The 57,671-nt window shown below is 52.4% G+C and carries 50 protein-coding genes (1 of these 50 only partly in view); 33 read left to right on the forward strand and 17 right to left on the reverse strand.

The window, feature by feature from the left end; genetic code table 11:
• Positions 1–583: 583 nt before the first annotated feature.
• The 8 genes from rsxA (at position 584) to gloA (ending at position 7,918) form a co-directional block, all read left to right on the forward strand.
• Positions 584–1,165, forward strand: a complete 582-nt coding sequence (gene rsxA / locus NNL38_RS10910) for an electron transport complex subunit RsxA (protein WP_255388063.1) — start codon at positions 584–586, stop codon at positions 1,163–1,165.
• Position 1,166: 1 nt separating this feature from the next.
• On the forward strand, positions 1,167–1,748 hold the full coding sequence (gene rsxB, locus NNL38_RS10915; protein ID WP_255388064.1) for an electron transport complex subunit RsxB: 582 nt from the start codon (positions 1,167–1,169) through the stop codon (positions 1,746–1,748).
• A gap of 2 nt (positions 1,749–1,750) precedes the next feature.
• Complete coding sequence (gene rsxC / locus NNL38_RS10920) at positions 1,751–4,327, forward strand: electron transport complex subunit RsxC (protein ID WP_255388065.1); 2,577 nt, start codon at positions 1,751–1,753, stop codon at positions 4,325–4,327.
• A gap of 2 nt (positions 4,328–4,329) precedes the next feature.
• On the forward strand, positions 4,330–5,379 hold the full coding sequence (rsxD, locus tag NNL38_RS10925; RefSeq protein WP_255388066.1) for an electron transport complex subunit RsxD: 1,050 nt from the start codon (positions 4,330–4,332) through the stop codon (positions 5,377–5,379).
• Positions 5,380–5,387: 8 nt separating this feature from the next.
• Positions 5,388–6,023 carry an electron transport complex subunit RsxG gene (gene rsxG / locus NNL38_RS10930; protein ID WP_255388067.1) on the forward strand — a complete coding sequence of 212 codons (636 nt, stop codon included), beginning with the start codon at positions 5,388–5,390 and terminating at the stop codon, positions 6,021–6,023.
• Positions 6,020–6,718: an electron transport complex subunit E gene (locus NNL38_RS10935; protein ID WP_255388068.1), complete on the forward strand. Its 699-nt coding sequence runs from the start codon at positions 6,020–6,022 to the stop codon at positions 6,716–6,718. Before rsxG ends, NNL38_RS10935 begins: the two co-directional genes overlap by 4 nt.
• Before the next feature lie 116 nt (positions 6,719–6,834).
• Positions 6,835–7,476, forward strand: a complete 642-nt coding sequence (gene nth / locus NNL38_RS10940) for an endonuclease III (RefSeq protein WP_255388069.1) — start codon at positions 6,835–6,837, stop codon at positions 7,474–7,476.
• A gap of 49 nt (positions 7,477–7,525) precedes the next feature.
• Complete coding sequence (gene gloA, locus NNL38_RS10945; RefSeq protein ID WP_255388070.1) at positions 7,526–7,918, forward strand: lactoylglutathione lyase; 393 nt, start codon at positions 7,526–7,528, stop codon at positions 7,916–7,918.
• A gap of 94 nt (positions 7,919–8,012) precedes the next feature.
• Here the strand turns inward: gloA and NNL38_RS10950 are convergent, their stop codons facing one another.
• Positions 8,013–8,357 (reverse strand): hypothetical protein, encoded by a 345-nt coding sequence (locus NNL38_RS10950; protein ID WP_255388071.1) that lies wholly within the window; start codon positions 8,355–8,357, stop codon positions 8,013–8,015.
• Positions 8,358–8,529: 172 nt separating this feature from the next.
• Here NNL38_RS10950 and NNL38_RS10955 point away from each other — a divergent pair, with 172 nt between their 5' ends.
• Both NNL38_RS10955 and NNL38_RS10960 read left to right on the forward strand, forming a co-directional pair.
• Positions 8,530–9,144 (forward strand): superoxide dismutase, encoded by a 615-nt coding sequence (locus tag NNL38_RS10955; protein WP_255388072.1) that lies wholly within the window; start codon positions 8,530–8,532, stop codon positions 9,142–9,144.
• 17 nt (positions 9,145–9,161) lie between these two features.
• Positions 9,162–9,605, forward strand: a complete 444-nt coding sequence (locus NNL38_RS10960) for a DUF2753 domain-containing protein (RefSeq protein ID WP_255388073.1) — start codon at positions 9,162–9,164, stop codon at positions 9,603–9,605.
• A 60-nt stretch (positions 9,606–9,665) separates the two neighbouring features.
• On the opposite strand, the gene NNL38_RS10965 is transcribed toward NNL38_RS10960, so the two are convergent.
• On the reverse strand, positions 9,666–9,968 hold the full coding sequence (locus tag NNL38_RS10965; RefSeq protein WP_255388074.1) for a hypothetical protein: 303 nt from the start codon (positions 9,966–9,968) through the stop codon (positions 9,666–9,668).
• Positions 9,969–10,062: 94 nt separating this feature from the next.
• Positions 10,063–10,947, reverse strand: a complete 885-nt coding sequence (motY, locus tag NNL38_RS10970; protein ID WP_255388075.1) for a flagellar protein MotY — start codon at positions 10,945–10,947, stop codon at positions 10,063–10,065.
• A 225-nt stretch (positions 10,948–11,172) separates the two neighbouring features.
• Between motY and rnt the strand changes: the two genes are divergently transcribed.
• The 4 genes from rnt to NNL38_RS10995 all read left to right on the forward strand — a co-directional run bounded on the left by rnt (position 11,173) and on the right by NNL38_RS10995 (position 17,715).
• Positions 11,173–11,838 (forward strand): ribonuclease T, encoded by a 666-nt coding sequence (gene rnt / locus NNL38_RS10975; RefSeq protein WP_255388076.1) that lies wholly within the window; start codon positions 11,173–11,175, stop codon positions 11,836–11,838.
• Positions 11,839–12,272: 434 nt separating this feature from the next.
• Entirely contained in the window at positions 12,273–13,529 is a 1,257-nt protein-coding gene (locus tag NNL38_RS10980) for an outer membrane protein transport protein (RefSeq protein WP_255388077.1), read from the forward strand.
• A 45-nt stretch (positions 13,530–13,574) separates the two neighbouring features.
• Entirely contained in the window at positions 13,575–16,040 is a 2,466-nt protein-coding gene (locus NNL38_RS10985; protein WP_255388078.1) for a VolA/Pla-1 family phospholipase, read from the forward strand.
• A gap of 352 nt (positions 16,041–16,392) precedes the next feature.
• The gene (locus NNL38_RS10995) at positions 16,393–17,715 is read left to right on the forward strand and encodes a Na+/H+ antiporter family protein (protein WP_255388079.1); all 1,323 of its coding nucleotides are present in this window, start codon (positions 16,393–16,395) and stop codon (positions 17,713–17,715) included.
• 72 nt (positions 17,716–17,787) lie between these two features.
• Here the strand turns inward: NNL38_RS10995 and NNL38_RS11000 are convergent, their stop codons facing one another.
• Positions 17,788–18,126, reverse strand: coding sequence for a Grx4 family monothiol glutaredoxin (locus NNL38_RS11000; protein WP_255388080.1), 339 nt, complete (start codon positions 18,124–18,126; stop codon positions 17,788–17,790).
• Positions 18,127–18,516: 390 nt separating this feature from the next.
• On the opposite strand from NNL38_RS11000, the gene sodB reads away from it, so the two are divergent.
• The 3 genes from sodB to NNL38_RS11015 all read left to right on the forward strand — a co-directional run bounded on the left by sodB (position 18,517) and on the right by NNL38_RS11015 (position 23,524).
• Positions 18,517–19,101: a superoxide dismutase [Fe] gene (gene sodB, locus NNL38_RS11005; protein WP_255388081.1), complete on the forward strand. Its 585-nt coding sequence runs from the start codon at positions 18,517–18,519 to the stop codon at positions 19,099–19,101.
• A gap of 260 nt (positions 19,102–19,361) precedes the next feature.
• Entirely contained in the window at positions 19,362–20,432 is a 1,071-nt protein-coding gene (locus tag NNL38_RS11010) for an efflux RND transporter periplasmic adaptor subunit (RefSeq protein WP_255388082.1), read from the forward strand.
• Complete coding sequence (locus tag NNL38_RS11015; protein ID WP_255388083.1) at positions 20,432–23,524, forward strand: efflux RND transporter permease subunit; 3,093 nt, start codon at positions 20,432–20,434, stop codon at positions 23,522–23,524. Before NNL38_RS11010 ends, NNL38_RS11015 begins: the two co-directional genes overlap by 1 nt.
• Positions 23,525–23,796: 272 nt before the next feature.
• Here NNL38_RS11015 and asd read toward each other — a convergent pair whose 3' ends face one another.
• On the reverse strand, positions 23,797–24,912 hold the full coding sequence (asd, locus tag NNL38_RS11020) for an aspartate-semialdehyde dehydrogenase (protein ID WP_255390623.1): 1,116 nt from the start codon (positions 24,910–24,912) through the stop codon (positions 23,797–23,799).
• Positions 24,913–25,236: 324 nt separating this feature from the next.
• Between asd and NNL38_RS11025 the strand changes: the two genes are divergently transcribed.
• Positions 25,237–25,530 carry a hypothetical protein gene (locus tag NNL38_RS11025; protein WP_255388084.1) on the forward strand — a complete coding sequence of 98 codons (294 nt, stop codon included), beginning with the start codon at positions 25,237–25,239 and terminating at the stop codon, positions 25,528–25,530.
• Positions 25,531–25,532: 2 nt separating this feature from the next.
• A complete protein-coding gene (gene nhaC, locus NNL38_RS11030) occupies positions 25,533–27,137 on the forward strand; it encodes a Na+/H+ antiporter NhaC (protein ID WP_255388085.1) in 1,605 nt (534 codons plus the stop codon).
• 497 nt (positions 27,138–27,634) lie between these two features.
• Here nhaC and NNL38_RS11035 read toward each other — a convergent pair whose 3' ends face one another.
• The gene (locus NNL38_RS11035) at positions 27,635–28,006 is read right to left on the reverse strand and encodes a nitrous oxide-stimulated promoter family protein (RefSeq protein ID WP_255388086.1); all 372 of its coding nucleotides are present in this window, start codon (positions 28,004–28,006) and stop codon (positions 27,635–27,637) included.
• 88 nt (positions 28,007–28,094) lie between these two features.
• The gene (gene yejK / locus NNL38_RS11040; RefSeq protein WP_255388087.1) at positions 28,095–29,111 is read right to left on the reverse strand and encodes a nucleoid-associated protein YejK; all 1,017 of its coding nucleotides are present in this window, start codon (positions 29,109–29,111) and stop codon (positions 28,095–28,097) included.
• Positions 29,112–29,187: 76 nt separating this feature from the next.
• On the opposite strand from yejK, the gene NNL38_RS11045 reads away from it, so the two are divergent.
• Together NNL38_RS11045 and NNL38_RS11050 are read left to right on the forward strand one after the other, a co-directional pair.
• Positions 29,188–29,406: a YejL family protein gene (locus NNL38_RS11045; protein WP_255388088.1), complete on the forward strand. Its 219-nt coding sequence runs from the start codon at positions 29,188–29,190 to the stop codon at positions 29,404–29,406.
• A gap of 48 nt (positions 29,407–29,454) precedes the next feature.
• Positions 29,455–31,308 carry a DUF3413 domain-containing protein gene (locus tag NNL38_RS11050; protein WP_255388089.1) on the forward strand — a complete coding sequence of 618 codons (1,854 nt, stop codon included), beginning with the start codon at positions 29,455–29,457 and terminating at the stop codon, positions 31,306–31,308.
• 43 nt (positions 31,309–31,351) lie between these two features.
• On the opposite strand, the gene NNL38_RS11055 is transcribed toward NNL38_RS11050, so the two are convergent.
• The gene (locus NNL38_RS11055) at positions 31,352–31,627 is read right to left on the reverse strand and encodes a hypothetical protein (RefSeq protein ID WP_255388090.1); all 276 of its coding nucleotides are present in this window, start codon (positions 31,625–31,627) and stop codon (positions 31,352–31,354) included.
• A 170-nt stretch (positions 31,628–31,797) separates the two neighbouring features.
• Between NNL38_RS11055 and NNL38_RS11060 the strand changes: the two genes are divergently transcribed.
• Positions 31,798–32,493: an SDR family oxidoreductase gene (locus NNL38_RS11060; protein ID WP_255388091.1), complete on the forward strand. Its 696-nt coding sequence runs from the start codon at positions 31,798–31,800 to the stop codon at positions 32,491–32,493.
• A 188-nt stretch (positions 32,494–32,681) separates the two neighbouring features.
• Positions 32,682–34,286, forward strand: a complete 1,605-nt coding sequence (locus tag NNL38_RS11065) for a GGDEF domain-containing protein (protein WP_255388092.1) — start codon at positions 32,682–32,684, stop codon at positions 34,284–34,286.
• Between the two features lie 21 nt (positions 34,287–34,307).
• Here the strand turns inward: NNL38_RS11065 and NNL38_RS11070 are convergent, their stop codons facing one another.
• The 3 genes from NNL38_RS11070 to NNL38_RS11080 all read right to left on the reverse strand — a co-directional run bounded on the left by NNL38_RS11070 (position 34,308) and on the right by NNL38_RS11080 (position 39,148).
• Entirely contained in the window at positions 34,308–36,293 is a 1,986-nt protein-coding gene (locus NNL38_RS11070; protein ID WP_255388093.1) for a DNA topoisomerase III, read from the reverse strand.
• A 164-nt stretch (positions 36,294–36,457) separates the two neighbouring features.
• Positions 36,458–37,006: an NAD(P)H nitroreductase gene (locus NNL38_RS11075; RefSeq protein ID WP_255388094.1), complete on the reverse strand. Its 549-nt coding sequence runs from the start codon at positions 37,004–37,006 to the stop codon at positions 36,458–36,460.
• Positions 37,007–37,135: 129 nt separating this feature from the next.
• Positions 37,136–39,148, reverse strand: coding sequence for an NADPH-dependent 2,4-dienoyl-CoA reductase (locus NNL38_RS11080; protein WP_255388095.1), 2,013 nt, complete (start codon positions 39,146–39,148; stop codon positions 37,136–37,138).
• A 252-nt stretch (positions 39,149–39,400) separates the two neighbouring features.
• Between NNL38_RS11080 and sppA the strand changes: the two genes are divergently transcribed.
• Both sppA and ansA read left to right on the forward strand, forming a co-directional pair.
• The gene (gene sppA, locus NNL38_RS11085; RefSeq protein WP_255388096.1) at positions 39,401–41,254 is read left to right on the forward strand and encodes a signal peptide peptidase SppA; all 1,854 of its coding nucleotides are present in this window, start codon (positions 39,401–39,403) and stop codon (positions 41,252–41,254) included.
• A gap of 95 nt (positions 41,255–41,349) precedes the next feature.
• On the forward strand, positions 41,350–42,360 hold the full coding sequence (gene ansA / locus NNL38_RS11090) for an asparaginase (RefSeq protein WP_255388097.1): 1,011 nt from the start codon (positions 41,350–41,352) through the stop codon (positions 42,358–42,360).
• 120 nt (positions 42,361–42,480) lie between these two features.
• Here the strand turns inward: ansA and dbpA are convergent, their stop codons facing one another.
• Positions 42,481–43,869, reverse strand: coding sequence for an ATP-dependent RNA helicase DbpA (gene dbpA, locus NNL38_RS11095; RefSeq protein ID WP_255388098.1), 1,389 nt, complete (start codon positions 43,867–43,869; stop codon positions 42,481–42,483).
• A 255-nt stretch (positions 43,870–44,124) separates the two neighbouring features.
• Between dbpA and NNL38_RS11100 the strand changes: the two genes are divergently transcribed.
• The gene (locus tag NNL38_RS11100; RefSeq protein ID WP_255388099.1) at positions 44,125–44,796 is read left to right on the forward strand and encodes a glutathione S-transferase family protein; all 672 of its coding nucleotides are present in this window, start codon (positions 44,125–44,127) and stop codon (positions 44,794–44,796) included.
• On the opposite strand, the gene NNL38_RS11105 is transcribed toward NNL38_RS11100, so the two are convergent.
• Entirely contained in the window at positions 44,797–45,093 is a 297-nt protein-coding gene (locus NNL38_RS11105; RefSeq protein WP_255388100.1) for a YeaC family protein, read from the reverse strand.
• Positions 45,094–45,392: 299 nt separating this feature from the next.
• Here NNL38_RS11105 and NNL38_RS11110 point away from each other — a divergent pair, with 299 nt between their 5' ends.
• Complete coding sequence (locus tag NNL38_RS11110) at positions 45,393–46,220, forward strand: DUF2989 domain-containing protein (protein ID WP_255388101.1); 828 nt, start codon at positions 45,393–45,395, stop codon at positions 46,218–46,220.
• A 46-nt stretch (positions 46,221–46,266) separates the two neighbouring features.
• On the opposite strand, the gene msrB is transcribed toward NNL38_RS11110, so the two are convergent.
• Positions 46,267–46,665 carry a peptide-methionine (R)-S-oxide reductase MsrB gene (gene msrB, locus NNL38_RS11115; protein WP_255388102.1) on the reverse strand — a complete coding sequence of 133 codons (399 nt, stop codon included), beginning with the start codon at positions 46,663–46,665 and terminating at the stop codon, positions 46,267–46,269.
• Between the two features lie 349 nt (positions 46,666–47,014).
• Here msrB and gap point away from each other — a divergent pair, with 349 nt between their 5' ends.
• Together gap and NNL38_RS11125 are read left to right on the forward strand one after the other, a co-directional pair.
• A complete protein-coding gene (gap, locus tag NNL38_RS11120; RefSeq protein WP_255388103.1) occupies positions 47,015–48,010 on the forward strand; it encodes a type I glyceraldehyde-3-phosphate dehydrogenase in 996 nt (331 codons plus the stop codon).
• 260 nt (positions 48,011–48,270) lie between these two features.
• Positions 48,271–49,149 carry a D-hexose-6-phosphate mutarotase gene (locus NNL38_RS11125; RefSeq protein WP_255388104.1) on the forward strand — a complete coding sequence of 293 codons (879 nt, stop codon included), beginning with the start codon at positions 48,271–48,273 and terminating at the stop codon, positions 49,147–49,149.
• 118 nt (positions 49,150–49,267) lie between these two features.
• Here NNL38_RS11125 and NNL38_RS11130 read toward each other — a convergent pair whose 3' ends face one another.
• Complete coding sequence (locus tag NNL38_RS11130) at positions 49,268–49,648, reverse strand: VOC family protein (RefSeq protein WP_255388105.1); 381 nt, start codon at positions 49,646–49,648, stop codon at positions 49,268–49,270.
• Positions 49,649–50,231: 583 nt separating this feature from the next.
• Here NNL38_RS11130 and NNL38_RS11135 point away from each other — a divergent pair.
• From NNL38_RS11135 to NNL38_RS11145, 3 genes are read left to right on the forward strand one after another with little or no spacing between them, the layout of a single operon-like run.
• The gene (locus tag NNL38_RS11135; protein ID WP_255388106.1) at positions 50,232–52,166 is read left to right on the forward strand and encodes a PrkA family serine protein kinase; all 1,935 of its coding nucleotides are present in this window, start codon (positions 50,232–50,234) and stop codon (positions 52,164–52,166) included.
• A gap of 38 nt (positions 52,167–52,204) precedes the next feature.
• Positions 52,205–53,476, forward strand: a complete 1,272-nt coding sequence (locus NNL38_RS11140; protein WP_255388107.1) for a YeaH/YhbH family protein — start codon at positions 52,205–52,207, stop codon at positions 53,474–53,476.
• Positions 53,477–53,507: 31 nt separating this feature from the next.
• A complete protein-coding gene (locus NNL38_RS11145) occupies positions 53,508–55,040 on the forward strand; it encodes a SpoVR family protein (protein WP_255388108.1) in 1,533 nt (510 codons plus the stop codon).
• Between the two features lie 129 nt (positions 55,041–55,169).
• Here the strand turns inward: NNL38_RS11145 and fadR are convergent, their stop codons facing one another.
• Both fadR and NNL38_RS11155 read right to left on the reverse strand, forming a co-directional pair.
• A complete protein-coding gene (gene fadR, locus NNL38_RS11150; protein WP_255388109.1) occupies positions 55,170–56,021 on the reverse strand; it encodes a fatty acid metabolism transcriptional regulator FadR in 852 nt (283 codons plus the stop codon).
• 130 nt (positions 56,022–56,151) lie between these two features.
• Complete coding sequence (locus NNL38_RS11155; RefSeq protein WP_255388110.1) at positions 56,152–56,361, reverse strand: hypothetical protein; 210 nt, start codon at positions 56,359–56,361, stop codon at positions 56,152–56,154.
• A gap of 134 nt (positions 56,362–56,495) precedes the next feature.
• Here NNL38_RS11155 and nhaB point away from each other — a divergent pair, with 134 nt between their 5' ends.
• A protein-coding gene (gene nhaB / locus NNL38_RS11160) for a Na(+)/H(+) antiporter NhaB (protein ID WP_255388111.1) crosses the window boundary here: on the forward strand, positions 56,496–57,671 show its 5' portion. 417 nt of this gene lie beyond the right edge of the window; 1,176 of the gene's 1,593 nt are visible here — the first part of the coding sequence; it begins with the start codon at positions 56,496–56,498; the stop codon falls past the right edge of the window.

A 57,671-nucleotide genomic window follows, 5' to 3' on the forward strand; every position in this document is an offset into this window, starting at 1 on the left:
GACAGGTCGTAAGATCTCCCGAGGTAAGACGTTGTTCTTTCCCTTGGCTGTGCCTGATTTACCCGTACACACTTCCCGTCGAGGCATTGGGCTGTTCTATATATTGCTAGGTTACCCAAGTTGTACTGGCCTACTATCAGGTTTCTGTTCGTCACACCCAAGTTTTGCCGTTTGCTTCCTTCAGATCCCACCTCACGGTGGGCACCCTTGCATAGGCTAACGGTTCTCGCTCGACTGAGCCCGTAGAGGACTTTCACCTCCTAGAACAACGCCATGCTCGGCGCACAATTCTAGAGCCCTGGTCGCAAGACCGGGGCTTTTTCGTTTTCAGTACGACAATATGACCGCTGCGCGCTCAATGTCGCAGATCTGGGCGCCTCATTACCTCACCCATTACTTTTACCAACAAACCACAGCAAATGAGAATCATTATCACAACGATATAGGCAAGCCTAGCGCAAAAGTCCTTGCAATGATTGGTGAAAAGCACATCAAACTTAAAAAACCCTGCTTCAGAGGAGTTGTTATAGCTTACACAAAGGAAGATAATATACGGATCTCGAGCAATGATAATTAAGACGGTATGACTGAGTACCTACTCCTCCTCATAGGGACAGTGTTGGTCAACAACTTTGTCCTGGTGAAATTTTTAGGCCTCTGCCCGTTTATGGGCGTGTCTAAAAAACTAGAAACTGCAATTGGCATGGGTCTGGCCACCACGTTTGTCCTGACCCTGGCTTCTGTCTCTGCCTACCTGGTTGAAGCGTATATTCTCGAACCGCTCGGTATTCAGTACCTGCGCACCCTCAGCTTTATCCTGGTCATCGCGGTGGTGGTGCAATTTACTGAAATGGTCGTCCATAAGACCAGTCCGACCCTCTATCGCCTGCTGGGGATCTTCCTGCCGCTGATCACCACCAACTGCGCAGTGCTGGGTGTTGCGCTGTTGAATATTAACGAGCGCCATAACTTCATCGAATCGGTGATATACGGATTCGGCGCAGCCGTCGGTTTCTCGCTGGTTCTGGTCCTTTTCGCATCCATGCGCGAGCGAATTGCCGCAGCGGATGTCCCGGGCCCTTTCCAAGGGGCCTCCATCGCCATGATCACCGCCGGCCTGATGTCTCTGGCCTTCCTCGGCTTTACTGGATTGGTGAAATTGTAAGATGAGTGGAATTTTAATTGCTGTCATTGCAATCGCAGTGCTTGCTGCGATTTTTGGCCTTATTCTGGGCTTTGCATCCATTCGCTTTAAAGTCGAAGCTGATCCGATCGTCGAGCAGATTGATGCGATCTTGCCGCAAACTCAATGCGGTCAGTGTGGCTATCCGGGTTGCCGTCCTTACGCTGAAGCCATCGCCAACGGCGACAACATTAACAAATGTCCGCCGGGTGGCCAGCAAGCGATTGAAAAACTGGCCGACTTGATGGGGGTGGAAGTTCAGGAATCCGCCCACGAAGAAGATAAAGGGCTGAAGAAAGTGGCCTTTATCCATGAAGATATGTGTATCGGCTGTACCAAATGTATTCAGGCCTGTCCGGTCGACGCGATTGTCGGCGGCACCAAAGCACTCCATACCGTCATTAAAGACGAATGTACCGGCTGTGACCTGTGTGTCGCACCTTGCCCAACGGACTGCATCGAGATGGTGCCGGTTGAATCGACACCAGAGAGCTGGAAATGGGATCTTGACCAAATCCCTGTCGTCAATATTCCTACGGATGCAAGTGTGAACAAGGTAAGGTAACCATGCTGTCAATTATCGAACAAATTAAACAAGGCCAGCTATGGGACTTTCCGGGAGGCATTCACCCACCGGAGCAGAAAACCCTCTCCAACCGCACCGCCATCGCTGAAGCCGCACTACCACCGAAACTGGTGCTGCCGTTAAAACAGCACTTGGGCGCTATCGGCGATCTTCTGGTTTCAGCTGGGGACAAAGTCAAAAAAGGTCAGATGCTGACCCATACCGATGTCGCACTGAGTGTGCCGATCCATGCCCCGACCTCTGGTACCGTAATCGCGATTGAACAACATACTATCGCCCACCCATCCGGCCTGTCCGACCGCTGTATTGTCATTGAGCCCGACGGTGAAGAAACCTGGACCGCCAAAACACCGGTGGCGAATTACCATGACGCCAGTCCGGCCGATCTGATTGATCACATCCGCTTGCACGGCATTGCCGGGATGGGCGGCGCCGGCTTCCCTGCCGGCCGTAAGCTGCAAAGTGGGTTGGGGAAAACCGAGATTCTGATCCTCAATGCCGCAGAGTGTGAACCTTACATCACTGCCGATGATCGGTTGATGCAGGACCATGCCGAAGAAGTGATCAAAGGGATCCGAATTCTGCAGCATATCCTGCAGCCCAAACTCACTGTGATTGGGATTGAAGATAATAAGCCGGAGGCGATTGCCGCCCTGCAAGCCCAAGTCTCCGAGCAAGACAACATTGTGATCCGGGTGATTCCGACCAAGTATCCCTCCGGTGGCGAGAAGCAGCTGATCAAAGTTCTGACCGGGAAAGAAGTGCCGTCGAAAGGCATTCCGGCAGATATTGGCATAATGATGCACAATGTAGGAACGGCCCATGCCATCAAGCGCGCCGTGGTTGACGGTGAGCCGCTGATCCAGCGCGTCGTCACAGTCACCGGCCAAACGGTCAAGCAGCCGGGCAACGCTTGGGCACTGCTCGGCACACCGGTGCAGTTCCTGCTCGAGCGTTTCGGGTTCAAAGCCGATAAGAAACTGCCGCGTGTGATTATGGGCGGCCCGATGATGGGATTTACCCTGCCCCACACCGCAGTACCTGTAACCAAGATCTCCAACTGCATTCTGGCGCCAACGCGCAAGGAAATATCGCCGACAACCCAGGAAATGGCCTGTATTCGTTGTACAGCCTGTGCGGAAGCCTGTCCGGTCTCCTTGCTGCCACAGCAACTGCAGTGGTATGCCAAAGATGAAGATTACGACAAGTGCGAAGAGTACAACCTGTTCGACTGTATCGAATGCGGGGCGTGTGCTTACGTCTGCCCGAGTGAGATTCCGCTGGTCCACTATTATCGCCAGGCCAAAGCCGAAATTCACCACCGGAAGCAGGATGAAATCAATGCTGAGCGTGCGAAACAGCGCTTTGAGGCGAAGAAAGCCCGCTTAGAGCGTGACAAAGCCGAGCGGGAAAATCGCTTCAAGAAAGCGGCTGACAACCGTCGCCAAGAGATGAAATCCTCTGGCGGAGATGATGCTGTTGCAGCCGCCATTGCCCGGGTCAAAGCCAAGCAAGCCGCAGCTAGCCCGGATACCAGTACAGAGAAAAAGCCTGCCGTCGCTGCAGCAATTGCCCGGGCCAAAGCGAAACAGGCCGCTGCCCAGGCCGCACAATCGGAAAACACAGAAGCACTGCCGGATAATACTGAAATGGCCAAGTTGCGCGAAGAGCGCAAGCGCCAGGCCCGCGAGCGAAAAGCCGCGAAGCAAGCCGCTGAAGCCAGTTCAGACTTGGAAGCCCCTGCAAGCACTGGCGATGCGAAGAAAGATGCCGTTGCGGCCGCCATTGCCCGTGCCAAAGCGCGCAAGGCTGCCCAGCAGGCCCGAGCTACTGAGACGGAAGCAGCCGAGCCAGAAAAAGCTGAAGCTGAGCAAGCCGATGAACCTGCAGACGATCCGAAAAAAGCCGCCGTTGCGGCCGCCATTGCCCGGGCCAAAGCACGCAAGGCGGCCCAGCAGGCCCGAACTACTGAGACGGAAGCAGCCGAGCCAGAAAAAGCTGAAGCTGAGCAAGCCGATGCACCTGCAGACGATCCGAAAAAAGCCGCCGTGGCGGCCGCCATTGCCCGGGCCAAAGCGCGCAAGGCGGCCCAGCAGGCCCGATCTACTGAGACGGAAGCAGCCGAGCCAGAAAAAGCTGAAGCTGAGCAAGCCGACGCATCTGCAAACGATCCGAAAAGAGCCGCCGTGGCGGCCGCCATTGTCCGGGCCAAAGCGCGCAAGGCGGCCCAGCAGGCCCGATCTACTGAGACGGAAGCAGCCGAGCCAGAAAAAGCTGAAGCTGAGCAAGCCGACGCACCTGCAGACGATCCGAAAAAAGCCGCCGTTGCGGCCGCCATTGCCCGGGCCAAAGCACGCAAGGCGGCCCAGCAGGCCCGATCTACTGAGACGGAAGCAGCCGAGCCAGAAAAAGCTGAAGCTGAGCAAGCCGACGTACCTGCAGACGATCCGAAAAAAGCCGCCGTTGCGGCTGCCATTGCCCGGGCCAAAGCGCGCAAGGCGGCCAAAGAAGCCGAACAGGCAGGTAAAAATGCACCACAGAATCATGAGGAAAACTAATCGTGGCTTTTAATATCGCCAGTTCACCGCATACCCATAGTCGTCGCAGTACCCGCGACATCATGCGGACAGTCATTCTCTGTACAACTCTGGGCGTTGCCGCCCAGTGGTACTTCTTTGGCTGGGGCGTGCTGATCCAGGTTCTGTTAGCGTCAGGGGTTGCCGTCGGAGCAGAAGCGGCAGTGCTCAAGCTTCGCAAACGTCCAATCTTGCCCTACCTGCGGGACAACAGTGCCCTGCTGACCGGTGTCTTACTTGGTATTTCGATCCCGCCATTGTCACCCTGGTGGCTGACCGTTATCGGCGTCGTGTTTGCCATTGTGATTGCCAAACACCTCTACGGCGGATTGGGCCAGAACCTGTTTAATCCCGCGATGGTGGCCTATGTCGTGCTGCTGATCTCCTTCCCGGTCCAGATGACCACCTGGCTGCCGCCCGAGTCGCTGATCGCGCATCCGACCTCCTTGCTCGATAGCGTCCTCGCGATTTTCACTGGGTTCACTCAGGATGGCTTTAGCGTTCACCAGTTACGGATGTCGGTTGATGGGATCACCATGGCGACACCGCTCGATACTCTGAAAACCTCGCTGACCACCGGCCACACGACCACCGAGATCCTGGCAGGACCGGTGTTCGGGAGCATCGCCGGTGTTGGCTGGGAATGGATCAATATCGGTTTCCTGATTGGCGGGATCATTATGCTGAAAATGCGGATCATCCAATGGCACATCCCGGCCGGGATGCTGGGAACCCTGTTTGTGATCAGCACCCTGGCCTTCATAATTCACCCGGACGGAACCGCCTCGCCGATCATGCACCTGTTCTCAGGCGCCACCATGCTCGGGGCATTTTTTATCGCCACCGATCCGGTTTCGGCTTCGACGACCGTCAAAGGTCGGATTATTTTCGGTGCGCTGATTGGCCTGCTGGTCTTTTTCATCCGCACCTGGGGCGGCTACCCGGATGGCGTTGCCTTTGGGGTCCTGCTGGCGAACATGTGCGTGCCACTGATCGACTACTATACCCGTCCCCGGACTTACGGCCATTCATAGGAGGCAGCATGCTCAATGCCATGAAAAAAAACAGCGGCGTGCTGGCCACGTTCGCCTTACTCTCTACCCTACTGGTTTCCTTCACTTACTTGCTGACCGCGGATCGGATCCAGGCCCAGCAGCAAAAAGATTTGCTGAAGGTCTTAAACCAGGTGATCCCGGCCGACAGTCACGACAATGAGTTGTACCAAAGCTGTACGGTGATCACCAGTGAGCAGTATCTCGGCACGACCGAGCCCATGCCGGCCTATCTTGCAAAAAAGGACGGTCAATTCTCCGGTGTTGCCATCGAGGCGATTGCTCCCGACGGCTACAATGGTGCGATTAAGCTGATTGTCGGACTGGACAAAGCCGGCACCGTCACCGGGGTGCGGGTACTGAATCATAATGAAACACCGGGCCTGGGTGATAAAATCGACACCCGGATCACCGACTGGATTTACAGCTTTACCGGTAAAAAGCTGCAGGGCGAAAAAGATCCGAGCTGGGCCGTGCGCAAAGATGGCGGCAACTTCGATCAGTTCACCGGGGCAACCATTACCCCCCGTGCCGTTGTCGGTGCGGTCAAGAATGTTTCCCTGTACTATCAACGCCACCAGCAGCAACTGTTTAACCAACCGCTCAATTGCCAGGGTAACGCATGAGTACGAATAAAGAACTGATGAAAAGTGGCCTGTGGGACAATAACCCGGCCATCGTTCAACTGTTGGGCCTTTGTCCGCTGTTGGCTGTCTCGGCAACGGTCACCAATGCGTTGGGCCTGGGGCTGGCATCAACCATGGTGCTGATCGGCTCCAACCTGATCGTCTCACTTGTCCGTCAGTGGATCCCGTCCGAGGTTCGGATCCCGGTGTTTGTGATGATCATTGCCGCACTGGTGACTTGTGTCCAATTACTCATGAACGCCTTTACTTACGGCCTGTATCAATCCTTGGGGATCTTCATTCCCCTGATTGTCACCAACTGTATCATTATTGGCCGTGCCGAATCATTTGCGTCGAAGAATGCCCCGGTCCCGGCGGTACTGGATGGTTTGTGGATGGGCATGGGCCTGACCTCAGCCCTGGTTGTACTTGGTGCCATACGTGAAGTTCTGGGCAACGGCACCCTATTTGATGGTGCGGATCGTCTACTGGGAGACTGGGCTGCCGTACTGCGAATTGAAGTATTCAGCTTTGACAGCAACTTCCTGCTGGCGATGTTGCCACCCGGTGCCTTTATCGGGGTCGGTTTGATCATCGCCCTGAAGAATGTGATTGATAAGCAGCGCGAGAAAAAATCTGCCGTCGGCGACGAAAAGCCACAGATTGAGCGCGTCCGTGTCACATCGACCAATTAAATCCATAATCAATAAGTCACGCCGTCGCTTGCTGCTCAACCGTATAGTGATACGGTTCTGGCCCTACACCAGGATGGCAAGCTGCGGTCACCACCGCAAGGGGTGAGGAAGTCAACATGAACAATGAAAAGCGCGTTCAGATCCTTGAGCGCCTACGGGCAGAAAACCCGCATCCGGAAACAGAGCTGAACTGGAGCTCACCTTTTGAATTGCTGATCGCCGTATTACTGTCAGCGCAGGCCACTGATGTCAGCGTCAACAAGGCCACAGACAAGCTCTACCCGGTCGCCAACACACCGCAAGCCATGTACGACTTAGGCGTTGACGGGGTGAAGGAATACATCAAAACCATCGGCCTGTTTAACTCCAAAGCCGAAAATGTCATCAAAACCTGCAAAATCTTGCTGGAAAAGCATGGCGGTGAAGTACCGGAAAACCGCGAAGCCCTGGAAGCGCTGCCGGGTGTCGGCAGAAAGACTGCGAACGTAGTACTCAATACCGCATTTGGCTGGCCAACGATAGCCGTCGACACCCATATTTTCCGGGTATCCAACCGCACCAAGTTTGCGATGGGAAAAAATGTCGATCAGGTTGAACAGAAGCTACTGAAAGTGGTACCGAAAGAGTTCAAGGTCGACGTCCATCACTGGTTGATCTTACATGGCCGCTATACCTGTGTTGCCCGCAAGCCACGCTGCGGCAGCTGCATCATTGAAGATCTTTGTGAATTTAAAGACAAAGTCTACCCGGACGAGTGATCGTCCGGCAATCCTCAACTGAATAAATCACCACCCGACTGGAGGGACTATGGCAAACGGACGCATTCTTCACACCATGCTACGTGTCGGCGATCTGGACCGCTCAATTGAGTTCTACACCGACATCATGGGCATGAAGCTGCTACGCAAGCACGATAACGAAGCCTACAAATATACCCTGGCCTTTGTCGGATACTGTGAGGAGTCTGAAGGCGCTGTCATCGAGCTGACCTATAACTGGGGCACAACCGAATATGATCTGGGCGATGCCTATGGTCACATCGCCATTGGGGTCGAAGACATTTATGCCACCTGTGATGCCATTCGTGCTGCCGGCGGAAATGTCACCCGTGAGCCTGGCCCGGTGAAAGGCGGCACAACGCATATTGCATTTGTCACCGATCCGGACGGCTACAAGATTGAGCTGATCCAACGCAATTAATCGCGTCACTATGGGAATCAACGCCCTCAGCCGGACTGGTCACCCTGTCCGGCTTTTTATTTTATGGGCAATAGATGACGTGGCCTCCCTCCCCTCATTCATCATCAACCGGACTGAAATATTCCGTCACCGTCGCCCGAAACTCACCACTATCCTGAGTCGGCTCGTTAAACTCTATCGAGTAATACGGCATCTCCCGCTCTTTCAGCTTTTCGGCGATTAACAGCTCCAGATTCTCTACGCTCACAGTACTGGATACTTCATACGTATCGGCACGATTCAGCCCCATTTCTTCCGCCTGCTCTTCCGTGATCAACTGTGATGACACCTCCTCTGACAGTTGCGCTTCGACATGCGCGGCGTCGCTACTGACTACCGTATTTTCATCCGCGACCACAAACCCGGCACCCAGCATACATATCCACAGAAGTTTTTTCATAACCACCGCCTTCATTGTTGTTTGATAACTTTATAAGTCGCTAACTTACTTTAGCCCCTTCCAACGTGAGCTCTGCTCCATAATTAAGAATCAGAATTAGTCGTACAAAAGACAGGGTTGATAATGATATTGATTCTCATTAGTATCAATAAAAAACCAAGAGAGAACGATCATGTCATTTTCATTTCCCGAATTACCATACGCTTACTCAGCGCTGGAACCTTATATCGATGCCAAAACAATGGAGATCCACTACAGCCGCCACCATAAGACCTACTATGATAAGTTCATGACGGCGATTGCTGGAACCGAGCTGGAACAATGCACCCTGCACGATATTTTTGCCCGGATCTCCCATCTGCCACCAGCCGTTCGCAACCATGGCGGTGGCTTTTTCAATCACAACCTCTACTGGCAATGCATGTCACCAAACGGCGGCGGTCAGCCGGGAGGTCTGCTTGCCGAAGCGATCAACTGTCATTTCGGCAGCTTTGAGGATTTCAAAACAGCCTTTTCTGAACTGGCTGCCACTCACTTTGGTTCCGGTTTTATCTGGCTGTCCGTCCATGAAGGCCGACTGGAGGTTTCATCGACCAGCAACCAGGACAACCCGCTGATGGATGTTGTCGAACAACGTGGTGAGCCGATCCTGGCCCTGGATGTATGGGAGCACGCCTATTACATCAGCTATCAGAACAAGCGCCCGGAATACATTGACGCCTGGTGGCATGTGGTCGACTGGCAGCAGGTCGAAATACATTATCTTGAGGCATTACAGCGGCAATAAGGAAAGGAACAAGGCATATGGACGTATCACGCTGGGAGCGACATACCTTACTGGCGACAGAGGCGGAAAAGAATCACCGGCCGATGATGTCAGTGATCCATTATCAGCTGGCATTGGCAGAATCTCAGCAACTGGAGCCTATTCACGGTACCCGTGACGAGCTGGAAGATCTGCTGACGATTAAGGTGATCTCCTGCCACAATCTGGCGGCGTTCTGGCGGCGGAGCGGCGATACTGAGTATGAGCTCAAATATCTCCAACTGGCCTCTGAACAAGTGATGGCACTGATCCCCCAGTGTCCGCGCAAGACATGTGATGCGTTTATCGACAGCCTGGGCTGCTGCCGTTCGGCACTGATTGAATTTCTCAAACGCCACCCGAACCCGGCCGTGGCCAGGCAGGTTGAGCATATCAACCTCAGCAACCAGTGCGAGCTAATTGCGAAGTTTCGTTTGCATTAATACTCAGCTAAAAACCACTCAAACAACAAGAGCGAGGGAATACACCTCGCTCTTGGGTCGCTATCGCACGACATACTCAGTCACCAAAGCCTGATGGATATCTCGGTCGCGCTGGGGCATAAAGTACACCACATGATAGTGCGAACTACTGCCCTGTCCGATCCGCTGGCTGATTTTTTCATCAAGCTGCGCCAGGCCATGCGAATCCTCTACAAAATAATAGCGCTGCTGTTGCAACGACATCGATTCCGCCTGGGCGCGGGTAATTTGCTCAGCGGTGCCCCTTGTCTCCCCGGCTATGACCGTTCCAGCGCAAACCACCAATAACCCGAGCGCACATAACCCTCTATGATAGCTTTTCATCACGCTCCCTTGTCCTGTCGACTTACTTTGAATGTAGCGACATAACAGTCAGGCTGTGCTTCAGCCATGAGACAACGGAGAATTCTTGCTGGTATTAAATAATGGTTCGGCCCAAAGAGATCACCACCCGACGGTTTTTATTCCTTCCAATCGGGGTTTTATTGTCTGCGATTGGACGCCGCTTACCGTATGCCTCAACCTGGATCCGGTCTTTGGGCAGCCCCATTTCCATGAAATAGGCTTCTAGCTTTTTGGCCCGGCGCTCAGAAAGCGCCTGGTTGACATTTTTTCCGCCTTGGGAATCGGTATAGGTCGCCACCAACACCAGATCGACATCATCGCTGTAGCGGACAAAGTCGGCAATCTGTGACAGGCGCTGGCGCGAAGCTTTGTTCAGCTCGTCACTGTCTTTATCGTAATGAAGCACGGTAAAGGCGATATCTTCGAAACTGTACGGCAGCAGGTTATCCAGACACTGACTAAATTGTTGGTAGGTGTCCTGAAAAGACACCGCTGACAACCCCACTTCAATCCGCTGATCCCGGTGCTGCCAGTCAGGATAACTCAAGGTTGGATAACGTCCGACTTCCAGCTCAGCCAACATAGCCCACGCCATTTGGCCACCGATATACCCGTCGAATTGCTTAAAAAAGGTGAGCTGCGTCAGCGGCTCGGCAGCATTGCCCGGCATCCAGCGCGGCGGCATCGACACCAGATTGACGTTTCGGGTGCCCCCCATCGGCCGGCGCATTTTCAATTCGAAATCGAGGTTAATCTTTTTGCTCGCCCGGGAGATAAACAACGCTTCGCCATAATTGGGGATCGGATGCAGCATACGGCATTCCAGTGGCGTATCCACCGCAACCTTCCAACTGGATTGAGCCGGTGTGGCGACATACTGCTTGGCAGCCAGTGCAGGCTCACTGAGCAACGTGCCGATCAAGGCAGCCAGGCATAATGAAGTTTTACTGTTAACCATGTTTCTGTTTCCGCTCAATCACAGTGCTGACTATTGTATCGGATCCTGGCGAAAAATCTTTATTCTGACTTTGAAATTCACAGCGCCGGCTTGCGCGTCGTCTGGGCAGGCAAGTCATTCAATCACCTGCAACAAAGCAACCCGGATTTAGGTTTAGCTCGTGACATGAATCTGACATAATGGCCCCTTTATTTTTCCGAGCTGAATCCAACCAACCGCCCAGTTATGAGCCAAGACAACGAATTAAATACCCTGAAAAGCCGCTTTCGCGGCTACTTCCCTGTCGTCATTGATGTCGAAACCGCAGGTTTCAACGCCCAAACGGACGCACTGCTTGAGATCTGCGCCGTTACCCTGAAAATGGATGAAGAAGGTTGGTTAAAGCCGGCGACAACAATTCATTATCATGTCACTCCCTTTGAAGGCGCGGTGATCCACAAGGAAGCACTGGAATTTAACGGCATTCGCGACCCGTTCAGTCCATTGCGGGGCGCCGTCTCGGAAGCTGAAGCGCTCAAAGAAATCTACAAGCAGATCCGCAAAGAGCAAAAAGCCGCCGGTTGTTCACGAGCCATTATGGTCGCGCACAACGCCAATTTTGATCACAGCTTCGTGATGGCGGCCTCTGACCGGGCAAAACTGAAGCGCAATCCGTTTCACCCATTTGCGACTTTCGACACCGCCGCGCTAAGTGGCGTCGCGCTCGGCCAAACCGTGCTGGCCAAAGCCTGTGCGACCGCCGGCATTCCATTTGATAATAAAGAAGCCCACTCTGCGCTCTACGATACCGAGCGCACCGCTGAGTTATTTTGTGAGATTGTTAACAAATGGAAAAAATTAGGCGGCTGGCCGGTTATGGCCCCTCAAACAGAAGAAAACAGCCAGCTTTAAAAATTAAACACCAACCGACTCATCAGACCTCTTACGAGCCCAGCCGTGCTGGGCTTTTAGAGTTCAGATTTCAAACAACCGATTAATTTAAAACGAACGTTTTAAACACAAATTAATTGGATCGCCTTCAATTAGCCATTTTTAACAAAAACAACGTGTTACAACGGGTTAACATTTCACCGTTTCCTCCTTATACTGCCAAGTACTGTTTCATACTTTGTCAGATTGATTCGGTCAATGGGTGCAGGAAGCAGCATAACAGGCCAATGCGACATGCGTTTGTCTCCTGATTTTCAGGTAAACCGGTCTGAATAGAGCGCCTCTGGCACCCCCGCTGTTTTCACTGATGTTTGGTGAAACCGTCACTCATCAAGTTTTATTTCCTTCAAGGAATGAAGAACAAGAAGCAAAGAATCAGAGAGGCAAAAATTATAATGTCCAAAAAAATCTCATTGACTGCCGTTGCCGTCACCGCTGCACTATTCTCCCTGAATACCCATGCAGCCGGTTTCCAGGTCAACGAACACTCGGCATCTGGCCTCGGAAGAGCCTTTGCCGGTGAAGCTGCGATTGCCGATAATGCGTCTGTGTTGGCCCGCAACCCTGCCGCCATGGCGCGTTTTGAACGTGCCGAAGTCTCCGGCGCTTTATCATTCATTGACCCATCCATCGACATCGCCTCCAAAGGCTCTAACAATGCCCCGGCTCAGACCTACGAGGATGTCGCGCCGTTTGCCGTGGTGCCGGCAGGCTACTTCATTCAGCCATTAAACGACCAGCTGGCCTGGGGTGTCGGCATCTTCGCCAACTATGGCTTCGCCACCGAGTACCCGAAAGACGCCTTCTTCGGCGCACTGGCCGGGACAACCGATCTTATCACCGTCAACTTTAACCCCAATGTCTCCTGGCGCATTAACGATAACTTCAGCATCGGTGCTGGTGTTTCCCTGGTTTATGCCGATGCCGTGCTAACCCGTCATTTCGGCAGCCTGAACCCGGCTGATCCCGGTCAGGATCTCCTGAAGCTTGAAGGTGATACTTGGGAGTGGGGCTGGAATGTCGGCGCCCTGTGGGAACTGAACGACAATCACCGCTTTGGCCTGAGCTACCGCTCTCAGGTTGACCTGGAGTTTGCCGGTGATTTTACCGATTACAGCGGCACTGGCGTCGCTGGTTCCAGTATTGCCAATCCTAAAAAAGTAGGTGGTGACTTAACGGTCGTCATGCCAGCCATTGCTGAGTTCGGCGGTTTCCATCAACTAAACAACCAGTGGGCCGTTCACTACGGCGTACAGTGGACTCAATGGAGCAAATTTGAAGAGCTGAAAGCGACCAGCAGCGAATGTATTAACGGCGTCTGTCTGCTGAAAGAAGAAGAGTTTGACGATAACTTCCGTTACTCTATCGGCGCCACCTATACCCTCAGCAAAGCTTGGATCCTGCGCGCCGGTTTTGCCTTTGATGAGCAAGCTGGCAAATCAACGCTGAGTATTCCGGACACCGACCGTTACTGGTATTCCGCCGGACTGACTTACAACTACAGCGATGACATGACCTTTGATTTCGGCCTGACCTACCTGTACGGCCAGAGCAGCGACTTCAATGAGCATTATGTCGACGGCCGCGAATATGAATTCAGTGGTGATAACGATGCGATTCTGACTGCCGCGCAGATTAACTATCGCTTCTAAGTCGACTCAGGTCAGTAAAAACAAGAATTTTAAAAGGAATACCCAATGAATAAGAAAATGCTGGCGCTGCTGATCGGTGCCAACCTCGCCCTTTACGGCTGTGATGACACCAAGATCAGCGGTGAGCCGACTGTTGATCCTGCGATCGAGCGCAGCCTGCAGGCAGAAACCAAAATTGCGTTTGATTTACTATCGGATGAGCCAACACTCATTCTGCCGACCTTCATCGCCATGGACAGCACCGACGGTACCCTGAGTTCAGATGGCGACAGCAATGATCTGAGCAACCCGAAAGTAGCGATGGGCAAAACCGATGGCTGGAGTACCTCGCAACCGATCTCTATCACCTTTACCGGTGCTAATCTTGATGAAAAAACTGCAAACAATGCCTTTTTCTTAATCAAAACTGACAGCCCGACACTGACCAAGTCAGCCACAAAGCAACGCAAGCTGACAGCAGAAAAAGGGGACTTTGTCATTAAGGTTGATGGCGATACCTTGAAAGTGATCCTCACCAAGCCGCTGGAACCAAGCGCCAACTATATGTTCGCCCTGACCGATGACCTGAAAGATACCAAAGGCAACAGCGTCGGGATGTCACAGTCTTATGCCTATCTGAAGTCTGATACCCCGCCGCCAAGCCCAAAACTGGACAAAGCACAAGCCTATACCCACAAGATTGAAGCGACGTTTGCAGAGCAAGGACTCGATAAAGATAAAATCATCTACTCTAGCTGGTTTACCACAGCTTCTGTGGGGAGTTCGCTCAGCATCACCAAAGCAGTAATTGCAAAAACTATCGAAGCTGTAAAAGCCGGTGGTACACCGGATCTTATCTGGAAAGGTGAGTCAAATCCAAACGATGCTGATTTGAGTGCCTTGTATACGATGGATCTTCAGATAACAGGAGCCGACCTAAAAGGTGTTGGTTTAGATAAGGCGATGGAAAATGACCCTATCTTACCCAACGTCGTAAAGAGTGATGCTGACCCGGATGGCTCAGCGACAATCACCGCGCTCAAGCAGGCTTATGCTACTATCACGACAGACACAGGACTCACCGTCACCGTCTACAAAGGCACGGTCAATCTGCCTTACTTCCTGGATGAAGATACCGCTAACGAAGGATGGAAAAAAACACCTTGGGAGAGCGCCACCCCAAGCATCGCGAAAATAAGCAACGTGATGAGAAACGGCTCTGATGCTGATAAAGCGGCACTGGCCCAGTCCCTGCCGGGCGTTGATATTGCCAAGCTACTAACTGGCGATACCACAGAAATGTTTGACCTAATTGGTCTTGAGGGCAAACTGGCTGACGGTAGCCAACTAGACTCTGAGCGTCTAATCACCAAGTACAGCCCACTTCCGAAAATCAAGGCGGTTAAACCAGTTCCTGTACTGGTATTTATGCCGGATGCAGCATCGGCGCCGGCTCCTGGTGCAGTTATTTATCAGCACGGCATCACCTCGGTAAAAGAAACTTCTTACCTGTTTGCCGCCAACCACATGGCAATGGCTATCGCTGCAGGGAAAACACCGAAAGCGATTATTGCTATCGATCACCCACTGCATGGCGAGCGAGCTCTCGATGACGGTACGGTTACTACCCCAGCCACAGCTGATGTATACATGAATCTAGAATACCTCAATGTTGCCCGTGATAACATTCGCCAGAGTATCATTGATAATCTTGGTTTGCGTACATCACTCACTGTAATGAAATCAACCGCACACCCTGTACTAAACATCATTGATATCAGCAAGATCAGCTTCTTCGGCCACTCCCTTGGAGCAATCACAGGTGTAAGTACTTATGGTTTGGGTAACCAAACTCTAGGCTCACCAACCGCTGATGCTCTGTTTAACTTCAGCTCCGGCGCATTTGCTAATCCAGGCGGTGGTATCCCGTCACTGCTACTTGAGTCAAAAACATTCGGCCCGACGATTAAGCACTCTTTGCTATTGGGCGCTAAAAATGCAGCCTATACTGCAGACTGTGGCTCGGCACTAGATGGCGGAGCCTGCTTCACCGAATTCTTCAATAGCTTAGATTCGGCCACCCAAGCTCAAGTTAACGCAACATTCGCCACATTTGGCTATGCTGCGCAGACCGTGCTGGATACTGTCGACCCGTATAACACAGCTTCTAAAGTGAGTGGTCCGGTGTATGTTATGCAGGCATTAAATGATGCCGTTGTGCCGAATCAGACCACCACGTTCAGTGTTATCGGAGGCACACAGCCTCTCGTTAAGCAGCTAAACAACCAAGAGGGATTAGCCAAAATTACGACGAGTCAGTTGACTGTAGTCGAGGGGATTGCTGAGTTCAATGACATCTCAAAAGCCCAACACAGCTCTGCCATAGCTCCTCAATACAAAGATGCTGCTGGTAATGTGATTGATTCCACTGAGGCTATTAATACAACGAAGGAAATACAGACTGAAATTGCCACATTCAGTGCAATGGACGGTCAAGGTATTATTGTCGGTGATCGAACCTTAATTCAGTAACTAAAATCACTAGCTACGCAAAAGGCTAGCCTCCCGGCTAGCCTTTCTTTTATCTCTTTTTACCATTTGAGCTTCGAAACAGACCCAACTATCGGATCCCGCTCCTTACAGATCGTTGGTGTGCTCAGATAAGTAACGAGCCACAACCAGTGGTGAGGCTTCCATCCCCTGCTTGCCTTTCTCCCGCTGCGCTGAGCAGACATGGCCCGAGAAAATAAAAAACCGATCGCGTTCAAATTTTTCTCGACATACCGGAAAAATTCAGCAAACTGGAACGTTTCGGGCAAAACCGCTAAAAATAACAAAATACAGTTTTCCCCATGACATAAACACAACGATGGATCTCAGTTTTATGAACCCAGTAGTCATCTCCGTGTGCGTCATGCTTGTCCTTGCATTAATGCGGGTCAACGTCGTCGTCGCACTCACCTTCAGCGCCATTTTAGGCGGCCTTTTAGGCGGCCTGTCGCTCGCCGATACCGTGTCTGCTTTTGAAAGCGGTTTGGGCGGTGGCGCCACCACAGCCCTCAGCTATGCCATGCTCGGGACCTTTGCCGTTGCGATTTCCCGCTCCGGGATCACCGATGTCCTGGCCCAGAAAGTGATTAAACGGATCAGCGGCCATGACAATGCTGCCGCAGCCACCGGCGTCAAGTATTCTGTTCTGACCATTTTAGTGCTGCTAGCCATCTCTTCTCAGAATGCCATCCCGGTCCATATTGCTTTTATTCCAATCGTGATCCCGCCGCTGCTCCATGTGTTCGCCAAGCTGAAGCTGGACCGACGCCTGATTGCCTGTGTGCTGACCTTTGGCCTGGTCACACCATATATGGTATTACCAGTTGGCTTTGGCGGCATTTTCCTCAACAATATTCTGCTGAAGAACCTGCATGACAACGGATTGGATGTCAGTGCCGGCCAAGTGCCTTATGCCATGATCTTGCCGGCACTCGGCATGGTCTTCGGTCTGTTGCTGGCGGTGTTCTTCAGCTACCGCAAGCCGCGCGAATATTCAGAAGAGAAAATTCTGGCCACGGAGCCGGAGCATACTCAGATCAATATGCAGCATGTTTATATCGCTGTTGCCGCAATTATCGCCGCCCTGGGTGCGCAGCTTTACAGCGGCTCGATGATCATCGGTGGCCTGATTGGTTTTATGGTGTTTACCTTTGGTGGCGTGATCAAGTGGAAAGAAACCCACGATGTCTTTACCAAAGGGGTACACATGATGGCAATGATCGGCTTTATCATGATTGCTGCCGCCGGTTTTGCCACGGTGATGAAATCGACCGGCGGTGTGGAAACGCTGGTGAGTTCGCTGGCCGATACCATTGGCGATAACAAACCGCTTGCCGCCCTGTTGATGCTGGTCGTCGGCCTGCTGGTGACCATGGGGATCGGTTCGTCCTTCTCAACCATTCCAATCCTCGCGACGATTTATGTCCCGCTCTGCCTGGCCTTTGGTTTCTCACCGCTGGCGACAGTCGCTTTGGTCGGCACCGCCGCCGCGCTGGGCGATGCCGGCTCACCGGCTTCTGACTCGACCCTGGGCCCAACCGCCGGCCTGAACGCTGACGGTCAGCACGAACACGTGTGGGAAACGGTTGTCCCGACCTTCCTCCACTATAACTTGCCCCTGATCGGTTTCGGCTGGCTGGCTGCGATGGTTCTGTAACCCGGCACTGTGCACAAATCTAAAAAAGACCGCAACTGCGGTCTTTTTTAGATTCAAACTGGCACAACCTGCTTATTCAGCAGCGGCACCGTCGCGACGCTCTGCCGCTTCTTTGATCAACGGTTGCAGTTCACCTTTCTGGAACATTTCCAGAATAATGTCACAGCCACCAATCAGCTCACCTTCCACCCACAGCTGAGGGAACGTCGGCCATTGTGCGTAGGCAGGAAGTTCTGCGCGGATATCCGGGTTTTGCAGAATGTCGACATACGCGAACTTCTCACCGCATGCCATCAGCGCCTGAGATGCCTGAGATGAAAAACCACAGCTTGGCAGTTTTGGTGAACCTTTCATGTACAACAGAATTGGATTTTCAGAGATCTGTTGTTTAATTTTGTCGATGGTTTCCATAGCTTCCTCTTACGACACTTCATTTAGTTTCAGACCCTACATTCTACTTGGTCATGCTCAGGAAAAAAACGCCTAATATCTATATGGATATTATAAATACATCTTTGCGCCGGGTCGAGAATCCTCCCGACCGACTCACTTTCGCAGAATAATTCCCTGACACGGGCAGCAGAACCTGGGCAGAGCTGCTATTTTTAGAGATAGGGCTTTTAATAAAGTAAAAACTTGCTAAAATACTTTTTACCATCACATGAGGCTATGTCTTTGAACAAACAGCCTCATGTGGCTGAGAAGAAAGTCAGTTTCAAACAATAAAGGTAGGCACGAAGTCTACTGGAAGCAATGTCGGCGGGGTCTTTGGCCCCACAACCTAAAATGGAGAACCGAGCAATGGCATTTGAACTACCAGCGCTACCCTACGCAATCAACGCTCTTGAGCCACACATCTCTCAGGAAACTCTGGAATACCACCACGGTAAACACCACAACACTTATGTTGTGAAACTGAACGGCCTGATTGAAGGGACTGAACTAGAAAGCAAGTCTCTGGAAGAAATCATCAAGACTTCGACTGGCGGCGTATTCAACAATGCTGCTCAAATCTGGAACCACACGTTCTACTGGCACTGCCTGAGCCCGAACGCTGGCGGTGAGCCAACTGGTGAAGTTGCTGACGCAATTGTCAAAGCCTTCGGTTCTTTCGAAGATTTCAAAGCGAAGTTCACTGATGCTGCAATCAACAACTTCGGCTCTTCTTGGACTTGGCTGGTGAAAAAAGCTGACGGCACTCTGGACATTGTGAACACGTCTAACGCCGGGACGCCACTGACAGAAGAAGGTGTAACGCCACTGCTGACCGTTGATCTGTGGGAGCACGCTTACTACATCGATTACCGCAACCTGCGCCCAAGCTACATGGATGCCTTCTGGGCACTGGTTAACTGGGAATTCGTCGCGAAGAACCTGGCGGCTTAATTTTCCCTGGTTTTTATCCAGATCATCCAAACGCCTGCCTCGTTGCAGGCGTTTTTATTTTACCCGCCTTTTAATCCACCAACACAACCAACCGGTACCAACAGCCGCCTGCCATATAAAATAGTTTTCATTCTTTATGGAATGATATTCCATATCTATGTATTTGTAATAAAAGTGAATATCTGACGAAACGCTGACATTTTGCACAAAATTTAAGCGTAAAAATGCCGGAGAACCGTTGAATGTAGAAAAGTGCGCCTATGAACAATAAACAGCCAAAAACGAAATTATTAGCCGCTTCACTGCTGCTATTCACCTCTGCCTTTTCATATGCCGATACCACGGCAGTCCCGGTGACAGTCGAAACCGTTCAGTCACGAACACTGGATACCCTGGTCGAAGAAGCCGGCAAAATCACCGCAACCGACTCCGCCAACCTGAGCTTCAGCATAGGCGAAAAAATTAAGGCGATTTACTTCAATGACGGAGATACGGTGAAAAAAGGCAGCCTGATCGCCGAACTTGACAGCACCAAAGCCAAAGCAGACTTCGACAAAGCCAAAAGCTCATTAAACCTCGCCAAAACCAAGCTTGCACGGACCCAAAATCTATTAAAAAAACAGCCAGATGCCCTCTCTCCACAGGATCTGGACGAATTAAAAGAGCAGGTGAACCTGGCTGCTGCCGATTTTCGCCAAAAGCAGGCCGTGTTGCTTGATTATCAAATCATCGCCCCTTTTGATGGTCGCCTGACAACATTTCAGCGCTCGCTAGGCAGCCACATCGACGCTTCCAGCCCACTGGTGAGCCTTTACAGCCTTGATCCGGTCAAGATCAGCTATACCATCAGCCAGGACGATCTCAGCAAGGCAGCCAAAGGCCAGCCGGTGAAAATGACGGTGGATGCCGACGACAATCAAACCTTCCACGGGAAAGTCAGCTATGTTGCGCCGGCCGTTGATGAAAACTCCGGGCGTGTAGAAGTTCATGCTCACTTTGCCAACCCGGATCATACGCTGGTTCCCGGCATGTTTGCGCACGTCACACACCGTCTGGCCCGAGGAAAAAAGCAGCGCTTGATCCCGCAAAATGCCGTAATGGCCAACCATGAGGAGCGGTTTGTCTGGGTGATAGAAAACGGCCACCCTGTCAAACAAAAGGTTCAGTTAGGCCCAAACACCAACGACGGCTATGTCGTCGTCCGGCGGGGCGTGAAGAAAGGACAGCAAGTGGTCACCACAGGCCAGCAGAAGCTTACCGCCGACAGTACGGTCAAGGTGCTGCATCGCCCGGCAACTGAAACGCCCTCACCGGCACCGGAGGATAGCTAATGCGTCTGCCTGAAATCTGTATTCGCCACCCGGTTTTTGCCTCAGTCCTGAGTATTGCCATCGTGTTACTTGGAGTATTCTCGTTTCAAAAACTGTCAATCCAGTATTTTCCCGAGCACAACACGCCCACAGCGACCGTCAGCGCCCAGATCACCGGTGCGAGCGCCGAGTTTATGTCGAACAATATTGCCGACAAACTGATCGATGCTGCCACAGGCATCGACAAAGTCGACACAATGACGACAGACTGCCAGGAAGGCAGCTGTACCCTCAGCATTGACTTTACCGACGATGTTGATGACGTCGAATATACCAACCTGATGAACAAGCTGCGCAGCAGCATTGAAGCCATCAGCGACTTTCCGCCAAGTCTCACGGAGAAGCCTACCGTCACCGACAACACTTCAGATACCAGCTCGGCCAGCAACATCATCACCTTCGTCAATACCGGCGGGTTAAGCCAACAGGAGATGTATGACTATATCAGCCAGCAGTTGGTGCCGCAGTTTCGCCATATCCAAGGCGTCGGAAGTGTCTGGGGGCCATACGGCGGATCCGCCAAGGCCGTCCGGGTCTGGCTAAAGCCCGAACGTATGATGGCCCTGAATATCAAAACGGCCGATGTCGTCGGCACCCTCAGCGCATACAACGCCACATTTACTACCGGAACAATCATGGGGGAAGCCCGCGATTTCTCGATTAATCCGGTCAACCCGGTCCAGAACATTGACGACGTTCGTGACCTGGTAGTTCGTGTCGACAGCGGCACAGCCGTTCGGCTCAGAGATATTGCCGAAGTCGTAATGGGTGAGGAAAGCCTGACGCCCAGCCGCCTGAGCGTTCACGGTAACCCGGCCATGTCACTTCAGATTTTGCCGCTGCGAAGCGAAAATCCGGTAAACGTGGCTGAGCGCGTGAAAACAGCCATTGTTCAGATGCAGGCGCAGTTACCCGACGGTATTGAAATGAAAATGGTCTACAACCAGGCTGACTTCATCCAGGCCGCGATTGACCAGGGGTTCTCAACCCTGCTCGAAGCTGTCGTACTCGTCTCACTGGTCGTCGTGATCTTCCTGGGCTCAATTCGGGTTGCCTCGGTGCCTATCATAACCATCCCGGTCTGTGTTATCGGCGTATTTGTGATCATGGCCTGGCTTGGCTTTAGTATCAACGTTCTGACAATTCTGGCGATTATCCTGGCAATCGGTCTGGTCGTTGATGATGCCATTGTGGTTGTCGAAAACTGCTACCGCCATATTGAACAGGGTGAAACGCCACTGAACGCAGCGATAAAAGGCAGCAGAGAGATCATCTTTCCGGTCATTGCGATGACACTGACGCTGGCCGTCGTCTACTTACCGCTCGGGTTAATGTCGGGGATGACTGCCGATCTGTTCCGTCAGTTTGCATTTACCCTGGCTGCGGCCGTGATCATCTCTGGCATGGTCGCATTGACTCTGTCACCGATGATGAGCGCCTATCTGATCAAACCCCTCGGCAAGCAACCGAAATGGTTTAGCAAGGTCGACCGGTTGCTCAACAAACTGGCCGACAGCTATACCCGTGAGCTGAGCAAATGGTTCAGCCGCAAACGCCTGATGGCTGTCATCGCAACGGTATTGATCGGTACTTCCGTCACTGCATTCCTGACAATACCGCAAGTGCTGCTGCCAACTGAAGACTCCGGTTTTATTGATGTCGCGTCGACAGCGCCCACAGGGGTCGGACGGCAGTATCACCTGCAGCACAACGCCGAGCTCAACAGCGTGATGGCTGATCACCCGGACATCGAAGCAAACCTGTCCTACATTGAAGCCACGCCAACCAACCACGTTCTGCTCAAGCCTTGGGGAGAAAGAGCTCAGACTGCAGACGAGGTTATCGCCGAGCTGTTCGACAAGGCCAGCAGCACGGTTTCAGCCTACAGTATGTCTTTCTCGGTACGTGCCGCCGATAATCTGAATGTTGCCAATAACCTGATCCTTGAACTGACAACCGTTGACCGCGATACCGAAAACTTAAGCGATACCGCAGATCAAGTCACTCGCCTGCTGGAGCAATATCCGGGAGTCACCAATGTCAAAAACTCAGCCCTCCGGGATCAGCTGACCTACGACTTATCAATCGACCGGAATGCCATCACCCTCTCAGGGGTCAAGTACGGCGATGTGACCGACGCCTTGTCAACTTTTCTCGGCTCGGTCAAGGCAGCAGATATGCAGTCCGAAGATGGCTACACCTATCCGATTCAGGTGCAGGTAAACCGCGAGGCACTCGGCAACTTTGATATTCTGGACAAACTCTATGTCGGCTCAGCGTCCGGTCAGACACTACCGCTCTCGCAATTTGTCACCATCACGCAGACAACGGCGGAGTCCAGCTTCAAGACTTACATGGGCAAAGACAGCGCCGAGATTACAGCCGACCTGATGCCGGGGTATGCCGCCAGCGACATCAAGGCTTATATTGACCAGGAAGTGCCGAAACGACTTAAAGATGCCCAGAGCTACGCATATCATGGCGTAGTGAAGGCACTAACAGACTCCCAGGCAGGAACGCAGGTGCTGTTTCTATTGTCCCTGATCTTTATTTATCTGATCCTGGCCGCTCAGTTTGAGAGTTTTGTGGATCCGCTGGTGATCCTGCTGACCGTCCCCCTGTGTATTGTCGGGGCTATTCTGACCTTAACCGCCTTCGGCCAGAGCCTGAATATCTACTCAACAATCGGCCTGCTGACCCTGGTCGGGCTGATCACCAAACACGGGATACTGCTGGTAGAATTTGCGAATGAGAAGCGCCGCCAAGGCATACCGGCCGACACTGCCGCATTAGAGAGTGCCCGTTCCCGACTGCGTCCGATCCTGATGACCTCACTCACCATGATCCTGGGCGCTATCCCGTTGGCACTCGCCTCCGGGCCGGGTTCGCTGGGACGTATCAATATCGGCCTGGTCCTGGTCGGCGGTTTAGTGGCCGGAACGTTTTTCTCCTTGTTCGTGGTGCCCGTAGCGTATACGGCAATGGCCAGGCTCAAAGCGCATGACATTTTAGCCCGTCTCCGGCAACCCGCCTCTGCGCAATCAGAACCATAAGACGTTCATGACGCTCATAAAAAACGCCTGTCCCTTCAAAAGAACAGGCGTTTTTTGATCTCTATTCCCGTATGCCGGATAACCGGCCACACAGATAGCAACAAGTGACTTATACCAATCAAAGTAAATCAGTGATCAGAAATAGCGCAGGAAAAATGTTTGAGAACAAGGCAGAATTTTTAGATAAGTAGTAATTCTACAATCAAAAATTCTAACGCAGTTATCGAGCATTTTAACAAGCTAGGATGACCCCTTATTTACTGCGATTGGTATTACTGCTTCTCAGCCAGAATGATCCGCAGGGTTCGGCGCAACGGCTCGGCGGCACCCCACAACAGCTGATCCCCGACGGTAAAGGCATTGAGGTAATCATCACCCATCGCCAGCTTACGCAAGCGACCTACCGGCACAGACAGGGTTCCGGTGACTTTGGTCGGGCTCAGCTCCTGCATAGTGATATCGCGCTCATTCGGGATCACCTTCACCCACTCATTGTGCGCAGCCAGCATTTCCTCGATTTCATCCAGCGGTACATTCTTTTTCAGTTTCAGCGTCAACGCCTGGCTGTGGCAGCGCATCGCGCCAATGCGCACACAGGTCCCGTCAATTGGGATTGGCTGATTGTCCAGGCCCAGAATCTTGTTGGTCTCTACCGAACCTTTCCACTCTTCCTTGCTCTGACCATTGTCACGTTTGACATCGATCCAAGGGATCAGTGAGCCAGCCAGCGGTACACCGAACTCTTGCGCCGGGAAGTCCGCGGAGCGCATCGCTTCCGCTACTTTACGGTCAATCTCCAGAATTGAAGTCGCCGGATTGGCCAGCTCACTGGAGACCGCATCGTTGATCACGCCCATCTGGCTGATCAGCTCACGCATGTTTTTAGCACCGGCACCGGAGGCCGCCTGATACGTTTGCGAGGTCATCCACTCGACCAGACCTTCCTGGAACAAGCCGCCCATAGCCATCAGCATCAGGCTGACGGTACAGTTTCCGCCAGTAAATGTGTTGGTACCACGATGGATCCCCTGCTGGATTTGCTCCAGGTTCACCGGATCCAGGGTAATGATTGAGTCCGCCTTCATCCGCAAGGTCGACGCCGCATCAATCCAGTAACCTTTCCAGCCCGCCTGGCGCAGTGCCGGGTACACTTTCTCCGTGTAACTTCCCCCCTGGCAGGTAATAATGGCATCGAGTTGTTTCAGGCTGTCGAGATCAAACGCATCCTGCAGCATGCCGGCCTCTTTGCCGAAATTCGGCGCCGGGATCCCCACTTGCGAGGTCGAGTAGAAGACCGGCTCAATCACCTCAAAATCACCTTCTTCAACCATCCGCTGCATCAGTACCGAACCCACCATACCACGCCAACCGACTAAACCAACTTTCATCATCTCACTACACTCCATCCATGTTTAAAATGTTATTGCCTCGCGACCATAATTATCTGTCCACTTGGTCAAGCTCAGATAGTTATGCTCGCAGGCATAACCCTCATCTATAGAGGTTTCAGTGGGGAAATACAAGGGTAACCCACCGAAGTTGGGTAAAAAACCACCAGCCCCGAGTTCATAAAAACCATCATTGGTGTCACCGATAAGCCACCGGGGTTACTGCAGGCGAGACCTAAAAAAGCCGATTTCCCAATCCAAGTAGCCGCCCCGCGCTCAGCACAAGACACAGCTTCCTGTCACAGCCACCATTTGATCGACAAAATGAAGAAATATCCATCAAAACCACAAAAATTCAAGTTCTACCAAAACATCGCCACCATCACAAATAGATACCTTAGCCAACAATCATATTTTTTTGGTTTTATAAACCAGAAAGCGCCATATAAATTATCAATCATTGATATTTTATATCGAGATATGGCAAGCCCCACACCGAAACCGACACATCACAAAAACACCAGCAAAACACAACAAACACTTAAAATTAACCATTTATTAAAGAGTTTATCTGTTTTTTTCCTTAAAAATCAGCACTGGTTGGATGAGGTCACATAAAAGTGCAATATTTATCGCGCTGCATCATTCATTCGGATAGAGTAGCGCGACTTCATGACACGTTCCCTCATGGAAGGCTCCATCGTCATCACAATGATTCATCATTGTCATTATGGATGCGAACTCAGGGTCTTTTCAGACTCACTGACTCGAAGAACAAGGTTAGAATTATGAACAAACAGAGTGTGAAACTACCTTCGCTAATGCAGGTTGTTGTCGCGTTAGGTATTTTTCTTGCGCTGGCATTTTCATTCACCGCACAACTCGATCTCCCCATCCAACTGGCCCTCTACATTGGCTGGTTTGTCATCATGGCGCTCGGCATCAAGCTGGGGCATGATTACAAATCCCTGGAGCAAGCCGCGACCAAAGGGATTTCAAACGGCTTGGGGGCTGTCCTGATCCTATTGGCTGTCGGTGCCCTGGTCGGTACCTGGATTGCCGGCGGGATTGTCCCAACCATCATTTATTACGGTCTAAAGGCGATTCATCCTTCGATTTTCCTGCTGGCAACCATGATCATCTGTTCGCTCACAGCGCTGGCAACCGGAACCTCCTGGGGCGCTGCCGGTACGGCCGGGATCGCGATGATGGGGATTGGCCAAGGACTGGGGATCCCGGCGCCAATGACCGCCGGTGCCGTACTGTCCGGGTGTTATTTCGGGGACAAAATGTCGCCACTCTCTGATTCAGTGATCCTGGCCTCGTCCATGTCCAACGTGGAAATCATGGAGCACATCAAGGGCATGCTGCCAATTGCCTTGATCAGCTATGTCATCACCGGGTTCATGTTCACCGGCGTGGGTTTCCACTATGCCGGCAATGTTGATATGTCCCAGGTTGAGAGCGTGATCGTCGCAATGGACGACCAATTTGTGATTTCGCCATTCTCCTTTGCACCGGTCGTTATTGTTCTGGCCCTGCTGGCCATGCGCCTGCCATCTTTCCCGGTCATTTCGCTGGGTTCACTGCTGGGGATTGTCTGGGCGGTGATGATCCAGGATATGGACCCACTTATGGCATTCAATACGGCCTGGGCACCTTTCTCGATCAGCTCCGGCGTCGACTTTATTGACGCGATCCTCAACCGGGGCGGCATGTCTTCCATGCTGGGCTCCGTCGCGGTGATCGTATTCGGTCTGGGATTCGGCGGCCTGCTGGATAAAGTCGGTGTACTGCAAACCATCGCCAAACTGTTTGAAAAGCGGGTCAACTCCGCAGGCAGCCTGTCCGTATCGACCATTGCCACCGCTTTCCTCGGCAACGTATTCGGCTCTGCAATGTATGTCTCGCTGATCCTTACACCAAAAATCTGTGCCAAAAACTACGACCGTCTGGGCTACCAGCGTAAGAACCTGTCGCGAAACGCAGAGTTCGGCGGCACCCTGACTTCGGGGATGGTGCCTTGGAGTGATAACGGGATCTACATGGCGAGCATTCTGGGCGTCGCAACCTTCTCCTACGCGCCGTTCATGTGGCTGAGCTTTGTGTGTATTCTGGTCACCATCATCTCATCTTACATGGGCTGGTTCGTCGACCGTTGCCCACCAACAGTACAAGCTGATTCAGAAGACAAGCAACCGGGTGCCGCCCAACAACCAGCCTAACCCGCAGCCTGGCTTGAAAACAAAAAAGCGCCTCCCGGCGCTTTTTTTGTGTGTGATGGCAGACCACTCAGGAAAAGACGCTCAGTGCGCCCTTACCTGTAGTCGCGCTCAACAAAACAGCTTTCCTGTGGCTGTAACGCTTGTTGCGTGCACTTGGACTGCTCTCCCAAATACTGCTTCAAGAATTTTGCCCGAACCGCACTCAGGTGCCGCTGTGACTCACAAATCACGTTTTTTCGGTACTGTTTTTGTGTTTTGCACGCTCTCATAGCCAACCTTGATCGATATCCGTATTATTGCAACGCGCTTAGCGGCAATGCTTTATCAAACTGTATGGTCGCATCTGCCGCTGATTGACAGGCAATGCGAAAGCGAGAGGAAGCATATCTTTGCTCGCAAAATGCCTCAACTGATTTGACAAAATCCTGACAATCGAAACGGTATAACTTATAAAGGTCGGAGCAGATCAGGCACTGATGTATTCAATGCAATGCCCATCATCGTGCTGAGCGCCTGACGGCCATTTGGCCCGGCTTCCCCCTGGCGATTCGTGATAAAGGATGGAGTTGATAACGCAGCGCCCGTAACGGATGGCGCCAAATAAAGCGGGGAATCGACCAGCGCAAGACATGACTGAACTGCAATCGCCGGGCCGGAGAAAAACATGGATGCTGACAGTGCAGACAATGGGGTTTCCCTCGTCCCAATCGACAACGAGCAATCCGTACGGTGACATAAGCGGCTAAGTCCTGACATGCCGGGCATGTCACAGCGCCACGATGCAGCATTTGACAATACCAGCGAATCATCGCTGTTACGATAGTCAACTCGCGCTGCTGTTGAGTTGTATCTGAATTTGAAGCTTTCATAGGGGCGGTATTATCCCTGTCCGCCCCATAGCACGCTTGATAAAGATCAAACCGAATCCATCGCGTTCAGGATCAGGCGCATTTTCAATCAGTCATTATCAGTCGACAAGCGGCGCTGCAGCTGATCTTTAAGGTTTGGTGGGGTCCCTTTAATTGTCAGCGTGTCCGTTTCCGCATCATAGAACACCCGCTCGCCCAGCAGCATACTGTCGAAGTTAATGGTCAATCCGCCACCAGAGCCAACAAACTTGGTCAGTTTGCGCATGGTAGTCCGATCAGCCGGAAAGCTCTCTTCCAGCTCGTACCCCTGGTTGGTTGCAAACTGGTAAAAATCCGTCCCGTCCTCTGCCGGTGGCAGCTCGCCGGACAGCTCTTTCACTGCCACTTCATCACCGGACTGCAACTGGCCATTACAGTAATCGTACACTTGCTTGCGATACTGCTGCTTCTCTTCTTTATCCAAACGGGAATCGGCACAGAAGTCCTCAACCGCCTGCATCAGCACCTGGTTCTGGGCTTTAGTGTCCATCCCAACTTCAGCCTGCAAGAAATCAAGGAAGAAATCGGCAATTTTCCTTCCGACCCGGCCCTTGATGAACGTCAGGTAGCGGTTCGACTCGGCATCCGTCTCCCAGGAAGACAAATCAATCCGCGCCACAATGTCCATTTTGCTGACATCCAGGTAATCCGTGGCGCTGATATCCAGTTGCTCCGTGACTTTCATGCTGTGGCAAGTCGGTAGCAGACCAATGAACAGGTAATCCGTTGCCAGCGACTGATACTCAGCCAGGACCAGCGTACCGGCATCGGCAAACGGATATTTACTCAGCTCGGCCTGCAGCTTGGTGGCCGCCTGATTGGAAAAAGTCAGGAAATCCAGTTCACCGCTGCGCACTTGCTTCAGCCAGTGGCTGAATTCGCTGTCTTCGGCAAAGTGGGCAAAACCCTTTGCGCCCTTGCTGCTGTAGACCCGATGCAGTTCCGAAACCAACTCTTCCGTAGAAGTGTCGTTCTCAAGCGGCTGTTTTCTGAGATGAACTTCTAGCTCATCCTGCTCATTTTTTGTCAACTGGTGAAGAATGACATTGGAAAGCGTTAGGCTCATAATGGAAAAATTTCAGTTAATCTAAAGTGTAGGTTATTATAAGTCGCTTTCTTTATAACTTTAAACAAGACTTCCTATGCCAATTACTTCAAAATACTCGAATAAAAAAGTTGAACAAATCATTGATGATGTGTTCGATGTACTAGAGAAGCATGAAGCTTCTGCCGAACTGGCACTGATGATCATGGGTAATATTTCAACTAATATCATCAATGCCGATGTTCCGGCTGCTCAACGGAAAGCCATTGCTGAGAAATTCTCACAAGCGCTGCTTTCCTCTATCAAGGAAGACTAAGCTCTTGTTGTTCGGCATCGCACAAAAGACTGGGAATTTCTAACCTCTATGGTCACCAGCGGTAACAATTATAAAGACAAAGTGTCCCAGCTGATCAGCTGGGGGCATTGGTTCAGTTTTTTCAATATCATTGCCGCCATGCTCCTTGGCACCCGGTATATTGAACACTCTGAATGGCCGGAAACCATGCTCGGACAACTCTATCTCGGCCTGAGCTGGGTGGGTCATTTCGGGTTTCTGGTCTTTGGCTTTTACATTCTGATCCTGTTTCCAGCCAGCTTTCTGATCCCCTCTCAGCGCCTGATGCGGCTGTTCGCCGTTCTGTTTGGCACGGTCGGCCTGACGGCCCTGCTGCTCGATACGCATGCTTACGAAACCTTGGACTTGCACCTGAGCCCGCTGGTGTGGGATCTGCTGCTGAGCGGTGAAAAGACAGAGCTGAATGCCCGCTGGCAGTACCTGTTTATTGCGGTGCCAGTCATTTTCCTGATGCAGCTGGTCCTGGCAGAGTGGATCTGGCGCAAACTCAGAAAACTCACCCGAAAGCATGTGGGTGTCCCGATTGCCATGGTGTTCGGCTTTTGCTTCCTGAGCAGCCATCTGATCTATATCTGGGCCGATGCCAACCTCTATCGTCCGGTCACGGCGCAGCGTTCCAACTTCCCGCTCTCCTACCCGATGACGGCAAAAACCTTCATGGAGAAACATGGATGGCTTGATCGGCAGGAATATTCCCGCCGCGAGGCCGCACAGGGGATCGAGGAGAGTGAGCATATTCGCTACCCGATGGCCAAACTCAAATTTAACGATTTGGGCAGCCGACAAAATGTCCTGTTGATCATGGTTGATAGTTTGCGCAGCGATATGGTCAACCCCGAAACCATGCCTTACCTGGATGCTTTTGCCCGTCAGAACCTGAATTTCAGCAACCATTACAGTGCTGATAACAATAATGACGGCGGCGTGTTTGGCCTGTTTTACGGCCTGCCTGGGGGGTATATCAACAGTATTCGCTCTGAGCGAACCTCACCGGTACTGCTCGATACCCTGCAAAAGCGAAACTACCAGTTTGGCCTGTTCAGCGGAGATGACTTCGAAGAGTCGATTTATCCCGATGCAATTTTCAGCAACCAGCTGATGCCGGACAATGCAACAGAGCACCAGAATGACGAGCAAGCCATTGCCGCCTGGAAAACCTGGCTGAAACAACAGAAAAGCAATCGGCCGTGGTTCAGCTATATCGAACTGGATTCCGTGGAAAGCTTTGAGGAAGGGGGCGACTATATTCCGCAGTTTACTCCATCACTCGGCAGCTCACAGCTCAATCCGGCAGAAGTGGATACCAACCTGTTGCTGAAAAACAGTTATCGCAATGCGGCATACCACATTGATGAGCTGCTGATGGATATCTTCGCCCAATTGGTTGAGCAGAACGCGCTGGATAACACGATCGTGATTGTCACTGCCAATCATGGTAGTGAGTTTAACGAAACCGGCAGCAATACCTGGGGCGCGGGCAGTAACTACAGCCAGTACCAGCTGAAAGTGCCAATGATTATTCATTGGCCGGGGATGGTTCCGGGCCACATTACCCGGGCCACCAGCCATCTGGATCTGGTCCCGACGCTGATGGAGTCGCTGCTGAGCACCACAACCCCATCCAACCAGTACAGCAGCGGGGTTAACCTGTTTGATCAGGGAGCCAGCCGGCGCTGGGTGATTGCCGGGGATGGCAGAAACATTGTCGTGCTGCAGAAAAACATCACCACGGTTGTGGACAAATACGGCAATTACCGGGTTTATAATCAGGACTATCAGCTGCAAAGCGAAGGGAAGCCCAAGCTCTCAACCCTGATGCAAGTCATGCACGAGCTCAAACGCTTCTACCAGCCTGAATCCTGATCCTCCCGAAGGCAACCGCAAGGTTGCCTTTGTTTTATCCGTCTTAAAAGTAATCGGTGTTATCGGCATAACATTGCTCAAAGCCATCCTGCCAGCCATGCGCATACTTGGGATCAGACGCCAGTCGTTCGGGATCCTGGCGAAACCCGTCCAGATAGGTTGTCGCTTCCAGCTTTCGACTGCTGCAACCATCCTGATAACCATCGAGATAATTGCGGGTAAACCCCAGTTCCATCAAACGCTCATGCCGGGTTTCAGCACAGCTGACCAGCAGCATCGCGAGGATAAACCACCCACCGCGATATACGGTTCCCCCCATTTCAGCCTCCGATGATCACAAAATTCCACCACATAAAATTAGCCCTATCCACACGACCATCCTGTCTTACTTGTGACACTTTCCGCCGATCCCTCCAACATCAGAGTCAGGATCCCTGTGGCACGACTTGCTATACTGGGAGCCCCAATGAAACACAACGAATCAATGCGATGACCAAACATGTTCTCATTACCGGTGCCAACCGCGGCGTCGGACTGGCGCTGGTTGATACCTACCTGTCGGATGGCTGGCAAGTCTATGCCTGCTGCCGGCAACCCGCACAGGCCAGTGCGCTACAACAGCGCCAGCAACAGCATCCGGCCCTCACCCTGCTGGCGCTGGATGTGACCGATCACGCCGCCATTGCCGCGCTCAGTCAGCAATTGGCCGATATCTCGCTGGATTTACTCATCAACAATGCTGGCTACTATGGTCCGAAAGGGTACGGGTTCGGGCATACCGATGCCGCAGAATGGCGCAAAGTACTGGAGGTCAACACCATTGCGCCGCTGAAACTGGCCGAAGCGTTCTATCCTCAGCTCAGTCGGCAGCACCCCGGAAGTATTGCTTGCCTGTCCTCGAAAGTCGGCAGCATGACGGAAAACACCAGTGGCGGCGGCTATATCTACCGCTCGTCAAAAGCGGCGCTCAATTCAGTGGTCAAAAGCCTCTCCAACGACTTGCTGCCGCAAGGGATCAAGACGGTTGCGCTGCATCCCGGCTGGGTGCAGACAGAAATGGGTGGGCCGAATGCACTGATCTCCACGCAAACAGCCGCCACCGGGCTCAAGCAAGTGCTCGATCACCTAAATGAAAGTCAATCCGGCACCTTTCTCGACTATCAGGGCAACGTCATTCCCTGGTGATCACGAACATGCCAGCCCCGTGCCTGAATTTGACGCAACTGATTGAAAATTCAGTTATTCGGTGTGTATTGAGTCGCAAATCGGCGAACCCGTTCAGCCATAAAGCCAAATTCAAAAGCGATCAACTGGCTTTCTGTCATCAAATGACAACAATAGGAGGTGAATGTTTTTTAACCGGATAACCAGCCTTGACCACGCAAAAGCGGCTCGACAGTTTTTACCAGCGACTTCTGACCCAGTGGGGTAAAGCCCACGGGTTTCGTCCGCTTTGTGAACTCACGTGCCGCAACCTCAGCAACAGCTTTGGCGCAACTCAGGCAAGGTTAACCATCGCAGCTTCATCCGGCTGGCAATTGCTGCTTAAAATGGATGACAGCGGGATTCACTACCAGTTTCCGCCCAAGCCACTCAACAACAGTAAGCAGCTCCAGTCCACCCGCGCACTCAGGCGCTCACTCGAACAGCAAGGACAACTGATTCGCCTGACTTTACCGCTGGAACGACGGGGTGAAGTCATCGGTCTATTCACAATCGATTTTCCCGAACAGCCGCTGCCGAGCAGTCAGGAATTTTCAGTGCTTGCCACCTTGCTTGCCGCAGAAATTGACAGCGGACAGCTCAGTGAAAATATTCAGCGTGAGCACCACAGCCGAAAATCAGCAGAAAAAGAGCTGGAGATCAGCCAACAAGAGACACAGCAGTTGCAAGAACAACTCCAGGCACTGCATGATATTTCATTCAAGCTTTGGCGGGCTTCATCCAAAGACGATATGTTATTTACCGCTGTTGATGAAGGAAAAAAACGACTCCATGTCGACCGGATGGCCATCTTTCTGTTTAGGGGTGAGAACCGGATGCAGGGCACCTACGGGACAGATATTCATGGCAATACCGTCAATGAACATTACTTTGAGCGTGAGATCCCGGATTTATGGTTTACCCAACTCACCCAGGATCGCACCAAGAGTGAATATCTGGCCATTGAAAACAACACCCCCCTGTATCACGACCTGAAACAGGTCGGCTTTGGCTGGAGTGGCTTTATTTCACTGTGGGATGGCGATACGCCGATCGGCTGGATTGCGTGTGATAATTTGCTCACCGGCATGCCGCTGCGAAGCTATCATCAACAGATCTTAAAGCAGTTTGGCTTTATTGTTTCACAGCACCTGGTCAGACGCCAGGCTGAAGAAAAACTCTTGAACCTCAACAAAGAGCTTGAGCGCCGGGTTTGTGAACGCACCGCCGAACTGGAGCGAGTCAACCGAAAGCTCAAGGCCATCTCCCGGCTCGATCCGCTGACCTCGGTCTACAATCGCCGGGTGTTTGACGAAAAGCTCAATGAAGAATGGCGACGTGCCGAACGTCATCAGCTTCCTCTATCCTTACTGATTGTCGATGTCGACCATTTCAAGGCTTACAACGACAGCTATGGCCATGCTGCCGGAGATCAGTGCCTGAAAATCATCGCCAATACCCTAGCCGGGCTGGAAAATCGAGCCGGAGCCCTCTTTGCCCGCTACGGCGGAGAAGAATTTGTCCTGCTCCTACCTGGCCAGGATCAGAGTGCCGCTCGTTATACGGCTAACCGGGCAATTGAAGCCATTCAGAATCTGCAATTACCCCGGACCGATATTCGACAGGAAGGCCCACAGATCGTCACCGTCAGTATCGGGCTCAGTACCCTGATCCCAACCCAGGAAACTGCACCGGAGTCTCTCTTTAAACAGGCCGATATTGCACTATATGAAGCAAAATCCTCCGGGCGAAACCAGGCCATCGCATATAGTTAACCATCATGACATCCGCCCCGTTCACGAAGCTGACTTGGATCTCCGCGAACCACCCCGGCCGGCAGATTTGGCCGGTGCTTTCTTCTTCCCGCCCCCTTTGCTAAAGCGTCTTTTGCTCCCGCCTTTGGCCGGCGCGGGAGATTTCAGCTCACGCAAACTTGGCGGCACCTCACTGACCCGGACTTGCGCCATCATTTGCTGCAACCTGTCCTGAAGGGCGGTCATAAATGGCTGGTACGCACATTTCTTGTCGGCCATATCCTGCAACTGGTGCTCCCAGTGCGCCGTCATGTCCGGATACGTCGCCTCATCCGGCAGGGCATAGATCAGCCCCCGCCCCGCTTCAGTGGCATGAATACTCTTGCCCTGACGAACCAGCAACTGGCGCTTAAACAGAATATCCAGAATACCGGCCCGGGTTGCTTCCGTCCCCAAGCCGTCTGTGTCACGTAATATTTTCTTCAGTGACGGATCCGATACAAACCGGGCTATTCCGGTCATGGCCTGCAGCAGTGTTGCCTCCGTAAAGGGTTTGGGCGGTTCCGTCATCTTGTCTTTAATCTCCCCCTCCCGACAAGTCAGCACCGTCCCTTGTTCTAACGGCGGCACTTTCTCCGCCAGTGCCTGATCGTCCTCGGCATCCTCTCGGCCCAGCAGTGCCCGCCATCCGGCACTTTTCAGTTGCCGTCCCTTGGCAACAAACCCCCCACCGGCAATCGCAAACACCAGCTTGGCTTCACTGTAGACCGCTGCCGGATAAAACTGCATCAGGTACTGGCGGGCAATCAGCTGATAAATATCCTGCTCACGACTGCTCAGCGCCGCGCTGTTGAGCGTTTTCGGGGTTGGAATAATGGCATGATGGGCATCAACTTTTTTGTCATTCCAGGCTTTGGATTTGAGCGAGGTATCAGCACCAGCCACTGCGTCAGCCATTTTCGGCGCTGTGTTGGCAATCGCCTGACAAACTTCCCCCGCCTGAGAAAAATGCTCTTTGGGCAAATAACGACAATCCGAACGGGGATAGGTGATCGCCTTGTGTTTTTCATACAACGACTGGCAAGTTGCCAACACATCCGCGGCGCTCATGCCAAACCGCTTCGCCGCATCAATCTGCAATGCCGAGAGCGAATACGGCAACGGCGCCGACTGGCGGGACTCTTTCCGCTCCGCTTCCGTCACCTTTGCCGGCTGGCCCTGGATCCGGCTGACCACATTCTCGCACAGCTTGCGATTCAGCACCCGCCCGTCTTCATCCTGCCAGGGTTTACAAGCCTCACTCGGCTGCCAGCGCGCCCGAATGTCACTGCCCTGATACGGGATCAGTGCCGTCACTTCGTAATAGGGTTTGGGGACAAAGTTGGCGATCTCATCATCTCGCCGGGTGACCAGGCCAAGCACCGGCGTTTGCACCCGCCCGACCGACAGCACGCCACGATAGCCGCCTTTTTGACCCAGCAGCGTATAGGCACGGGTCATGTTCATGCCATAGAGCCAGTCAGCACGGGAACGTGCCAGCGCCGAAACCGACAAGGGAATAAAGTCCCGGTTATCGCGCATTTTCCCCAGCGCCCGCTTGACTGCTGCCGGGTTAAGATCTGAGATCAGCAACCGTTTCATGCCGGCTTTTTTCGCCGCCGACAGTTTAACATGGTCGATCACTTCATCCACCAGCAGCTGGCCTTCCCGGTCCGGGTCTCCGGCATGGACCACTTCACTGGCTTGCTTCACCAGCTTACGCACCACGCTGAGCTGCTGTCGGGCCGATTTCCTCGGCGTCAGCTGCCATTGCTGCGGCAGAATCGGCAAATCCGCCAGATTCCATTTCTTGTATTTTTCGTCGTAGGCATCCGGCTCGACCTGTTCCAGGAGATGACCAATACACCAGGTCACGATGTCACCATTGCCGACTTCGATATATCCGTTATTGTTTTTATGCGGGCGTGGTAATACCGCCGCAATGGCGCGGCCAAGGCTTGGTTTTTCAGCAATATAAAGGCGAGTCATGGAAATAGTCGGTTGATTTGCTCTGACCTGAACTATAGAGAAAACCGGATTTCATCACAAGAAAACACTGGATATAAACACAGATATCCGTACCGACAAAGAAAAGGGGAAACAGCCTGAAACTGCTTCCCCTGATACTGTCGCCGGATGACTGATTATTTCGCTTACAGGTACTCAACGAAGTCATTCAGTTCACGATCGGCCACCTTGGCTTCCCGACACCCCGGTGTGCCGATATAGAGGAACCCGACGATCATGTCATCGCCGCTTACGCCCAGCGCTTCGCGAACCACTGGATGATACGCCCATTTACCGGTGCGCCAGAAACCAGAGAACCCCTGCGCAACCGCCGCCATCTGCATCGCCTGCGCCGCACAACCGGCAGACAGGTGCTGCTCAATCACTGGCACTTTGTCATGCTCAGTTACCTTGGCAACCACAGTGATCACCATCGGTGCCCGGAACGGGGCTTTGCTGGCTTTTTCAATGACCGCAGCTTCCGCGCCATCCGCTTTCGCCGCCTCAACCAGAATATCGGCCAGCTTTTGCAGCCCTTCCCCTTGCGAGACAATAAAACGCCAGGGAGTCAGCGCCGCATGATCCGGCGCACGCAAACCAGCGCGGAAAATGTTATCCAGCGCTTCACCCTGCGGGGCCGGCTCCATCAGCTTAGGCAATGAGCGACGGTTTAACAGTAACGAGAGAGCATCCATAACAATACCTTGTGAAAAATATCTTGATGAAAATAGTTATTGTTCTAACAGTACCATAAAACCGTGCCGAGAAAACCACAGGGGCGCCAAGATCGGCGCCCCTGTGTTTCCCAACGATTGCTTTGTTCGTTACAACTGAGCGACCAGCTCAACGCCCTGACGGATCACCCGTTTGGCATCCACTTCACCAGCAACATCGGCCCCACCAATCACATGCACCGGGATTTGCATCGCTTGTAACGGCGCAGACAGCTCTTCCACCGAATGCTGGCCGGCACAAATCACGATGTGATCAACATCCAGTACGCGCTGCTGTCCTTCCACTGTAATGTGCAGTCCCTGATCATCAATTTTGTCATAACTCACCCCGGCCAACAGCTCCACCCCGCGCTTGGCCAGCACCCGGCGGTGGATCCAACCGGTCGTTTTACCCGGCCCTTTCCCGACTTTGCCCGGGCGGCGCTGCATCAACCACACCTGGCGCTGACTCACATATTCATCATGGGGATAGAGTCCCCCGGCATGATCTATCGTTTTGTCGATCCCCCAGTCTTTGAGCCAGCTATCCAGATCCTGATGCTCCGGCTCGGTTAGCATGGTGGCAACATCAACGCCGATCCCACCAGCGCCAATCACCGCCACTTTCTGCCCCAGCGGCACTTTCTCACGGATCAGGGTTTGATAATCGATCACTTTTTCATGCTCAATCCCCGGGATATCCGGCAGCCGCGGCGCCACCCCAGTGGCGACAATCACTTCGTCATACCCTTTCAGCTCTTGTGCCGTAATGCGCTGTCCCAGTTTCACATTGACCCCGGTTTGCTCCAGGCGTCGGGTGAAATAACGAATGGTTTCCTGAAACTCTTCTTTACCCGGGATCTGCATCGCCAGATTAAACTGGCCGCCGACATGATCGTTTTTCTCAAACAGGTCGACTTCAAAACCGCGCTCCGCTGCCGCTACAGCACTGGCCATCCCGGCCGGACCAGCACCGACAATCGCCAGGCGACGGGATGTCGCGGCTGGCGTCAGCACCAACTCCGTCTCATAACAAGCTTGCGGGTTGACCAGACAGCTGGCTCGCTTATTGACAAAGACATGATCCAGACACGCCTGATTACAACCGATACAGGTGTTGATATCCGCGGCACGGTTCTGCTCAGCTTTGGCGACAAACTCCGGGTCGGCCAGGAACGGCCGTGCCATGGAAACCATATCAGCTTGATTGGACGAGAGAATTGATTCCGCCACATCCGGGGTGTTGATCCGGTTACAGGTCACCAGGGGAATATTGACTTCATGTTTCAGCTTCTCGGTGACCCAGGAAAACGCCGCACGGGGCACCTGAGTGGCAATAGTCGGGATCCGGGCTTCATGCCAGCCAATCCCGGTATTGAGGATCGTCACGCCTGCGGCTTCCAGCGCTTTCGCCAGTTGCACCACTTCTTCGTGGGTGCTGCCCTGCTCGACCAGATCCAGCATCGACAGACGGAAAATAATGATAAAGTCACGCCCGACCCGCTGGCGTACTGCCTTGGTCAGCTCAATCGGGAAACGGATTCTGTTTTCATAGCTGCCCCCCCACTCATCATAACGGTGGTTACTGCGCTGACAGATAAACTGATTAATCAGGTACCCTTCCGAGCCCATCAGTTCAACCCCGTCATAGCCGGCTTCACGCGCCAGCTCCGCACTACGGGCAAACGCGTCGATGGTCTTATGGATCTGGCGGGTACTCATCTTGCTGGGGGTAAACTTGGAAATCGGCGCCCGAATCGCTGACGCACTCACCGCCAGCGGATGCATCGCATAGCGGCCGGCATGCAACAGCTGCAACGCAATCTTGCCACCTTCCTGATGGACGGCATCGGTGATCACCCGGTGTGCTCGGGCCGCACGACCTGAGCTGAACTCAGCACTGAATGGATGCAGACGACCCCGGAAGTTGGGTGAGAACCCCCCGGTCACAATCAGCCCGACACCGCCCCGGGCACGTGCTGCGTAAAATGCGGAAAGTTTCTTGAAGCCGTCACGTGACTCTTCAAGGCCAGTGTGCATTGACCCCATCAATACACGGTTACGCAGCTGAGTAAATCCAAGATCCAGCGGCGCCAACAAATGCGGGTAAGATTTATCGTCCATGGCTTCCATTCTTTTGTTGTTATGGTCTGACCAGTATATTCAGCGACTGAACGTTTTTCAAACACTTGTTTTACAAATTTCCAACAAATCACATTTTCGACATTATTCCATCTCATGTATTCGCTTTCTTTTCCGCTCGGGTCGCTCTGTATTTATACTTTCATAGAGAGGCTTACTCAGGGATTAATACTGTAATTCCTTGTTTACTAAGTTAGGATAGACAGATCATCGTTTGCATCATCAGGAATCTTCATGAAAGTGATATTCAAAGGAATCGGAAAGCTGTTCAGGGCTCTGTGGCGCCTGCTCAGTTTTACCCGCCAGTTGATCCTTAACCTGCTGTTTTTAGCCGTTATCGGCATGCTGTTCTTTGCCTTCTATCCCGGTGAAGAAAAACCGGCCCTGCCAGAAAAAGCAGCCCTGGTCCTGGACCTCGCCGGACCGATCGTCGAACATCGTGCCCACTCCAGCCCGATTGACGAGCTGGCCGGCAGTGCACTGGGCCAGCCGCCAGTCCAGGAAAACGTACTGTTTGATATCGTCGACAGCATTCGCGCCGCATCAACCGACAACCAGATCACCGGCTTGGTCCTGAACCTTCAGGACATGGCGGAAACCAACCTGACCAAGCTGCGCTATATCGCCAAAGCGATCCAGGAATTCAAGCAGGCAGGAAAACCGGTGTATGCCGTTGGCGACAGCTACAAGCAGAGCCAGTACTACCTGTCGAGTTATGCCGATAAGGTGTTCATGTCGCCCGATGGTACCGTGCTACTCACCGGGTACGGCAGCTATTCGCTCTATTACAAAAGCTTACTGGAAAAACTGGACGTCACTACCCATGTCTTCCGGGTCGGCACCTACAAGTCTTTTGTCGAACCTTACACCCGCGACAGCATGTCCGATGAAGCCCGAGAGGCGAATACCGCCTGGCTCAACCAGCTCTGGGAAGCCTATACCCAGGATGTGGCCAACAACCGCAACCTGGAGCCGGGCATACTGACACCGGAGCTGGACAGCCTGATCGCGCGTCTGGAAGCCGTTGGCGGTGACTTTGCCAAACTGAGCCTGGAAATGGGACTGGTCGATGAACTGGTCAACCGTCCGGTGCTGAACCAGAAGCTAATCGAGCAGTTCGGCAAAGATGATGACGACAACTTCAACCAGGTCAGCTATTACGACTATTTGGCTACCGTCGACAGTCGTGAACTACCGAGCAAAAACAAAGTAGCCGTGGTTGTGGCCAGCGGCGCCATTGTCGATGGCCAGCAGCACCAGGGCACCGTGGGCGGCGACTCAACCGCCGCGCTGCTGCGTGAAGCACGTCTGGATGACGAGATTAAAGCCGTGATCCTGCGCGTGGACAGCCCGGGCGGCAGCGCCTTTGCCTCGGAAGTGATCCGCAGTGAAGTCGATGCACTGAAACTGGCCGGCAAACCGGTGGTGGTTTCAATGTCGAGCCTGGCTGCCTCCGGCGGTTACTGGATCTCCTCCAGTGCCAGCAAGATCCTGGCTCAGCCAACCACTATCACCGGCTCGATCGGGATTTTTGCCATTCTGACCACCTTTGAAGATGGTCTGAAAAACATGGGGATCTACAGTGACGGGGTTGGCACCACCCCATTCTCCGGGGTTGGGATCACCCGCGAGCTACCGGAAGAAGTTGCCAAGATTTTCCAACTGGGGATTGAGCACGGTTATCAGCGCTTTATCGGTCTGGTGAGTAAATACCGTGATATGTCGCTGGCCGAGGCCGACCACATCGCTCAGGGCCGGGTCTGGACCGGTCAGGACGCGCTGAACCTGGGTCTGGTCGATCAGCTCGGGGACTTTGACGACGCTGTGCTGACTGCCGCAGAGCTGGCCGAACTCGACAGCTACGAGCTGCGCTGGATGGAAGAGCCGCTGAGCCCGGCCGAGCAGTTACTGAAGGAGTTCACCTCGGAAGCGCAAGCCCTGATTGCCCAGGCCGTTCTCGGTCAGTTACCGGCGGCGCTGCAACCAGTCACCCGCCAGGTAACGGCAGATTTCACCGCCCTGAACAACTTTAACGACCCGAAAGGCCACTACGCCTTCTGTCTCAACTGCACAACTATCCAAGAGTGAGCGAAGCCCGGCACAAGCCGGGCTTTTTTCTTTATGTTCAACACGTATAACCGTATATAATGCGGCCACCAATACGCTATGTCTGTACCTGAATTATGGAAAGAAAACACATTTACATTGCTTACACCGGCGGCACTATCGGTATGCAAAAGTCTGATCACGGCTATATCCCAGTCGCAGGCTTTATGCAAAAGCAACTGGAAAGCATGCCAGAGTTTCAACGTCCGGAAATGCCGAAGTTTACCATCCACGAGTATGCGCCTCTGATTGACTCGTCGGATATGTCGCCAGCGGATTGGCAGCGCATCGCCGACGATATCAAAGCAAACTACAGCCAGTACGACGGTTTCGTCATTCTTCATGGTACGGACACCATGGCGTATACCGCATCGGCCCTGTCGTTCATGTTTGAGAACCTGGACAAACCGGTGATCGTGACCGGCTCGCAGATCCCGCTGGCCGAGCTACGCTCTGACGGCCAGAGTAATCTGCTCAATGCCCTGCATGTGGCCGCCAACTACCCGATCAACGAAGTCACCGTGTTCTTCAACAACCAGCTGATCCGCGGCAACCGCAGCACCAAGGCCCACGCCGACGGTTTCGGGGCGTTTATCTCGCCAAACCTGCCGCCGCTACTCGAAGCGGGGATAAACATTCAGCTCAACAATGTTGAACTGAACAAAAAGCCGGAAGGGGCGTTTAAGGTCCACAACATCACGCCACAACCGATTGGCGTAATTACCATGTACCCGGGGATTTCACCGGAAGTGATCCGCAACACCCTGCGCCAGCCGGTGAATGCGATGATCCTGCTGACCTTCGGCGTCGGCAACGCGCCGCAGAACCCGGAGCTCCTGGCCCAGTTGAAAGAAGCCAGCGACCGGGGCGTCATTGTGATCAACCTGACCCAGTGCCTGTCTGGTAAAGTCAACATGGGCGGTTATGCGACCGGCTGTGCCCTGGCCGATGCCGGCGTACTCAGCGGGTACGACATGACGCCGGAAGCGGCATTAGCCAAACTTCACTTCCTGCTGAGTCAGGATCTGCCCGTTGACACGGTTCGCAGCCTGATGCAGCAGGATCTGCGCGGCGAGCTGACGCACTAAGCCTTCGCATACACAGGCTGTCCAATCAACGCCCAGAAAAAAGCAGCGAGAGCCATCCCGCTGCTTTTTTTGTCGCTGTTCCGCTACTGTCCCGGCGCTCCATTGCCCAGCACCAAAAACTTAATCCCGGATTTGTCGTACCCGGAATGAGCGCCCTTTCAGCTTGCCGTTTTCCAGCTTCTTCAGCGCGCGCCGGGCTGCGTCCCGCTGCACCGCAACATAAGCACAGTTGTCAAAGACATTGATTTTGCCGACCTGACTTCCCGCAATCCCCTGCTCACCGGTTAATGCCCCCAGAATATCGCCCGGGCGAACTTTCTGCTTTTTGCCCCCCGCGATTTGCAGGGTGATCATTGCCGGACGCGATACCGGCTGCAGCAACAGATCAGCAGACGGAAGCAACTCACCTTCAATCGGCTGATCCAGGTAATCCTCCAGCAGCGCCATTTTATAGTGCTCCTTGTCACTGAACAGGGAACAGGCGATCCCTTTGCTACCCGCGCGACCGGTACGACCAATACGGTGAACATGCACTTCAACGTCACGAGCCAGGTGATAGTTAATCACCGCATCCAGGGCATCGATATCCAGCCCCCGTGCCGCCACGTCGGTCGCCACTAGCACCGAGGCACTTTTGTTGGCAAAACGAACCAGGGTCTGATCCCGCTCACGTTGCTCCAGATCGCCATGCAGCGCCAACGCACTGAAACCATAAGCGTTCAGTTCATCAGCCACGTCCTGCACTTCGCGCTTGGTATTACAGAACACCACCGCCGATTCCGGCTGATGTCGAGCCAGAAGCAGCCTGAGCGCCATCATCCGCTCGTCATTGCTGTCGACCTTGAAAAAGTGCTGGCGAATACTGTGCTGATCGTGGGTCGAAGCCACTTTCACCGTCACCGGCTGGTCGAGGATCCGGCCGGCAATGGCCTGGATCTGCGCCGGGTACGTCGCACTGAACAGCAAAGTCTGACGCTGCTTGGGGGCAGCCTCAATAATGGCATCCAGAGTATCCTGAAATCCCATTTCCAGCATCCGGTCGGCTTCATCCAGCACCAGCAGATTAAGATCATCAAGGTTGAGATATCCTTTGCGCACATGCTCTTCCACTCGGCCCGGAGTCCCGACAATAATATGGGCACCGTGCTCCAGCGAGCCAATCTGCGGACCAAACGGCATCCCGCCACACAGGGTCAGTACCTTGATGTTATGGATCGCCCGCGCCAGCCGGCGGATCTCTTTGGCAACCTGATCGGCCAGCTCGCGCGTCGGGCAGAGCACCAGCGACTGAACCCGAAACCGCTTCACATTGAGATGATCAAGCAGTCCCAGGCCGAAGGCGGCTGTTTTACCAGAGCCGGTTTTCCCCTGGGCGATCACATCCTTGCCCGCCAGGATATGCGGCAGACTCTGCGCCTGGATCGGCGTCATGGTGTCATACCCCAGGGAAGCAAGGTTTTGAATCAGATCCGGTTTCAGATCCAAGGTGGAAAAAGCACGCTGGCTCACAGGCAGTATCCTCTATGGCGCCGCTCTTAAAGCGGTAAACAAACATTGCGTCATCAAACACAAATGGAAGGGCAGCGACACTACCAGCCTTTGGTGAAAAAAGATACTCCTTCGAGCTCTGAACAGCCGTGTTGAGCCGACTGGGCACGCGCTCATACGTACAACAGGCAAAGCCGCACGAAAACCGCAGCGCCCATATTTGCCATTGCCAACTACACTTTCACTATTCATAACGACAACAGGCGCGCAATCTTTATGATTCTTCACGGCTCTTCCATTTCTCCCTTTGTCCGCAAAATTATGCTCGCGCTCGCCTATAAAGGACTCCCTTATGAGCTCCAACCCCTAAACCCGTATATGGAAAAAGAGCTGGCTCTCAAGCGCCACCCACTCGGAAAAGTCCCGGTGTTGGAGCACGACGGGAATGCCGTGATCGACTCAACCGTGATTGCACATTACCTGGATGACATCTGCCCGGTGCCGCCGCTCTACCCCGGCTCTGCCGAAGCCCGGGCAAAAATCCGCTGGCTGGAAGAATATGCCGATACCCGGCTGACCTCACTGATCGGCGGCGTACTCTTTTACCAAAAAATCATGCGGGGCAAGATGCTGAATAAGGAAATAGATGAAGAAGCCATCGCGCAATGTCTGACTAATCACCTGCCGCAGGCGCTGCGCTATCTAGAAGAGCAACTGCCCGAATCCGGCTACGTCACGCCGCAGCTTTCTATAGCGGAGCTCAGTTTATGGAGTGTTTGTCGCAGTGGTTGGATGGCGGGGCTGAGGCTGCCCCAGTACCCGCGATTGCAGGCGTATCTGGCGGCCATTGAACAAGAGCCATGGGTGGCAAATTTGATGAGCGAGGAAGACCATGAGCTGAGCAGCTTTTACTGTGAGCCCATGATCTATCACAATCACCTCAGCTGATCAGAGCTGATCGTGGTCGAAGCGGGCAATATCGTCCGGAGCCGGTGGCTCTTCAACGCCAAAGTCACGCTTAAGCTCAGCTTTGGACTTAAACTTAATCTCACCGCCGGCTGCGACCGACATATGTTCGGCCTCGGTATTATAGCGGGATTGGTAAATCATCATCGCCTGCATGGCGGCGTCCCGCTGTGCAGGGGTAAGCAGGGTGCCGTCAGGCCATTTTCCAATTTCGACAGCGGTTGAAATTCGCTGGAAAACTTCCGGCGTCATTGCTTGGAGTAATTGTTCGAGTTCCATTTGCAGGCTTCCTGTCCAATGGCTAAAATGCCATCAGACTCTTGCTGATTCGAGAATAGAGGCAGGCAGTAATACCAATTTCGCCCCATGGCGCCAAATGACATTCGCGAATTTGCTTCTTCGATCACAGTGTAGACATCAATGCCGACTTGATTCGCACCTTAGGGACTCCCTGCAGGCAGGGTTAATCTGAGCCCGACTGTGGTCGCCTGGTAAAGAACACTGGACTTCCGTCACGATAAACCCGAACCGCATGCTCTGCACCGAGCAATATGGAACCCTGACACAGCCATTTATCTATGATGATTAACCGAGCTTTGACAACAACGCACCGCCTCTTCCTTTCAGTCGCCTGCCTGACTTTACTGGGAGGATGCTTTGAGCGCCACCGCTCAACTGAAAGCCTGTGCCAGGATCACCCTGAAATTTGTGCCAACACCAACCTGAATGACGGCCAGTGCCGGCTCCAGCGGACCCAACTCATCTGGCAACGATATGATGTGCTGCAAAATCCAGCAGATGAAGAGAAATTTAAAGAACTGAAATTTACTTACGCGTATCAGAAGTGTCTGGAATATGCAGCCCGAATCGAACCGACCGAACTCAAAGAGCGTAAGTCACTACGCACCCGGGCCCTGATCCACAGCTATGAGGAAATTCGCCGGCTGTCTGAAGAACTGGCAGACTCTGCCGATCCCCAAATCATTTATTATCGCTGGAGCCAGGGTGACAAACGCGCCCTGCGTCAGTTCCTGCAGCTGGAAGGAACGCCAGCACTCGAAACGCCGGAACTGCAACTGGCCCTTGCCACTTTCTATACCGAAGTGGATAAGGAGAAAACCATACAGTTACTCAAGCACGCCTTAGAGCTCTACACCGGCGAGCAGCCGATTCAACCAGAGATTATCCAGACCCTCGCCACTTTATCCCATCAGAACAAGTCCACTGATGACGCCTACCTATGGGCCAAAATCGGCACTGAACTCGGCGCTTCCGTCGCCAGCCAGGATAAACTGAACAGCTTCTACCCGATGGCCAACGCGCATCGCCAACAACTGGATGAGAAAGCACTGAGGATCGCCAAATCAATCCGGCGCGGAGAATTCAGCGCCGACATGGTCCATTAACCGACCAGATACGACGCCGGAATGTTGAGCCAGAACTTACCGGCACTTACCCGTCTGCAGCATCTCCGGTAAAGACGAGTGACACCGAGTTAACACAATAACGCTCGCCTGTCGTTGGCGGCCCGTCCGGAAATACATGTCCCAGATGACTGTCGCAGTTGGCACAACGAATTTCGATCCGATGCATGCCGTGGCTGTGGTCCTCCAGGTACCGGATTGCATCGGGTCGGATGGGCGCATCAAAACTCGGCCAGCCGCAGCCGGAATCAAATTTATTCTCTGAGCGGAACAAAGGCACCTGGCAACAGGTACAGTGATACAGTCCGGTTTCGCGGTTATGCAAAAGCGCTCCAGAAAACGGGGCCTCAGTGCCGCCCTCACGACAAATATGATATTGCTCAGCAGTTAACTTTTCACGCCAATAAGTGTCTGATTTATCTGACATCTAATGTCTTACCTTTTTCTTCCTGTCTGTCGTCCGTGCAATTGCAGTTGCCAATGTTCGAAACTGTGGCACATACTTTTTGCTCGAAAGGTTTTTACATTTATCCACCTCATTTAAGCATATTTTCGGCCACAGGGGTGGTGATATTAAAAGTTAGCAACAGCAATGGTGGATATTTATACATACCTTGTATGAATATTCAGCGTTGTATAAGGAATGTAAAAAAAATCCGAACTTTTTTTTGACCTCACGCAATTTAAGTTCGTTTTTGGCTTGCAGGGTCTCGTAAGATTCTGTAATTTTACTACCAGTTATCTTTCATTAGAAATTAAGTTGTGGAGCAACTGTAATGACTATCAAAGTAGGTATTAACGGTTTTGGCCGTATTGGACGTTTCGTATTCCGCGCTGCTCAAGAGCGTAATGACATCGAAGTTGTAGGTATCAACGACCTGATCGACGTTGAATACATGGCTTACATGCTGAAATACGATTCAACGCACGGTCGCTTCAACGGTACTGTTGAAGTTGAAGGTGGTAACCTGATTGTCAACGGCAAAACTGTACGTGTCACTGCTGAGCGTAACCCAACAGACCTGAAATGGGATGAAATCGGTGTTGACGTCGTCGCTGAAGCAACTGGTATCTTCCTGACTGACGAAACTGCACGTCAGCACATCACCGCTGGTGCGAAGAAAGTTGTTCTGACTGGTCCATCTAAAGATGCAACGCCAATGTTCGTGATGGGTGTGAACCACGACACTTACGCTGGCCAAGACATCGTTTCTAACGCTTCTTGTACTACGAACTGCCTGGCACCGATTGCGAAAGTACTGAACGACAAGTTCGGTATCGAATCTGGCCTGATGACCACTGTTCACGCGACAACAGCGACTCAGAAGACTGTTGACGGTCCTTCTGCGAAAGACTGGCGTGGTGGCCGTGGTGCTTCTCAGAACATCATCCCATCTTCAACTGGCGCTGCAAAAGCGGTTGGTAAGGTTCTACCTGAGCTGAACGGCCTGCTGACAGGTATGGCTTTCCGCGTACCAACAGCCAACGTTTCTGTTGTTGACCTGACTGTAAACCTGAAAGAAGCAGCTTCTTACGAAACTATCTGTGCGGCAATGAAAGAAGCATCAGAAGGCGAGCTGAAGGGCGTTCTGGGTTACACTGAAGACGCTGTTGTTTCTCAAGACTTCATCGGCGAAGTTCAAACGTCTGTATTCGATGCCAAAGCAGGTATTGCACTGACTGACAAATTCGTGAAAGTTGTCTCTTGGTACGACAACGAGATCGGTTACTCGAACAAGGTTCTGGACCTGATCGCACACATCTCTAAGTAATTCTTACTGAGATAGTGAATAAAAGGCAGCTGAGAAGCTGCCTTTTTTGTATATCTCGTCAGCAACCAGATACGCCCGAGATTCAAAATAATGCTCAACAAGTAAAATTGGACAACAGGATTAACAAATTTTTTTGAATTATTACTAATATTTTTTAATTAAAATTAAGTGTGCATTTTATTGGTACTGACTTTCAAAATGTCTAGGAGCCAATCAAATGTAACCCATTTATCATGTGATACAGGTGAGGACGAATTTTGATGGATTTACGTAACCTTTCAACAATTTCTGTATTATCCGATGCCATCACCGTGTGTGAATACCAAGGCCTCAAAGTACTTCGGGTAAGCCATCCGCAAGCAGAAGCCGCAATTTCCCTGCACGGCGGCCATCTGATTTGTTATCAACCCACCGATGAGCAAGCTGTGATCTGGCTGAGCGAAAAAGCAGAATTTGATCACCAAAAAGCGATTCGCGGCGGGATCCCAGTTTGCTGGCCCTGGTTTGGCAAAGCCGCCGCCCCTTCTCATGGCTTTGCCCGGCTTAGCGAGTGGCACCTTCAGGAGCATCGAGAAAACGAGACAGGCGTCATGATCAGCCTGCGCCTCGAAGACAGCGACGCCACCCGGACTCTCTGGCCGCACAAATTTCAAAACCTGCTGACCTTTGAAATCGGCCGTGAACTGCGCGTCAGCCTGACCACAACCAATACCGACAGCCATCACTGGTCGTACAGCGGTGCCCTGCACACCTACTTTACGGTTGCTGACATCCGTGACACGCTCATTTCTGGTATGGGCAAGCATTTCCTCGACAGTACCCAGGGTAATATTGCATGTGAAGGCGAGAAGGAACTACACTTCTCCGGTGAAACGGACCGGGTATACACATCGCCGAAGAACCCGATCACAATCCACGACAGGCGCCATCAGCGCCAGGTCCAGGTCAGCAACGAGGGGCATGATTCTGCTGTGATCTGGAATCCATGGCAGGCGCTGTCCACCAGCATGACCGATATGGCCGATACAAGCTTTGAAACCATGGTCTGCGTTGAAGCTGCGATTCACGAATTCCCCGTTGAGCTGGCACCAGGCCAATCGCATACGCTCAGCACTCAGGTCAGAGTTCAGCGCAACTAATCCAATCACGCTACCGGCCCCCGACACGCAGCCTGCACTCGCACACACCTGACAAGGTTCGTCCAAGCTATCTTTACAAGCAGGCTGCCAATTGGCCGGGGATCAATCCGGCTTCGCCTCAGGCCTGCATGTGCACAATGGCTTCGATCAGTACCCAGCCGTTGCCATCAGGATCGTGAAAAGTTGCAAATCGGCCACTGTCCAGGGTAACGATCTCGGAAAGCGCCACCCCCCGACAGCTCAACTCATGATGTGTTTTCTGGATATCATCGGTTTGGACCACCAGCCCCTGAACTGATCCGGCGGCCATGCCTGCAAAGGGGGCCACAAGACTGATAGTCGTCTCGGCACCTTTCGGTGCCAGTTGGATCCAGCGCTTTTGGTTATCACCGCGATGATCGCGGATCAATTCAAACCCCAAGGCATCGCGGTAAAACCACAGGGCCTGACGTTGATCAGAAACCGGAATTGATACCGTATCCACCCGTGAAATCCCCATTACTTCAACTCCCCCAGCCCATCTTACAGTTCAAGCTTAATGCAGCCCGGCAGCTTTGGAGCGACAAAGCCATCACGATCGCATTTTTTTGACATCCGCTATGCGCCCCGACACGCACGATTCTCATGACACGACTGATAAAAAATTCGGCAAACTGAGGGATTAACGGCACTGTGAACACTGGAAAGTTAAAAAAGAGATATCAATCCAAATATAAACACATCAAAGCCATTTTCGCACACTGTAACCCATTACACTTAGCCTATCCCCCTGTCAGTATGGGCCGAATGGCGATCTTCCGCTGATATCTCCTCACGCCCCAGTCAGTTACATTTCTGACACAAAGATCGCCTCATTTTTTTAACGAATTCCCCTTGCGCATGCCGATTTATAGGAGGATAGTAGGGATATGTTCAATAAGTGACCAGCACGTCAGCTCAACATGAAAAGGAAATTTAGTTTATAAACCAACAACTCAGTGAAGCAATTTGATCAGTTAGGACTAGTCTTAACATTGAGGGATGTGAAAGTTATTTGTTTTCGTCCTTTCTAATTGATTGAAGAACGATTCAGGGGGCATACCATGAGTATTTTTGACCACTATCGTCAACGCTATGAAGAAGCCAAGGATGAAGAGCTTTCATTGCAGGAATTCCTTGAAATCTGTCGTAACGACCGCAGTGCCTATGTCAATGCTGCAGAGCGTTTGCTGATGGCAATTGGCGAACCCGAAATGATTGACACCGCTCAGGACCCACGCTTGAGCCGGCTTTTCTCTAACCGCGTGATTTCCCGCTATAAAACCTTTGAAGATTTCTATGGCATGGAAGACGCCATTGAGCAAATCGTCTCGTACCTGAAACATGCTGCGCAAGGTCTGGAAGAGCGGAAACAGATCCTCTACTTGCTGGGCCCAGTTGGGGGCGGTAAATCATCGCTGGCTGAGAAACTGAAAAGCCTGATGCAGAGAGTACCGATCTATGTGCTGACGGCCAACGGCGAGCGCAGCCCGGTCAACGATCACCCATTCTGCCTGTTTGATAAAAACGAAGACGGGGAACTACTGAGTAAAGAATACGGTATCCCGCAGCGCTATCTGAACAATATCATGTCGCCATGGGCAGCCAAACGCCTGCACGAGTTTGGCGGTGATATCACCAAATTCAAAGTGGTCAAAGTACGCCCATCGATCCTCGATCAGGTCGGGATAGCGAAGACCGAACCAGGGGATGAAAACAACCAGGATATCTCTTCTCTGGTCGGTAAAGTCGACATTCGTCAGCTAGAGCACTTTGCCCAGGATGACCCGGATGCCTACAGCTACTCCGGTGCCCTGTGTAAAGCCAACCAGGGTCTGATGGAATTCGTTGAGATGTTCAAGGCACCGCTGAAAGTGCTGCATCCCTTACTGACCGCGACCCAGGAAGGCAACTACAACGGGACCGAGGGCCTGTCTGCCCTGCCTTTCGACGGCATAATTCTGGCCCACTCCAACGAATCGGAATGGCAAACTTTCCGCAACAACAAAAACAATGAGGCCTTCCTCGACCGTGTTTACATTGTCAAAGTGCCTTACTGTCTGCGGGTGTCGGAAGAGATCAAGATCTACGAAAAACTGCTGCAAAACAGTGAGTTGTCTGCGGCACCATGCTCCCCAAGCACCTTGGGTATCCTGGCCCGCTTCTCGGTTCTGTCGCGCCTGAAAGAGCCTGAAAACTCAAGCATTTATTCGAAAATGCGGGTGTATGACGGTGAAACGCTGAAAGATACCGACCCGAAAGCCAAGTCGTACCAGGAATACCGTGATTATGCCGGTGTGGATGAAGGGATGGCCGGTCTGTCGACCCGTTTCGCCTTCAAGATCCTGTCTCGGGTCTTCAATTTCGATCACTCCGAAGTCGCGGCAAACCCGGTGCACCTGTTCTATGTGCTGGAACAGCAAATCGAGCGTGAGCAGTTCCCGCAGGATTTGGCCGAGAAGTACCTGGAGCATCTGAAAGGCTATCTAATCCCGAAATACGTCGAGTTTATCGGCAAAGAGATCCAGACCGCCTACCTCGAGTCTTACTCTGAGTACGGTCAGAATATCTTTGATCGCTACGTCAGTTATGCTGACTTCTGGATCCAGGATCAAGAGTATCGCGATCCGGAAACCGGACAGCTGTTTGACCGTGCGGCTCTGAACAACGAGCTGGAGAAAATCGAGAAACCAGCCGGGATCAGCAACCCGAAAGACTTCCGCAACGAGATTGTCAACTTCGTGCTGCGGGCCCGGGCCAGCAATGCCGGTAAGAACCCGAACTGGACCAGCTACGAGAAGCTGCGCACTGTGATCGAGAAGAAAATGTTCTCCAACACAGAAGAGCTGCTGCCAGTGATCTCCTTTAATGCCAAAACATCCACCGAAGAGCAGAAGAAACATGATGACTTCGTGGCTCGAATGATGGAAAAAGGCTATACCCGCAAGCAGGTTCGCCTGCTGTCCGAATGGTATCTGCGTGTCCGTAAATCGTCATAACCGGCCAATGCAGAATAGGATGAAGAAGGGGGGAGCTTATGGGGCATTTTATCGACCGAAGGCTCAACGGTAAAAACAAAAGCACAGTGAACCGTCAGCGTTTTCTGCGCCGCCATAAACAGCAAATCAAAGAATCGATTGCTGATGCGGTCAACAAACGCTCGATCACTGACGTGGAAAGCGGGGAAGATATTACGATTCCTTCGCGTGATATCCGCGAGCCAAGCTTTCACCAAGGCCGTGGTGGACAACGGGAAGTTGTCCACCCAGGGAATGACCAGTTCAGTCCCGGCGATCGCATTGAACGCCCCCAAGGCGGGGCGGGACAAGGTGGTGCCGGCGAAGGACAGGCCAGCCCGGATGGTGAAGGTCAGGATGAGTTTGTATTTCAAATTTCCAAGGACGAATACTTAGATCTGCTGTTTGAAGATCTGGAGTTACCGAATCTGGAGAAAAACCAACTCAACAAAATTGTCGAGTGGAAAACCTTCCGCTCCGGCTTCAAGTCAACCGGGGTACCGGCCAATATTGCCATTGTGAAATCACTGCAGAATTCACTGGCCCGACGGACCGCGATGACGGCGGCCAAGCGCCGTCAGCTGCGGGAGCTGGAGCAGGCGCTCGACTACCTGATGAGCACGGAGCCGGCTCAGCCGCTCGAAGAAGATCGGGTGAAAAAAGAGATCCAGACGCTACGCGAGCGGATTAGCAGCGTGCCGTTTATCGATACCTTTGATTTACGCTACAAAAACTATGAGCGTCGGCCACAACCCACCAGCCAGGCAGTCATGTTCTGTCTGATGGATGTCTCCGGCTCGATGGATCAGGCCACCAAAGATATGGCCAAGCGCTTTTACATTTTGCTTTACCTGTTTTTAAACCGAACCTACAAAAACGTGGACGTGGTATTTATTCGCCACCATACCCAGGCCAAAGAGGTCGATGAACATGAATTCTTCTACTCGCAAGAAACCGGGGGCACCATCGTCTCCAGTGCGCTGCGGTTGATGGATGAAATCATCAAAAAACGCTACTCACCGGCCGAATGGAACATCTATGCCGCACAGGCTTCTGACGGTGATAACTGGGCAGACGACTCACCCGGCTGTCGTGAGCTGCTGGACAAGCATATTCTGCCGGTCAGCCGCTACTATGCCTACATTGAGATCACGCGCCGGGCACATCAGACCCTGTGGCGGGAATATGAAGCGCTGCAGGGCAGCCATGGTAACTTTGCGATGCAGAACATAAGGAGTGTGGAAGACATCTTCCCGGTCTTCCGGGAGCTATTTAAAAAGCAAGTCAGTTAGATGTCAGCAAGCGCTATAGGGGGAGTGTGTTATGGTAACAATCGCTAAGTCAAAAACACTCAGTGACGGTCCGGACTGGACGTTTGACCTGCTTGAGCAGTATCACACGGAAATTAAACGTGTCGCCGATCATTATCGCCTGGACGCTTATCCGAACCAGATCGAGATCATCACTGCAGAACAAATGATGGATGCCTATTCCAGTATCGGGATGCCCATCAACTACCATCACTGGTCTTTTGGGAAACGCTTTATCGAAACCGAGCGCGGATACAAGCACGGCCAGATGGGTCTGGCTTATGAGATTGTGATTAACTCCGATCCCTGTATCGCTTACCTGATGGAAGAAAACACCATTACAATGCAGGCGCTGGTCATGGCGCATGCCTGCTATGGTCATAACTCGTTTTTTAAGGGCAACTACCTGTTCAAAGCCTGGACGGATGCCAGTTCCATCATCGATTACCTGCTGTTTGCCCGTAAGTATATTTCCGAATGCGAGGAAAAATATGGCGTGGATGACGTTGAGAAGTTACTCGACTCCTGCCACGCCCTGATGAACTACGGGGTCGACCGCTACAAACGGCCACAAAAAATCTCACTGGTTGAAGAAAAAGCACGCCAGAAAGCCCGTGAGGACTACTTGCAGACCCAGGTGAACGCTTTGTGGCGCACGATTCCGGTTCAGGAAGAGAAAGAGAACAAAGCTGAAGAGTATCGTTTTCCGGAAGAACCACAGGAAAACATCCTTTACTTCATTGAAAAACACGCACCGTTGCTGGAACCCTGGCAGCGGGAGCTGGTACGGATTGTCCGCAAGATCAGCCAGTATTTCTACCCACAGAAACAAACCCAGGTGATGAACGAAGGCTGGGCAACTTTCTGGCACTACACCATCCTCAACCATCTTTATGATGAAGGCCTGGTCACGGATCGATTCATCATTGAGTTTTTGCACAGCCACACCAATGTGGTGGCGCAACCGGACTATAACAGCCCTTACTACAGCGGCATCAACCCCTATGCACTCGGTTTTGCGATGTTCCAGGACATTCGTCGGATCTGTGAGAACCCAACGGAAGAGGATAAATACTGGTTCCCGGACATTGCCGGCTCAGACTGGTTGGACACGGTCCATTTTGCCATGGAAAACTTCAAGGATGAGAGCTTTATCAGCCAGTACCTGTCACCGAAAGTAATGCGGGACTTTAAGTTTTTCGCAGTCGAAGATGATGATCGCCACAACTATGTTGAAGTCAGTGCAATCCATAACGAGGAAGGCTACCGGGCGATCCGGGAGAAACTCTCTTCTCAGTACAACCTGAGCAACAATGAGCCCAATATTCAGGTGTGGAATGTTGCACTGAAAGGCGATCGCTCGCTGACGCTTCGCTATGTCCCGCACAACCGGATCCCGCTGGCAGACAGCCACTCAGAAGTGCTCAAGCATTTATACCGCTTGTGGGGGTTTGATGTGATCCTAGAAGAAGAGTTGCCCGACGGCAGAACGCAGATCCTCAGCACATGCCCGAACCGCAGTAGCCAGTACAGCGCAGATATCTAATTCAGATCCACCAGGGGACGTCCCCTAAAATCTAGCGCTGGCGCAGAAAACACAGCGCCAGATAAACCAAAGGAGATGCCACGGCATCTCCTTTCTTTTCTACACGTCACTCCAGGTTATTGGTGGCAATTACTGCTCTTCTTCAACCAGGTAGCGGGCAATCTCAATCCGGTTGCTGTACCAGATGGCCCCACTCTCACGACCGTATTTCTTGATCCGATCGCCCACCAGCTCTGGCTGGTTGTTATCGCACAGTGCTTTCATGTCGCGGTAGAACGCCAAAGCCAGCTCACAGGCTTCTTTCGACATAAAGTAGTAACCACCGACACGGGTATAAATTTTACGCAGGCCGTTGATCGTCAGCACATACAGGGTATTGCCCGATTTTGCAGCCATGCCCTGGAACATGCGGTAATCGTAATAGTTGAACGCACGGGCACGACAAATGGCTTCACACAGCTCAGGCTGCTCTTTGCCGTACTTGTCGGTGATCTTCTTCACTTCCTGCATCAGCTCATCCGGCTCATCACTCGCCTCAGCGAATGCAGCAAAGCTCTCCGCTTGCAGCAAGCCCTCACAAGCATTGATCACTTTTTCCAGCAGCGCGCTGGCTTCTTCCCGGTTGCCTTTCACGGCATAACGCATATAGACGCTGCTGATATCGGTTCGCGCCGACAGCAGATCTTCCAGAACGCCCTGTACATCCTGACCATCTAATGTGATCAGCGTATCCAGAATGCTCAAGCCTGAAGTGTCCATATAGTTATTAACGCGTGTTGGCTTACCATGCTGAATCGTCAGCCAGCCATCACGAGCAAGGCGTTGCAGCACCTCACGTAAAGTGGTCCGGGTTACACCGATCAGTTCCGACAATTCACGCTCTGCCGGCAGAATTGAACCTTGCGGGAAGTGATTGTTCCAGATACTTTCAATGATATATTTTTCAGCAAACGTTGCTGGGCTATCCGCCTTTATTACCATCTGATTATTTATCCAATTGCTTCTTGCCTAATATTTATAAACTCATCATACCACTAGTTCAGCCAAGGAAGAAACTTTGACGCACTTGTAAACGCGATGTTTGACCTTGCTCTGATAAATTTGACTACGCTCAATGTTTGCTTTGAATTGTAAGAAAATATTTCAGTTCATGGTAATCTAGCTCCGTTTTGCTGCCGTTTAGTGACGAGTTTTCAATTAATACAAGATGCCCACTTTTCCCACTTGACTGATCTAGATCAAAAGGTACAGTGAGCACGATTTTTAACGGGAGCTGAACGGATGCTGCTGCCTGCTTTAAGTGAAAAACCATGGTTTTCATGGTTTTTCACTTAAGGGTCTCAAAAGAACAATCGCCGAAGATGTGGCCGACTTTCAGACAGCAAGGGCAAGATAGCGTCCGGTTCAATCAATTGTCGCACATATTTATGCATTTATAATAAGAGATCCAAAACCATGGCTATTTCGTTAGGGAACGCCTTTATCAAGAATTTCCTGGGTAAGGCCCCCGACTGGTACAAACTGGCAATTATTGCCTTTCTCATCATCAATCCGATTGTCTTTTTCCTCATCGATCCCTTTGTCGCTGGCTGGCTACTGGTAATCGAATTTATTTTCACCCTGGCCATGGCCCTCAAATGCTATCCCCTGCAACCCGGCGGCCTGCTGGCGATTGAAGCCGTGGCGATTGGGATGACCAGCCCGGCGCAGGTGAAACACGAACTGGTGGCCAACATCGAAGTGCTGCTGCTGCTAATTTTCATGGTGGCCGGGATCTACTTTATGAAACAGCTGCTGCTGTTCATCTTCACCAAGATCCTGATCAACGTACGCTCGAAAACCCTGTTGTCACTGTCTTTCGTCGTCATGGCTGCGTTTCTGTCCGCCTTCCTCGATGCCCTGACCGTCATCGCGGTCGTGATCAGCGTCACGATTGGCTTCTATAGCATCTACCACAAAGTGGCCTCTGGCCGCGAACCGCACGCCAGCCACGACCACACCACGGATTTGCATATTCGGGAAGTCAGCCGCAACGATCTGGAAAACTACCGTGCTTTCCTGCGCAGCCTGTTGATGCATGCCGGGATCGGTACCGCACTGGGCGGCGTGATGACCATGGTCGGCGAACCGCAAAACCTGATCATTGCCGATCAGGCAGGTTGGTTGTTTGGTGAATTTATTCTGCGTATGGCACCTGTGACCGTGCCTGTCTTTATCTGTGGTGTGATTACGACTGTCTTGGTGGAGAAGTTCCAGCTGTGTGGTTATGGTGCCCAGCTGCCGGAAAACGTACGCAAAATCCTGGTCGACTTTGATAACGAAGAGCGCAAAACCCGCACCAACCTGGATTATGCAAAGCTGGCCGCGCAAGTGGTGATTGCCGTGTGGCTGATCGTTGGCCTGGCCATGCACCTGGCAGCTGTCGGCCTGATCGGTCTGACAGTGATCATCCTGGCCACCTCGTTTACCGGGATCACCGAAGAACACGCGCTGGGCAAAGCGTTCGAAGAAGCCCTGCCGTTTACCGCCCTGTTGGCCGTGTTTTTCTCCATCGTTGCAGTGATCATCGACCAGAAACTGTTTGCCCCGATCATCCATATGGTGCTGAGCCTGGAAGGCAGTGCGCAAATG

Origin of the sequence: Photobacterium atrarenae (assembly GCF_024380015.1) — a bacterium.
Classification (GTDB): Bacteria; Pseudomonadota; Gammaproteobacteria; order Enterobacterales; family Vibrionaceae; genus Photobacterium; species Photobacterium atrarenae.

Excerpts from the sequence above, each read along its gene's own strand:
- rsxA (WP_255388063.1), top strand. The coding sequence starts at position 584 with ATGACTGAGTACCTACTCCTCCTCATAGGGACAGTGTTGGTCAACAAC.
- rsxB (WP_255388064.1), top strand. The coding sequence starts at position 1,167 with ATGAGTGGAATTTTAATTGCTGTCATTGCAATCGCAGTGCTTGCTGCG.
- rsxC (WP_255388065.1), top strand. The coding sequence starts at position 1,751 with ATGCTGTCAATTATCGAACAAATTAAACAAGGCCAGCTATGGGACTTT.
- rsxG (WP_255388067.1), top strand. The coding sequence starts at position 5,388 with ATGCTCAATGCCATGAAAAAAAACAGCGGCGTGCTGGCCACGTTCGCC.
- NNL38_RS10935 (WP_255388068.1), top strand. The coding sequence starts at position 6,020 with ATGAGTACGAATAAAGAACTGATGAAAAGTGGCCTGTGGGACAATAAC.
- nth (WP_255388069.1), top strand. The coding sequence starts at position 6,835 with ATGAACAATGAAAAGCGCGTTCAGATCCTTGAGCGCCTACGGGCAGAA.
- gloA (WP_255388070.1), top strand. The coding sequence starts at position 7,526 with ATGGCAAACGGACGCATTCTTCACACCATGCTACGTGTCGGCGATCTG.
- NNL38_RS10950 (WP_255388071.1), bottom strand. The coding sequence starts at position 8,357 with ATGAAAAAACTTCTGTGGATATGTATGCTGGGTGCCGGGTTTGTGGTC.
- NNL38_RS10955 (WP_255388072.1), top strand. The coding sequence starts at position 8,530 with ATGTCATTTTCATTTCCCGAATTACCATACGCTTACTCAGCGCTGGAA.
- NNL38_RS10960 (WP_255388073.1), top strand. The coding sequence starts at position 9,162 with ATGGACGTATCACGCTGGGAGCGACATACCTTACTGGCGACAGAGGCG.
- NNL38_RS10965 (WP_255388074.1), bottom strand. The coding sequence starts at position 9,968 with ATGAAAAGCTATCATAGAGGGTTATGTGCGCTCGGGTTATTGGTGGTT.
- motY (WP_255388075.1), bottom strand. The coding sequence starts at position 10,947 with ATGGTTAACAGTAAAACTTCATTATGCCTGGCTGCCTTGATCGGCACG.
- rnt (WP_255388076.1), top strand. The coding sequence starts at position 11,173 with ATGAGCCAAGACAACGAATTAAATACCCTGAAAAGCCGCTTTCGCGGC.
- NNL38_RS10980 (WP_255388077.1), top strand. The coding sequence starts at position 12,273 with ATGTCCAAAAAAATCTCATTGACTGCCGTTGCCGTCACCGCTGCACTA.
- NNL38_RS10985 (WP_255388078.1), top strand. The coding sequence starts at position 13,575 with ATGAATAAGAAAATGCTGGCGCTGCTGATCGGTGCCAACCTCGCCCTT.
- NNL38_RS10995 (WP_255388079.1), top strand. The coding sequence starts at position 16,393 with ATGAACCCAGTAGTCATCTCCGTGTGCGTCATGCTTGTCCTTGCATTA.
- NNL38_RS11000 (WP_255388080.1), bottom strand. The coding sequence starts at position 18,126 with ATGGAAACCATCGACAAAATTAAACAACAGATCTCTGAAAATCCAATT.
- sodB (WP_255388081.1), top strand. The coding sequence starts at position 18,517 with ATGGCATTTGAACTACCAGCGCTACCCTACGCAATCAACGCTCTTGAG.
- NNL38_RS11010 (WP_255388082.1), top strand. The coding sequence starts at position 19,362 with ATGAACAATAAACAGCCAAAAACGAAATTATTAGCCGCTTCACTGCTG.
- NNL38_RS11015 (WP_255388083.1), top strand. The coding sequence starts at position 20,432 with ATGCGTCTGCCTGAAATCTGTATTCGCCACCCGGTTTTTGCCTCAGTC.
- asd (WP_255390623.1), bottom strand. The coding sequence starts at position 24,912 with ATGAAAGTTGGTTTAGTCGGTTGGCGTGGTATGGTGGGTTCGGTACTG.
- NNL38_RS11025 (WP_255388084.1), top strand. The coding sequence starts at position 25,237 with ATGAAGAAATATCCATCAAAACCACAAAAATTCAAGTTCTACCAAAAC.
- NNL38_RS11035 (WP_255388086.1), bottom strand. The coding sequence starts at position 28,006 with ATGAAAGCTTCAAATTCAGATACAACTCAACAGCAGCGCGAGTTGACT.
- yejK (WP_255388087.1), bottom strand. The coding sequence starts at position 29,111 with ATGAGCCTAACGCTTTCCAATGTCATTCTTCACCAGTTGACAAAAAAT.
- NNL38_RS11045 (WP_255388088.1), top strand. The coding sequence starts at position 29,188 with ATGCCAATTACTTCAAAATACTCGAATAAAAAAGTTGAACAAATCATT.
- NNL38_RS11050 (WP_255388089.1), top strand. The coding sequence starts at position 29,455 with ATGGTCACCAGCGGTAACAATTATAAAGACAAAGTGTCCCAGCTGATC.
- NNL38_RS11055 (WP_255388090.1), bottom strand. The coding sequence starts at position 31,627 with ATGGGGGGAACCGTATATCGCGGTGGGTGGTTTATCCTCGCGATGCTG.
- NNL38_RS11060 (WP_255388091.1), top strand. The coding sequence starts at position 31,798 with ATGACCAAACATGTTCTCATTACCGGTGCCAACCGCGGCGTCGGACTG.
- NNL38_RS11070 (WP_255388093.1), bottom strand. The coding sequence starts at position 36,293 with ATGACTCGCCTTTATATTGCTGAAAAACCAAGCCTTGGCCGCGCCATT.
- NNL38_RS11075 (WP_255388094.1), bottom strand. The coding sequence starts at position 37,006 with ATGGATGCTCTCTCGTTACTGTTAAACCGTCGCTCATTGCCTAAGCTG.
- NNL38_RS11080 (WP_255388095.1), bottom strand. The coding sequence starts at position 39,148 with ATGGACGATAAATCTTACCCGCATTTGTTGGCGCCGCTGGATCTTGGA.
- sppA (WP_255388096.1), top strand. The coding sequence starts at position 39,401 with ATGAAAGTGATATTCAAAGGAATCGGAAAGCTGTTCAGGGCTCTGTGG.
- ansA (WP_255388097.1), top strand. The coding sequence starts at position 41,350 with ATGGAAAGAAAACACATTTACATTGCTTACACCGGCGGCACTATCGGT.
- NNL38_RS11100 (WP_255388099.1), top strand. The coding sequence starts at position 44,125 with ATGATTCTTCACGGCTCTTCCATTTCTCCCTTTGTCCGCAAAATTATG.
- NNL38_RS11105 (WP_255388100.1), bottom strand. The coding sequence starts at position 45,093 with ATGGAACTCGAACAATTACTCCAAGCAATGACGCCGGAAGTTTTCCAG.
- NNL38_RS11110 (WP_255388101.1), top strand. The coding sequence starts at position 45,393 with ATGATGATTAACCGAGCTTTGACAACAACGCACCGCCTCTTCCTTTCA.
- msrB (WP_255388102.1), bottom strand. The coding sequence starts at position 46,665 with ATGTCAGATAAATCAGACACTTATTGGCGTGAAAAGTTAACTGCTGAG.
- gap (WP_255388103.1), top strand. The coding sequence starts at position 47,015 with ATGACTATCAAAGTAGGTATTAACGGTTTTGGCCGTATTGGACGTTTC.
- NNL38_RS11125 (WP_255388104.1), top strand. The coding sequence starts at position 48,271 with ATGGATTTACGTAACCTTTCAACAATTTCTGTATTATCCGATGCCATC.
- NNL38_RS11130 (WP_255388105.1), bottom strand. The coding sequence starts at position 49,648 with ATGGGGATTTCACGGGTGGATACGGTATCAATTCCGGTTTCTGATCAA.
- NNL38_RS11135 (WP_255388106.1), top strand. The coding sequence starts at position 50,232 with ATGAGTATTTTTGACCACTATCGTCAACGCTATGAAGAAGCCAAGGAT.
- NNL38_RS11140 (WP_255388107.1), top strand. The coding sequence starts at position 52,205 with ATGGGGCATTTTATCGACCGAAGGCTCAACGGTAAAAACAAAAGCACA.
- NNL38_RS11145 (WP_255388108.1), top strand. The coding sequence starts at position 53,508 with ATGGTAACAATCGCTAAGTCAAAAACACTCAGTGACGGTCCGGACTGG.
- fadR (WP_255388109.1), bottom strand. The coding sequence starts at position 56,021 with ATGGTAATAAAGGCGGATAGCCCAGCAACGTTTGCTGAAAAATATATC.
- NNL38_RS11155 (WP_255388110.1), bottom strand. The coding sequence starts at position 56,361 with ATGAAAACCATGGTTTTTCACTTAAAGCAGGCAGCAGCATCCGTTCAG.